Origin of the sequence: Pseudotabrizicola sp. 4114 (assembly GCF_031457365.1) — a bacterium.
GTDB lineage: Bacteria > Pseudomonadota > Alphaproteobacteria > Rhodobacterales > Rhodobacteraceae > Pseudotabrizicola.
In genome coordinates this window covers 1-57671 of sequence record NZ_JAVDWP010000015.1, presented here as the reverse complement: position 1 = coordinate 57671, position 57671 = coordinate 1, and the positions used below count along the sequence as shown (strand labels likewise).

At 60.5% G+C, this 57671-nt stretch carries 50 protein-coding genes and 1 pseudogene (1 of these 51 running past the window's edge); 26 read left to right on the top strand and 25 right to left on the bottom strand.

The window, feature by feature from the left end; all coding sequences use genetic code 11:
* The 7 genes from hydA to J2X53_RS20140 all read right to left on the bottom strand — a co-directional run.
* On the bottom strand, positions 1-1117 hold the 5' portion of the coding sequence (gene hydA / locus J2X53_RS20170) for a dihydropyrimidinase (RefSeq protein WP_349039292.1). 338 nt of this gene lie to the left of the window's left edge; 1117 of the gene's 1455 nt are visible here — the first part of the coding sequence; the start codon lies at positions 1115-1117; its stop codon lies beyond the left edge, outside the window.
* 4 nt (positions 1118-1121) lie between these two features.
* Positions 1122-2057, bottom strand: a complete 936-nt coding sequence (locus tag J2X53_RS20165) for an N-carbamoyl-D-amino-acid hydrolase (RefSeq protein ID WP_349039291.1) — start codon at positions 2055-2057, stop codon at positions 1122-1124.
* Positions 2057-2713 (bottom strand): aspartate/glutamate racemase family protein, encoded by a 657-nt coding sequence (locus tag J2X53_RS20160; protein ID WP_349039290.1) that lies wholly within the window; start codon positions 2711-2713, stop codon positions 2057-2059. The genes J2X53_RS20165 and J2X53_RS20160 overlap by 1 nt, the downstream gene beginning before the upstream one ends.
* Positions 2713-3552, bottom strand: coding sequence for an ABC transporter permease (locus tag J2X53_RS20155; RefSeq protein WP_349039289.1), 840 nt, complete (start codon positions 3550-3552; stop codon positions 2713-2715). Before J2X53_RS20155 ends, J2X53_RS20160 begins: the two co-directional genes overlap by 1 nt.
* Before the next feature lie 3 nt (positions 3553-3555).
* A complete protein-coding gene (locus tag J2X53_RS20150; protein ID WP_349039288.1) occupies positions 3556-4407 on the bottom strand; it encodes an ABC transporter permease in 852 nt (283 codons plus the stop codon).
* Positions 4408-4476: 69 nt separating this feature from the next.
* Positions 4477-5742 carry an extracellular solute-binding protein gene (locus J2X53_RS20145; protein WP_349039287.1) on the bottom strand — a complete coding sequence of 422 codons (1266 nt, stop codon included), beginning with the start codon at positions 5740-5742 and terminating at the stop codon, positions 4477-4479.
* A 36-nt stretch (positions 5743-5778) separates the two neighbouring features.
* Positions 5779-6753, bottom strand: a complete 975-nt coding sequence (locus J2X53_RS20140) for an ABC transporter ATP-binding protein (protein ID WP_349039301.1) — start codon at positions 6751-6753, stop codon at positions 5779-5781.
* A 420-nt stretch (positions 6754-7173) separates the two neighbouring features.
* Between J2X53_RS20140 and J2X53_RS20135 the strand changes: the two genes are divergently transcribed.
* Both J2X53_RS20135 and J2X53_RS20130 read left to right on the top strand, forming a co-directional pair.
* Complete coding sequence (locus tag J2X53_RS20135) at positions 7174-9252, top strand: hydantoinase/oxoprolinase family protein (RefSeq protein ID WP_349039286.1); 2079 nt, start codon at positions 7174-7176, stop codon at positions 9250-9252.
* The gene (locus tag J2X53_RS20130) at positions 9249-10979 is read left to right on the top strand and encodes a hydantoinase B/oxoprolinase family protein (RefSeq protein WP_349039285.1); all 1731 of its coding nucleotides are present in this window, start codon (positions 9249-9251) and stop codon (positions 10977-10979) included. The genes J2X53_RS20135 and J2X53_RS20130 overlap by 4 nt, the downstream gene beginning before the upstream one ends.
* Before the next feature lie 4 nt (positions 10980-10983).
* On the opposite strand, the gene J2X53_RS20125 is transcribed toward J2X53_RS20130, so the two are convergent.
* Both J2X53_RS20125 and J2X53_RS20120 read right to left on the bottom strand, forming a co-directional pair.
* Complete coding sequence (locus J2X53_RS20125; RefSeq protein WP_349039284.1) at positions 10984-12150, bottom strand: hypothetical protein; 1167 nt, start codon at positions 12148-12150, stop codon at positions 10984-10986.
* 1 nt (position 12151) lies between these two features.
* Entirely contained in the window at positions 12152-13114 is a 963-nt protein-coding gene (locus tag J2X53_RS20120; protein ID WP_349039283.1) for a GntR family transcriptional regulator, read from the bottom strand.
* Positions 13115-13509: 395 nt separating this feature from the next.
* Here J2X53_RS20120 and J2X53_RS20115 point away from each other — a divergent pair, with 395 nt between their 5' ends.
* The 8 genes from J2X53_RS20115 to J2X53_RS20080 all read left to right on the top strand — a co-directional run bounded on the left by J2X53_RS20115 (position 13510) and on the right by J2X53_RS20080 (position 22438).
* Complete coding sequence (locus tag J2X53_RS20115; protein ID WP_349039282.1) at positions 13510-14850, top strand: amidase; 1341 nt, start codon at positions 13510-13512, stop codon at positions 14848-14850.
* Positions 14850-15593 carry an aspartate/glutamate racemase family protein gene (locus tag J2X53_RS20110; protein ID WP_349039281.1) on the top strand — a complete coding sequence of 248 codons (744 nt, stop codon included), beginning with the start codon at positions 14850-14852 and terminating at the stop codon, positions 15591-15593. The genes J2X53_RS20115 and J2X53_RS20110 overlap by 1 nt, the downstream gene beginning before the upstream one ends.
* Complete coding sequence (locus J2X53_RS20105; RefSeq protein WP_349039280.1) at positions 15590-16330, top strand: aspartate/glutamate racemase family protein; 741 nt, start codon at positions 15590-15592, stop codon at positions 16328-16330. Before J2X53_RS20110 ends, J2X53_RS20105 begins: the two co-directional genes overlap by 4 nt.
* A gap of 332 nt (positions 16331-16662) precedes the next feature.
* Positions 16663-17694, top strand: coding sequence for an ABC transporter substrate-binding protein (locus J2X53_RS20100; RefSeq protein ID WP_349039279.1), 1032 nt, complete (start codon positions 16663-16665; stop codon positions 17692-17694).
* Positions 17695-17708: 14 nt separating this feature from the next.
* Positions 17709-18602, top strand: a complete 894-nt coding sequence (locus tag J2X53_RS20095) for an ABC transporter permease (protein ID WP_349039278.1) — start codon at positions 17709-17711, stop codon at positions 18600-18602.
* Complete coding sequence (locus J2X53_RS20090) at positions 18603-19385, top strand: ABC transporter ATP-binding protein (protein ID WP_349039277.1); 783 nt, start codon at positions 18603-18605, stop codon at positions 19383-19385.
* The gene (locus J2X53_RS20085) at positions 19382-20923 is read left to right on the top strand and encodes an amidohydrolase family protein (RefSeq protein ID WP_349039276.1); all 1542 of its coding nucleotides are present in this window, start codon (positions 19382-19384) and stop codon (positions 20921-20923) included. The genes J2X53_RS20090 and J2X53_RS20085 overlap by 4 nt, the downstream gene beginning before the upstream one ends.
* A gap of 21 nt (positions 20924-20944) precedes the next feature.
* Positions 20945-22438 carry an amidohydrolase family protein gene (locus J2X53_RS20080; RefSeq protein WP_349039275.1) on the top strand — a complete coding sequence of 498 codons (1494 nt, stop codon included), beginning with the start codon at positions 20945-20947 and terminating at the stop codon, positions 22436-22438.
* Between the two features lie 11 nt (positions 22439-22449).
* On the opposite strand, the gene J2X53_RS20075 is transcribed toward J2X53_RS20080, so the two are convergent.
* Positions 22450-23637, bottom strand: a complete 1188-nt coding sequence (locus J2X53_RS20075; RefSeq protein ID WP_349039274.1) for a Zn-dependent hydrolase — start codon at positions 23635-23637, stop codon at positions 22450-22452.
* 275 nt (positions 23638-23912) lie between these two features.
* Between J2X53_RS20075 and J2X53_RS20070 the strand changes: the two genes are divergently transcribed.
* The 3 genes from J2X53_RS20070 (at position 23913) to J2X53_RS20060 (ending at position 24931) form a co-directional block, all read left to right on the top strand.
* Complete coding sequence (locus J2X53_RS20070; protein ID WP_349039300.1) at positions 23913-24161, top strand: hypothetical protein; 249 nt, start codon at positions 23913-23915, stop codon at positions 24159-24161.
* Positions 24151-24564 carry a hypothetical protein gene (locus J2X53_RS20065; protein WP_349039273.1) on the top strand — a complete coding sequence of 138 codons (414 nt, stop codon included), beginning with the start codon at positions 24151-24153 and terminating at the stop codon, positions 24562-24564. Before J2X53_RS20070 ends, J2X53_RS20065 begins: the two co-directional genes overlap by 11 nt.
* Positions 24565-24790: 226 nt before the next feature.
* A complete protein-coding gene (locus J2X53_RS20060; protein ID WP_349039299.1) occupies positions 24791-24931 on the top strand; it encodes a DUF3489 domain-containing protein in 141 nt (46 codons plus the stop codon).
* A gap of 17 nt (positions 24932-24948) precedes the next feature.
* Here J2X53_RS20060 and J2X53_RS20055 read toward each other — a convergent pair whose 3' ends face one another.
* Entirely contained in the window at positions 24949-25551 is a 603-nt protein-coding gene (locus J2X53_RS20055; RefSeq protein ID WP_349039272.1) for an urea carboxylase-associated family protein, read from the bottom strand.
* A gap of 365 nt (positions 25552-25916) precedes the next feature.
* Positions 25917-26471, bottom strand: a complete 555-nt coding sequence (locus J2X53_RS20050) for a transposase (protein ID WP_349039298.1) — start codon at positions 26469-26471, stop codon at positions 25917-25919.
* 292 nt (positions 26472-26763) lie between these two features.
* On the opposite strand from J2X53_RS20050, the gene J2X53_RS20045 reads away from it, so the two are divergent.
* The 5 genes from J2X53_RS20045 (at position 26764) to J2X53_RS20025 (ending at position 32481) form a co-directional block, all read left to right on the top strand.
* Complete coding sequence (locus J2X53_RS20045) at positions 26764-27690, top strand: helix-turn-helix domain-containing protein (protein ID WP_349039271.1); 927 nt, start codon at positions 26764-26766, stop codon at positions 27688-27690.
* A gap of 121 nt (positions 27691-27811) precedes the next feature.
* Entirely contained in the window at positions 27812-29317 is a 1506-nt protein-coding gene (locus J2X53_RS20040; RefSeq protein WP_349039270.1) for an alpha-N-arabinofuranosidase, read from the top strand.
* 110 nt (positions 29318-29427) lie between these two features.
* A complete protein-coding gene (locus J2X53_RS20035; RefSeq protein WP_349039269.1) occupies positions 29428-30699 on the top strand; it encodes an extracellular solute-binding protein in 1272 nt (423 codons plus the stop codon).
* 61 nt (positions 30700-30760) lie between these two features.
* Positions 30761-31642: a sugar ABC transporter permease gene (locus J2X53_RS20030; protein ID WP_349039268.1), complete on the top strand. Its 882-nt coding sequence runs from the start codon at positions 30761-30763 to the stop codon at positions 31640-31642.
* Positions 31639-32481, top strand: coding sequence for a carbohydrate ABC transporter permease (locus J2X53_RS20025; RefSeq protein ID WP_349039267.1), 843 nt, complete (start codon positions 31639-31641; stop codon positions 32479-32481). Before J2X53_RS20030 ends, J2X53_RS20025 begins: the two co-directional genes overlap by 4 nt.
* Here the strand turns inward: J2X53_RS20025 and ugpC are convergent.
* The gene (gene ugpC, locus J2X53_RS20020; protein WP_349039266.1) at positions 32478-33548 is read right to left on the bottom strand and encodes a sn-glycerol-3-phosphate ABC transporter ATP-binding protein UgpC; all 1071 of its coding nucleotides are present in this window, start codon (positions 33546-33548) and stop codon (positions 32478-32480) included. The two genes, J2X53_RS20025 and ugpC, sit on opposite strands and share 4 nt — an antisense overlap.
* Positions 33549-33764: 216 nt before the next feature.
* Here ugpC and J2X53_RS20015 point away from each other — a divergent pair, with 216 nt between their 5' ends.
* The 5 genes from J2X53_RS20015 to J2X53_RS19995 are packed head-to-tail and all read left to right on the top strand — an operon-like array spanning position 33765 to position 37351.
* A complete protein-coding gene (locus tag J2X53_RS20015; protein ID WP_349039265.1) occupies positions 33765-34259 on the top strand; it encodes an FCD domain-containing protein in 495 nt (164 codons plus the stop codon).
* Positions 34260-34301: 42 nt separating this feature from the next.
* Complete coding sequence (locus J2X53_RS20010; protein ID WP_349039264.1) at positions 34302-35276, top strand: TRAP transporter substrate-binding protein; 975 nt, start codon at positions 34302-34304, stop codon at positions 35274-35276.
* 53 nt (positions 35277-35329) lie between these two features.
* Positions 35330-35830 carry a TRAP transporter small permease gene (locus J2X53_RS20005; protein ID WP_349039263.1) on the top strand — a complete coding sequence of 167 codons (501 nt, stop codon included), beginning with the start codon at positions 35330-35332 and terminating at the stop codon, positions 35828-35830.
* On the top strand, positions 35830-37107 hold the full coding sequence (locus J2X53_RS20000) for a TRAP transporter large permease (protein WP_349039262.1): 1278 nt from the start codon (positions 35830-35832) through the stop codon (positions 37105-37107). Before J2X53_RS20005 ends, J2X53_RS20000 begins: the two co-directional genes overlap by 1 nt.
* A gap of 7 nt (positions 37108-37114) precedes the next feature.
* Positions 37115-37351: an alcohol dehydrogenase catalytic domain-containing protein gene (locus J2X53_RS19995; protein ID WP_349039261.1), complete on the top strand. Its 237-nt coding sequence runs from the start codon at positions 37115-37117 to the stop codon at positions 37349-37351.
* A gap of 120 nt (positions 37352-37471) precedes the next feature.
* On the opposite strand, the gene J2X53_RS19990 is transcribed toward J2X53_RS19995, so the two are convergent.
* The 3 genes from J2X53_RS19990 to J2X53_RS19980 all read right to left on the bottom strand — a co-directional run bounded on the left by J2X53_RS19990 (position 37472) and on the right by J2X53_RS19980 (position 40642).
* Positions 37472-38476, bottom strand: a complete 1005-nt coding sequence (locus tag J2X53_RS19990) for a sensor domain-containing diguanylate cyclase (RefSeq protein WP_349039260.1) — start codon at positions 38474-38476, stop codon at positions 37472-37474.
* The gene (locus tag J2X53_RS19985; RefSeq protein ID WP_349039259.1) at positions 38466-38762 is read right to left on the bottom strand and encodes a hypothetical protein; all 297 of its coding nucleotides are present in this window, start codon (positions 38760-38762) and stop codon (positions 38466-38468) included. The genes J2X53_RS19990 and J2X53_RS19985 overlap by 11 nt, the downstream gene beginning before the upstream one ends.
* Positions 38763-39031: 269 nt before the next feature.
* Positions 39032-40642, bottom strand: coding sequence for a histidine kinase N-terminal 7TM domain-containing protein (locus J2X53_RS19980; RefSeq protein ID WP_349039258.1), 1611 nt, complete (start codon positions 40640-40642; stop codon positions 39032-39034).
* A gap of 89 nt (positions 40643-40731) precedes the next feature.
* On the opposite strand from J2X53_RS19980, the gene J2X53_RS19975 reads away from it, so the two are divergent.
* Positions 40732-41799 (top strand): viral aspartic protease, encoded by a 1068-nt coding sequence (locus J2X53_RS19975; protein WP_349039257.1) that lies wholly within the window; start codon positions 40732-40734, stop codon positions 41797-41799.
* A 62-nt stretch (positions 41800-41861) separates the two neighbouring features.
* A complete protein-coding gene (locus tag J2X53_RS19970; RefSeq protein WP_349039256.1) occupies positions 41862-42929 on the top strand; it encodes a hypothetical protein in 1068 nt (355 codons plus the stop codon).
* Positions 42930-42932: 3 nt separating this feature from the next.
* Here the strand turns inward: J2X53_RS19970 and J2X53_RS19965 are convergent, their stop codons facing one another.
* The 9 genes from J2X53_RS19965 to J2X53_RS19925 all read right to left on the bottom strand — a co-directional run bounded on the left by J2X53_RS19965 (position 42933) and on the right by J2X53_RS19925 (position 56754).
* Positions 42933-44366: a hypothetical protein gene (locus tag J2X53_RS19965; RefSeq protein WP_349039255.1), complete on the bottom strand. Its 1434-nt coding sequence runs from the start codon at positions 44364-44366 to the stop codon at positions 42933-42935.
* Positions 44363-45457, bottom strand: a complete 1095-nt coding sequence (locus J2X53_RS19960) for a glycosyl hydrolase family 8 (protein ID WP_349039254.1) — start codon at positions 45455-45457, stop codon at positions 44363-44365. Before J2X53_RS19960 ends, J2X53_RS19965 begins: the two co-directional genes overlap by 4 nt.
* On the bottom strand, positions 45454-47817 hold the full coding sequence (locus J2X53_RS19955; RefSeq protein ID WP_349039253.1) for a cellulose biosynthesis cyclic di-GMP-binding regulatory protein BcsB: 2364 nt from the start codon (positions 47815-47817) through the stop codon (positions 45454-45456). Before J2X53_RS19955 ends, J2X53_RS19960 begins: the two co-directional genes overlap by 4 nt.
* Positions 47814-50144: a UDP-forming cellulose synthase catalytic subunit gene (gene bcsA / locus J2X53_RS19950; protein WP_349039252.1), complete on the bottom strand. Its 2331-nt coding sequence runs from the start codon at positions 50142-50144 to the stop codon at positions 47814-47816. Before bcsA ends, J2X53_RS19955 begins: the two co-directional genes overlap by 4 nt.
* A 64-nt stretch (positions 50145-50208) precedes the next feature.
* Positions 50209-50802: a hypothetical protein gene (locus J2X53_RS19945; RefSeq protein ID WP_349039251.1), complete on the bottom strand. Its 594-nt coding sequence runs from the start codon at positions 50800-50802 to the stop codon at positions 50209-50211.
* 205 nt (positions 50803-51007) lie between these two features.
* Positions 51008-52291, bottom strand: coding sequence for an EAL domain-containing protein (locus J2X53_RS19940; protein ID WP_349039250.1), 1284 nt, complete (start codon positions 52289-52291; stop codon positions 51008-51010).
* Between the two features lie 236 nt (positions 52292-52527).
* Positions 52528-54159, bottom strand: a complete 1632-nt coding sequence (locus tag J2X53_RS19935) for a GMC family oxidoreductase N-terminal domain-containing protein (RefSeq protein WP_349039249.1) — start codon at positions 54157-54159, stop codon at positions 52528-52530.
* 2 nt (positions 54160-54161) lie between these two features.
* The gene (locus tag J2X53_RS19930) at positions 54162-55583 is read right to left on the bottom strand and encodes an aldehyde dehydrogenase family protein (RefSeq protein WP_349039248.1); all 1422 of its coding nucleotides are present in this window, start codon (positions 55581-55583) and stop codon (positions 54162-54164) included.
* 1 nt (position 55584) lies between these two features.
* Positions 55585-56754: an alpha/beta hydrolase gene (locus tag J2X53_RS19925; RefSeq protein WP_349039247.1), complete on the bottom strand. Its 1170-nt coding sequence runs from the start codon at positions 56752-56754 to the stop codon at positions 55585-55587.
* Positions 56755-57225: 471 nt separating this feature from the next.
* On the opposite strand from J2X53_RS19925, the pseudogene J2X53_RS19920 reads away from it, so the two are divergent.
* Positions 57226-57553, top strand: a pseudogene (locus tag J2X53_RS19920) (transposase); the annotation flags it as partial.
* Positions 57554-57671 lie beyond the last annotated feature (118 nt).

Sequence of the window (57671 nt, the reverse complement as noted above, 5' to 3'; positions counted from 1 at the left end):
TCAGGATCTGTGCGATGTTGGTCGAGGTGACGGCGACGAATTCGTTCATCGTGATCCGGCCTGTGGCCACGCCATAGGTCCACAGCAGCGAAAGCCTGTCCTCAAGCCCGCCGGTCCCGTTCGGGATCTTGGTGAAATCACCCCGGCCCATCTGTTTTTGTTTAGTGGTAAAGGCGCAGTGATCTGTCGCGACGACCGACAAGGTTCCCGCAGCAAGTCCCGCCCACAGGCTGTCCTGATGGCGCTTGTCGCGGAAGGGGGGCGACATCACACGCTGGGCAGCATAGTCCCAGTCCGGGTTTGCGTATTCGCTTTCGTCCAGAAGAAGGTGCTGGACCAACGGCTCTCCCCAGACGCGCGTGCCTGCCTGTTTCCAGCGACGAATGGCTTCGTGGGCCTCTTCCGATGAGGTATGGACGATATAGACCGGCACGCCCACGGCATCAGCAATCATGATGGCGCGGTTCGTGGCCTCACCTTCCACCGTTGCCGGGCGGGAATAGGCGTGGGCTTCGGGGCCACGGTTGCCCTCGGCAAGGAATTTCTGCTGCAGTCCCGCGATCAGATCCCCGTTCTCGGCATGGACGAAGGGGATGGCACCCAGTTCGCGGCAACGGGTAAAGCTGGCGAACATCTCGTCATCGTTCACCATCAATGCGCCCTTGTAGGCCATGAAGTGTTTGAAGGTGTTCACGCCCCGGTCAACGCATTCTGCCATCTGCGACCAGATTTCCTGCGACCATCCGGTGATGGACATGTGAAAGCCATAGTCGATGCTGGCCTGCCGTGCAGCGCGTTCCTCCCACAGCGCGAGCGGGCCAAGAAGATCGTTCGGCGAAGAAATGATGTGATCCACGATCATCGTTGTGCCGCCAGAGGCCGCAGCAAAGGTGCCGCTTTCCCATGTTTCGGCGGTCGAGGTGCCCATGAAGGGCATCTCCAGATGGGTGTGCGGATCAATGCCGCCGGGCATGACATAGGCACCTTCCGCGTCGATAACCGTATCGCCAGCAAGGTCCGGCCCAATGGCGGTGATAATGCCCCCTTCGATCAGAACATCGGCCTTGTAGGTCAGATCATGGGTGACGACAGTGCCGCCTTTGATGACAGTGGACATGGGCTTACTCCGGCAGAATGGCCCCGGCACGTTCGGTGATGAGGCTATAGGCCTCGGGCCGACGGTGCAGGGCAAAATTGAAAATGGTTTCCTTGTAGATGCGGCCCATATCGAGGTCACATTTCGCGGTGATCACCTCATCCTCGACGGTCACGGCTTGTGCGACGATCTCGCCCGATGGCGCCACGATCACGGATTGACCGCCCATGGACGAGCCCTCCTCGTTCCCGCATTTTGCGGTGCCGACGACCCATGTTGCGTTCTGATAGGCCCCGGCCTGAAGGGACAGGTGGTTGTGAAACAAGGTCAGGCTGTCCATCGGTTGGGTGTTCAGATGGCCGAAGGGAGTGTTGTAGCCCAGCATGACCATCTCGACCCCTTGCAGGCCCATCACGCGGTAGGTTTCTGGCCAGCGGCGGTCATTGCAGATTGCCATGCCCATGATGCCGCCCATCGTGCGCCAGACCGGAAAGCCCAGATCGCCGGGTTCGAAATAGCGCTTTTCCAGATGCTGAAAGGCGCGGTTTGGCAGGGGTTCGGCCCAGCCGGGCAGGTGGACCTTGCGATATTTACCAACGATCTTGCCGGTTTGATCGACAAGGATTGCGGTGTTGTAGCGGTGCTTGATGCCGCCTTCGACAACCAGTTCGGCATAGCCGAGATAAAAGCCTATCCCCAGCTTTGCCGCCTCATCGAACAGGGGTTGCGTGGCGGGCGAGGGCATGGCGGTTTCATAGTAGCTGTCAAGCTCGGCCTCATCCTCGATCATCCAGCGCGGGAAAAAGGTGGTTAGCGCCATTTCGGTAAAGACCACCAGCTTGGCGCCGCGCCCGTGCGCCTCGCGCATCATCTCCAGCAAGCGGCCTACCGTATCCTTGCGGGTTTCCGATTTTGCAATCGGCCCCATCTGCGCGGATGCCGTGATCAGATGCCTTGTCATCATCCCCTCCTCAGGTTGATCAGCGCTGCGGCAAAGGCAGCCGCAGCCCCAACGCCGTCGATCACCTTGAGGCCGTGTTCGGCCTCAAGCTTGGCTGCGAGGTCGGCCATGCCGGCGCAGCCAAGAACGATGGCACCAACGCCGTCTTCGGCTTTGGCGCGACCGATTTCGGCGGACACCTTGGGCACCGCGCCCGAGGTTTCATCCTCTAACTCCAGCACTTCGACCCCTGCCGCACGTACCCGGACACAAGCGGCCGCAAGCCCGTAATGGGACAGGTTTTCTTCCAGGATCGGAATGGCGACGGGCAGGGTGGTGACAATGGAAAACCGCCCGCCCAGCATCATTGCGGCATGAAACCCCGCCTCGCCAATGCCCAGCACAGGGATCGACACCCGTGCGCGGGCATCGTCCAGTGCGGGGTCGTCAAAGCAGGCGATGATGATGGCATCCGCCCCCGCCGCAGCGGCACGATCAACCTCGGCCAGCACGAAGGGGCGGCAGATGGCGTCATCTTCCGGCCCCTGAATGGCAGGGGGGGAATTGTGGCAAGTGATGCCTTCGATGATCGCGCCCGGTGCGGCGTTGCGGGCGGCAACGGCGGCCTTTTCGGTCATCGACACGGTGGAATTGGGATTGATCACGACAATCCGCATCACATCGTCCCGCTTCCTGCGTCTGACCCATGCCGCGCCCGCCGCCGTTGCATGATGGTGACCGACAGGATCACCAACCCCACGAGCGTCAGGGAAAAGATCGTGGTCAACGTGCCAAGGGCATAAAGCACAGGCGAGGTGACGTTTGTTGTCATTCCCCAGATTTCCAAAGGAAGGGTGTTGCGGCTGCCGGAAACAAGGATCGTGCGGGCAATCTCGTCATAGCTAAGGGTAAAGCCAAAAAGCGCGACACCTACCAGCGCGGGGGCGATCAGTGGCAGGACAACATGGGCAAACACCTGCCATGTGCTGGCCCCCTGATCGCGGGCGGCCTCTTCGTATGCCGGGTTGAAGCGGTTGAAGACCGCAAACATGATCAGGATGCCAAAGGGCAGCGTCCATGTCAGTTGCGCGCCAAAGGCCGAGGTGGCCCAGTGGCTGCCAATACCCGTGCGGTCAAACAACAAGCCGACCCCCAAAGAGACGAGGATCGACGGTATGACCAGCGCGCCGATTACCAGATAGAACAGCACGGTAGATCCCGGAAACCGCCGCCGAAACGCCAGCCCCGCCATGACCGACACGACAACCGTCGTCACCATGACCATCAGGCCAAGGGTCAGAGACCGCCGGAAACTGCCCCAGATGTCGCCGACCGCCTGCTCCATGAACAACTCGCGGAACCAGTTCAGCGACATGCCACGCATCGGGAAGGTCAGCCCGCCCTCTGGGCCCTGAAACGACAGGATCGCGATCGTGATGGTGGGGCCGTAAAGGAACAGCATGAACAGGGCAAAGAACGTGCCGAGGATGTAGAATGAGGCGGGGCGCTTTTCCATCTGTCACAGCTCCTTGCGGATATCGACAAGGCGCAGCATCGCCCCGATCATAAGTAGCACGGTGATCAGCAGAACCACTGCCGTTGCCGCGGCGGATGGGTATTGCAACAACCCGATGTCGTTCGAAATCAGGCGGCCGACGTTTGCCAACTGGCTGCCCGACATGAAGCGCGTCGTGACAAAATCGCTCATCACAAGAGCGATGACGAAGACTGATCCGATCATGATGCCGGGCTTTGACAGCGGAATGATCACATTGGTCAGGATCTGAAATCCGCTGGCACCACTGTCACGCGCGGCCTCGATCAACGATTTGTCGATCCGCATCATGGTGTTGAAGATCGGCACCACCATGAACAGGGTGTAAAGGTGCACGAAGGCGAGACAAACTGAAAAGCTGGAATACAAAAGCCACTGGATCGGCTCGTTGATGATCCCCGCGCCGATCAGCGTTTGATTCATAAGACCGTTTTTGCCCAGAAGCGGGATCCAACTGATCATCCGGATGATATTTGATGTCCAGAACGGGATTGTGGTCAGCAAGAACAGCGCCATCTGCCATTTCTGCGTCCTGACATGAAAGGCAAGGAAAAAGGCGATGGTAAAGCCGATCACCAGTGTCAGCGCCCAGACGATCACGGTCATCATGAACGTCAGGCCAAAGACCTTCCACGCAACGGCGGACCCGAACAGGTATTCATAGTTGCCGAACTGAAAGTCGGGGTAAAAGCTGAACTCATTCGATGACCAGAAACTGACCGCGACAATCAGCAGGATCGGAAGGATCAGAAAAACCACCAGCACCCCGGTCAAAGGGGCGGCGAGCAGCCAGCTGTTCAGATTGGCACGGCGCATGGGACCTCGGAACTGGATGGCCCTCTCTCCCGTTGCCGGGAGAGAAGTTCAGGTTTGACGTCACACGCCTCAGGCGGCGATGAACTCGTTCCACTTGCGGACCATGTACTGGTTTTCATCCATGACCGAATTCCAGCAGGCAACTTTGCCCATCCGGTCAAGGAAGCTGCCACCGTCGCGCACGGCCCCTGCCTTTTCGATCACGGTGCCCGAGGGGCTGACGATATCGCCCGTGGCTGCCTTGCCTTCGTACCAGAAGCCCCATTCATCCTCAGACATGAACAGTTTGGAGGTTTCCGGCACGGCCGAGTAATAGCCCTGACGCATCAGGAACCCGCCAACCCACCCCGACAGATACCAGTTGATGTATTCATAGGCAGCATCAAGCGGCAGGCCGCTCAGGCCAGCCGACAGACCGATCCCGCCGCCCCAGCTGCGATAGCCTTCCTTCAGTGGCTGATAGACGCAAGGCACACCTTGCGCGCGCACCGCCGTAATGGCGGGCGACCACATCGACTGGATCACGACTTCGCCGGAGGCCATCAGGTTCACCGATTCGTCGAAGGACTTCCAGAAGGCACGGAACTGGCCGTTCTTCTTGGCTTCCATGAAGATGCCGATGGTCTTGTCGATTTCTTCCTGCGTCATGTTGCCTTTGTCGGCATACTGGATCTCGCCCATCGCCTCGCAGACCATGGCCATGTCCATGATGCCGATGGAAGAAATGTCGAGAATAGACGCCTTGCCCTTGAATTCAGGGTTCAGCAGTTCGGCCCATGAATCGATTGGGCGGCCAATCAGGTCGGGGCGGATGCCCAGAGTGTCTGCGTTGTAGATGGTCGGGATCAGGGTCATCCAGCCCGAATCCTGAGTGGCAAAGGTGGTGGACCCCGGACCTTCGACAAACCCCACGGTGTGCGGGGCTGTGCCTTGGGCTATCACGCTGTCGGGCGCCAGTTTACCATCGCGGAAGGTTCCGGCGATCTTGTCGTAATTTGCGATCTTCGAGATATCCATCGCCTGCAAGTTGCCCGTCGGCCAGACCTTCTTGCAGATCCAGTATTCAATGTCGGCGATGTCATAACTGTCGGGCTGGGTGGCCGCGCGCTGCGTCACCGCATCGGAATCAAGCGCGGTCATTTCGAGCGTGAAGCCAAGGTCTTCCTTCACCTTCGCGGCCACCTCGTTGAACGCCGAAACGCCGGTGCCCGCCTGCCGCAGGACCACATCCTTGATGTTTTGCGCCCAGATCATCGGTGCCGGAAAAGCACTTGCCGCAACGGCGGCGGCACCGCCTTTCAGGATGTTCCTGCGACTGTAATGCATCTTGCTCATGGGAGTACCCTCTCTGTTGGTGTTCGCTTTGGTTTTTCAGCCTTGAAGTGGATGGGACTTCGTCTCGTCCCAGGCGAGCGTGACAGTGTCGCCAAGGTTTTTGGGGTCTGAAAAGAAAGCCGCCTCGGGTATCAGGGCCAGAATGTCCTGATCGCTGGTGATGCGGCTGGTCAGCGCGACATGCGCGCCTTGATATTCGATCGCTGTTACAACAGCTTCGGTGCCGCCGGTCGCCAGACGCACCTCATCGGCCCGTACGGCAAAGCTGCCTTGCGGCAGGGCGATCACGTTATGGCCGCCGATAAAGCGCGCAACAAAGGCGGTCTTGGGAGCGTTGAACACCTCGCGTGCAGGGCCTGCTTGTTCGATGACCGCGTTGTTCATCACCACGATCTCATCGGCCAGCGCCAGCGCCTCGTCCTGCCCGTGGGTGACGTGAATGAAGGTAATCCCCAACTCGCGCTGCAGCTTTTTGAGCTCGGTCCGCATGCGAATGCGCAGGAACGGGTCCAGCGCGGACAGCGGTTCATCCAGTAGCAAAACCTGCGGGTTGGTGATCAGCGCGCGGGCAAGCGCCACGCGCTGTTGCTGGCCACCCGAAAGCTGCGCCGGGAGCCGGTCGGCAAGATTGGTCATGCCCACCAGTTCCAGCAGCTTGTTCGCCTCGGCATGGCGCGTAGGCTTGTCCACGCCTTTCATCTTCAGGCTGAAGGCCACGTTGTCGCGCACCGACAGATGCGGGAACAGCGCGTAGGATTGAAACATCATCGCCGTGCCGCGCTGGGCCGGGGGCAGTTGTGCGACATCCTTGCCACCAAGGATAATGGCGCCGTCGGTCACGCTTTCATGCCCTGCGATCATCCGCAGCGTTGAAGATTTGCCGCAGCCCGATGGGCCCAGAAGGCAGGCATAAGAGCCAGCCCTGAACAAGTGGCTGACTTTATCTACGGCAAGGGCCACGCCATAGCGTTTGGTCACGGCCACAAGTTCAAGATCATCAGCGCTGCGCAAGCCCGTGGTTCCCGGTTTTGTTTCACTGGGGTTAACGCTACGGGCAGATTCGGCGGCGGGAACCATACGCTGAATGTTTTGTCTGCCTCGCGCCTTAAAACTGTGCAATTCCGGGCTAATTGCCGGGCTAATGCATGTATTTAGAACACAAAAAGCACAAAAATGTTCGATTGAGGGGCGAATCGATGGGTGCTGCCGGTGCGCCCTGCTTCCGTTGCAGGCGAACTCTTGGGCGGGGATCCTGGTGCGAAAGCTGCTGCAAAGCTTATCGAGATGCTCTTTTATGCAGCAAATCGTCTGCCTCGCCTCAGAGGGCTGTGCCTGACTGGGGTTGAAGGGGCGGTCAGATTGGTTTTTGCGATGAACTGCACAGGCAAAGTGCATGCTGCATTCTGTATTCAGGGTTCGGAGGGCTGTTCAATGATCATGGTCGGAGTCGATGTCGGCGGAACCTTTACCGATCTGGTGCTGGCCAACATGCAAACCGCGCAGCAGGTCATCCATAAGGTGCCGACAACGCCGGGCGACCCGTCGGTGGGCGTGTTGCAGGGCGTATCTGAACTTTGCGCCCTTGCAGGGGTATCGCCGTCCGAGGTGCGCTATGTGCTGCATGGCACCACCACCGCCACCAATGCCGTGCTGGAACACAAGGGCGCAAAGACCGGGCTGATCACGAATGACGGTTTCCGCGACATTCTGCATATCGCCCGCCATCAGCGGGTCGAGCATTACTCGATCATGCAGGATCTGCCGTGGCAGGCGCGTCCTCTGATCGAACGGGCGCATCGCAAGACGGTGCCCTGTCGTCTGATCCCCCCCGATGGTGCCGAACTGGTGGCACTGGACGAAGACGCGGTGCGCCGCGCCGCACAGGAACTGGCCGCCGAGGGCGTGGACAGCGTCGCCATCTGTTTTCTGTTTTCCTACCTGAACCCCGCGCATGAAGACCGCGCCGCCGCCATAGTGCGTGCCGAAATGCCGGGGGCCTTTGTCACCACTTCCTCGTCGCTTTCGCCGCAGTTCCGCGAATTCGAACGCTTTACCACGGCCGCGCTCTCGGCCTTTATCGGGCCAAAGGTCGGAACCTATGTGGCGGCCCTGGACGCGGCGCTAAAGCAGATCGGGGTAACCGGTGAATTACGGATTATGGCTTCGAACGGCGGGGTGGCCACGGCGCGGATGGTCACGGAGAAACCGGCGCTGACGCTGATGTCGGGGCTGGCGGCTGGGGTCCTCGGGGGTGGTTGGGTGGGCGATCAGGCAGGCCGCAACCGCCTGATCACCTTTGATATCGGCGGAACCTCGGCGGATATCGGCATCATCAACCACGGCCAGATCGTCGAGACGGATGCGCGATCGACCTCGATTGCCGGGTTTCCATTGTTGATGCCCATGCTGGATATTCACACCATCGGGGCAGGCGGCGGGTCGATTGCCCATGTCGATGCAGGTGGCGCGTTCCGGGTCGGGCCGCAATCGGCGGGCGCTGCGCCGGGGCCTGCGGCCTATGGGCGGGGCGGGGATTTGCCCACTGTCACGGATGCAAATGTTGTGCTGGGTCGCCTGCTGCCGGGTGATTTTCTGGGCGGGGCGATGACGCTGGATTCCGCTGCCGCCGAACGGGTGATTACCACTCTTGCAGCGCGGCTTGGCCTGCCGCTTCTGGACACTGCCGAGGGCGTGCTGACCATTCTGAACGCGAATATGGCCAATGCCATCCGGACGCGAACCTTGCAGAAGGGGATTGATCCGCGTGGTTTTGCCCTTGTGGCCATGGGGGGCGCGGGGCCGCTGCACGGGGCAGAAGTGGCCGCGATGCTGGCCATCCCCGAGGTGATTGTGCCGCCCTATCCGGGGATTACATCGGCCATGGGTCTATTGGTAACCGACCTGAAATATGATGCCGTGCGCACCATGTTCCAGAGCTCGGGCCAGTTCAACCTGACGCGGATCAACGCCGATCTTGACGGCATGCAGGCCGATTTGGCCGGGCGCTTCGCGTCTGACAAGATTTCCTCCGGTGACGTGACCTATGCCCGCATCGGCGATCTGCGTTATGTGGGTCAGGGGTATGAGCTGAAGGTGCCCATCCCCGATGGCCCGGTAGATGCGGCTGCGATGGATGTGGTGTTGGCCACCTTCCACAAGGCCCATGCCGCCGAGTACGGCCACGCCTTCCCGCAAAACCCGGTCGAGGTGGTAAACCTGAGGGTGATCGGACGCGGGGCCATGCCGCGCCTTACGCAGCAGCAGGCGAGCAAAAGCGGCACGCTGGACAGCGCGCTGATCCGGCACACCGATACGGTCTTCCGGGTAAACGGCGCGCTTGCGCCTTATGCCACGGCGATCTACCAACGCGCCTTCCTGCCTGTGGGTCAGCCCTTTTCCGGCCCAGCCATCATCCTGCAAAAGGACACAACCACCGTTGTCCCGCCCGGCTGGCAGGCCGAAGTTCACCCCGCCGGCTCCCTGATCCTTACCCAAAAGGTGCAGTCATGACCCGGATCGACCCCGTCACCGCCGCCGTCATTCAAGGCGCACTTGATACCATCGCGCTGGAAATGGGGCACAAGCTGATGCGGATGTCCTATTCCTCGATCATCCGCGAATCCGAGGATTTCGGGGCCGCGCTGACGGATGCCACGGGTCGGCAGTTGTGCGAATGCCGCCTGTCAACGCCGCTGCAATCCGGTCCGATCCCCGGCTATGTGCGCAACATCCTGTCCACGCTGCAAGCGCGGGGCGAAACCCTGGCCGAGGGCGATGTCATCATGCACAACGACCCCTACGGCGGGGCAAGCCATGGCCCGGATGTGGCCTTTGCGGTGCCTGTGTTTCATGAGGGCGTGCTGGTCGGCTGGTCTGTCACTACGGCGCATCACCTTGATATCGGTGCGCTTTCGCCGGGGTCTTGTGGTATTGTCGATGCGGTGGATACCTATGCCGAAGGGCTGCAATTCAAGGCGATCAAGGTCTATGATGCTGGGCGTCGGGTTGATCCGGTCTGGCACATCCTGCGCGCCAATATCCGCGCCCCCGAACTGGTGGTGGGCGATATGGAGGCGCAGGTAAAGGCGTCACATATCGGGGCCAAGGGGATGCTGGCGCTGATTGCCCAACATGGGTTGACCACGCTGCAGGCCGCTGCCGAAGACCTGATGGATTATTCCGAACGCCGGCTGCGTGCGGCTATCGCTGCTGTACCGGATGGCGATTACATCGCGTCGACGCAGATTGACGGATTTCTGGATGATCCCGACCCCGCGCGCCGCAACCTGACCATTTGCGCCACGGTCAAGGTGAGGGGCGATGCGCTGACGGTTGACCTGACGGGGACCGCCGCGCAAATCCCCGACAAGCCGATCAACATGCCACTGGTGGGCACGGTGGATTGCGCGGTCTGGCTGACGGTGCGGTCGATCCTGCTGGATGCGGCAGTGGTGGGCCCGGTGCCGCAGAACGAAGGTCTGACGAGGCCAATAACCATCGTGGCCCCCTTGGGCTGCCTTGCCAACCCGATCTTCCCGGCCCCGGTGATCGCGCGGTTCTGTTCGGGCAATGCGCTCGCCGATACTGTGATGAAGGCGCTGGCACAGGCCGTGCCGGGGCAGGTTTCCGCCGGGATCGGCAACCTGCGCGTGGTGGCGCTGTCGGGCCTCAACCACGGCAATCACTGGGTGCATATGGAGATCATGGAAGGCAGCTATGGCGGGCGTCTTGGCAAGGATGGGATGGATGCGGTGGATACGCTGTATGCCAACACCCGCAACAACCCGGTTGAGGATATCGAAAGCCACGTGCCCCTGCGGATCGAACGGTATGAACTGCGCGAAGAGGCGATGGCTCCCGGCGCATGGCGCGGCGGCATTGGCACGATCCGCGAGTTCCGCTTTCTGGCCGATGCGGGGTTTTCCATCGAAGGCGATGGTCACGCCCATGCGCCGTGGGGTTTTCAGGGCGGTGCAGATGGCCATACTGCATCGCTGACCTTGGTTGCCGCAGATGGAACCACGCGCGCCTTGCCGTCCAAGGTGCCCTATGCCCGCGTCAAGGCAGGCGACAGGTTGATTGCCACAGGCCCTTGTGGCGGTGGGTATGGCGAGGCGTCGCAACGCAATCCCGCATTGGTTGCGCGCGATGTCGCAGATGGGCTGATCTCAACGGCGACGGCTTTGCGCGACTTTGGCGTGACGATCCACAAGGATGGCACGGGCGACAGGGTTTAATCCCTCAGGCCGCCAGAAATTCGCGCCAGCGGTGCACGATATGGGTGTGTTCATCCATGAAGGTGTTCCACACCCGCGCGCCGCTCATGCGTTCGGCGTGCGATCCACCTTCGCGCCGATGCCCGGCGGGGATGTTCTGCTGGCCATATGGGTCGGCCAAAGCCTGCGGGGCGGGCTGGCCTTCGTACCAGTATTCCCACTCGCCCGGCAAAAGATGCTGCCGCACGCGGGCCGGAAAGGTTGCGTAATAGCCCTGCCGCGCGGCGGACGCCCCGGCCCAGCCGTTCTGCCACCAGTTCAGATAGGCATAGGCCATCTCTAGCACCTCGCCCGTCGCCTCGGACGAAATGCACAGATCGGCATGCCAGCCGCGCGACCCTTCGGCAGGCGTACCCACGATCACCTCTTGCCCAAGCGACCGCAGCCTTGCGATGCCCGGCGAAAAGATCGACTGGATCAGCGCCCCGCGTTGCGCCAGCCGGGCCGAGTCCTCGAAGGACGACCACATGCCCTTGAAATGCCCGATCCGTTTCTTGTGCAGCAGGATGTCGGCGACCTCGTCGACCTCCTCTAGCGTCAGGTTCCCGATGCTGCTGAACGCGCGGCCACGTGTGGCTTCCACCGAAAGGGCGGCCTCGATCATGCCCAGCACGGGGTCGCTGATCATGGCGACCCGACCCTGCAGCCGCGGATCAAGCAACCATCCCCAGCTTTCGGGCTCATCCCCCACCAGATCACGCAGGCCGGGCAGATAGCCAAAACTGTCCACGCCATGCAGCAGGGGCAGCATCGACAGGCGTTGTGAGGGCAAAGGCCCCAACCTGCCATCGGGCTGCACGAACAGCTTGTTAAACACCGTATCAATGATCCGGCTTGGCCCGGTCCGCCCACGCGCGGCGGCAAGGATTTCCTGCCCATGATCAAGTCGGGCGATGTCTATGGGCTGGATGCACCGCGCCGTCCAGATCAGATCAACCGTATGCCATTGGTGGTAAACATCAAACGTGTCAGGGCGCGTCACAACGCGCGCCAGCCCGTCAATGGAGTCGATCAATTCGAAATGAATCGGAAATCCCAGATCGGCAGCGGTACGGTCACGGGTGGGTTGGGTGACAAGCTCGCTGCGGCCGATGATCCGCAGGACGGGGCGCTGGGTTTTGCTGGCGGCCATGTCAGCCCACCCGCGTCAGATAAGGGGCGACGACAGGGTCTTCGAACACTGACAGCACCTTTAGCCTTTCACGCGTGCGGGCGTGGTCGGCGTCCAGATGATGGCGCATTGCCGCCGCTGCGCCTTCACCATTCCCAAGCGCCAGATGGTCCAGCACAAGGCGGTGTTCGGTCAGCAGGGCGGATTCGTCATGTTGCACCACATGCGCCGCAAATAGCCGGTTCACCCTGCGGCCAGAGCGTAAGTGCATCAGAACCGCCGCCAGCCGGCGGTTTGGTTGAAAGGATGTGCAGGTGTCATGCAGATCGGCCTCGATGATGTCGATATCCTCGGGCGGGCAGTTTGGCCTGGCAGCCGCCAGCCGCGCCTGCATGGCGGGCAGTTCGTCCTGGATAATGGGTGCAGCGGCGGCAAGGGCCGCGGGTTCCAGCAGTCGGCGCAAAGCATGTTCCTCGTCCAGCATCCGCGCCGACAATGGCCCCGCAATCCAGTGCGAGGCACGGTCCTTGCCGATAGCCCCGCGTTCGTGCAGCCGCGACAGAACCTCGCGTGTCACGGTGCGGCTGACGCCGAAATGCGCGCCTATCCCGCTTTCCGAGATGGTGTAGATCCCAAAGGGGATGCAGGCGGCGGTCGCCTCGGCCACTTCATCCATCAGACGCTCCCACCCCGTGCGGGCAAGTGCCCCGGTCGCGGGCGCAAGATCAGGTAGCGGCAGGGTAAACAGGTTTGCTGCATGGGGCGCGGCCTTGGTGCCGTTCCCGACGATGTAGCCCGTTCTTTCATCCCGCGTCAGATGCCCGGCATTTGTCAAAAGCTCCAGCCCACGCTTGACAGGAGAGCGGCTCAGGTCAAGCCGGTCTGCAACCGCAGCAACGGTCAGCCGCGTGCCCTCGGGCAGCAGGCCCTCAGCGATGCTGTCCTTGACCCACTCCTGGACAATATCGAAATACGCCTTCTGCAAGCCCACCCACCCTTTGCGCCCGAACGTCCTGTAGGGATTAGTCGGTGACCCGCGTGATGGCAACAAGGGCATAGTGCGGCCTGCGATCAGCCGCGTTGCGTTTGCCTTCGGTCAGCCTTTGTGGTGCAAATCCCGGGCGGGAGTTCACTGGATGACCAGATAACAGGCACAGGAACATCTCTGCGGGCTGCAATCGGTCAATCTGTCTTGCGGCGGCCTGCTTTCTGCCGAAATCCTGAAATCCTTGGTGCGCGGCCACGGATAGGATCGGTGTTTCGGCGCCTACGCAAGGTTAGGCTCCGTTCAGCAAGAAGGGCCAAGGGCATGTTTCGGCGTTTCAGAAGCAAAGCAAGGCTTGGGCTGGTGCACAGGCCGGATGCGCGCATGGGCCTGTCATGACCGACCTGCCCGAAAACGCCGCCGACATCGCTGCTCAGGTTGGCCAAGGGGCAGTTGACGCAGGCGATGCCCTTGCCCGAAGCCTGCAGCGCGTCAGCCAGCACAATCCCGCCCTGAACGCGATCATCCGGCTTAACCCACATGCTGCGGCGGCGATTAAACTGGTCCGCCACCGGCTTGACGCGGGTGAAGTTCTGCCCCTTGCCGGGGTGCCTGTGGTGATCAAGGATAATCTCTGGGTGGCGGGGCTGCCCATCACCCAAGGCGCGCAGCTTTTTGCCGATTTCGTGGCCCCGCTGGAGGCGGTGGCCGTCGTGCGGTTGCGGGCGGCGGGTGCCATCATCCTTGGCATCGGTGCCACATCCGAATTTGCCTGCATGGGGGTGACGAATACCCCGCTTTACGGAATGACACGCAATCCGGTTGATCCCGCGCTGACACCGGGAGGGTCATCCGGCGGACCATCGGCGGCGGTGGCTGCGGGCTTTGTGCCGCTGGCATTGGGCACCGATGCAGGCGGGTCAACCCGCAGGCCGCCCGCGCATGTGGGCGTGATCGGGTTCAAGCCTAGTCAGGACGTTATCCCCTGTGGTCCAGGCTTTGATGAGCCTGTTTGGGGCATTTCCGTCATCTGCCCGATTGCGCGCAGCATGCAGGATATCACCCTTGCGATGCAGGTTCTGTCCGGCATGCCCATAGCGGCCCAAGGCTACCGCCCCCCGCTGGTCTATGCGCCGACATTCGGGCTGGATCAGCCGCTCGATGCAGATGTGGCACAGGTCACCGGCAGGGCCATCGACCGCCTGCGCCGGGCGGGCTATTCGTTGGAAGTTGCGTCACCCGTCTGGCCTGCAGGGTCTGGCCGCGCCGATGTCGCCCCCTTGCAATGGGCTGGGCTCGCGGCCCTTTACGGCGATGCCTTCCGCCTCGACCACACCCGCTTCGGTGAAGGCATCGCTGATCAGATCATCCGTGGCCTTGCCCTGACAGGGGTCGAGGTCGCGCAGGCGCATCAGGCCAGCCACCGGATGGGCGAAACCCTGCGCGCCTTTCTGGCCCGTCATCCCTTTGTGCTGACCCCGACAACACCCTGCCCGGCATGGCCTGTGGGTGACATCGCGCCGAAGATCATCGGCGGGTTGCCTGCAACGCCGCGCGATCATGCGGCTTTCACCCCGCAAGCAAACCATGCCGGATCGCCCGCGATCAGCCTTCCTTGCGGACATACCGGTACGGGCTTGCCGCTCGGCCTGCAGATCATGGCAGCACCGGGTGCGGATGCGGCCTTGCTGGCGCTGGCGCAGGACCTTGAACCTATTCTGGCGAGGTCTGCTTGATGCGTATCCTGCTGGTCAACCCCAACATGACCCAAGCTATGACGGACACGATGGCCACCCTCGCCTCCGCGGCCCTGCCAGCGGGAGTCGAGATTCTCGCCCGAACAGCATCCCGCGGCTTTCCTTATATCTCTTCGTTGGCCGAGGCTCAGATTTCCGGTGCCATCTGCCTTGAAATGCTGGCCAAGGCCCCGCCGGTCGATGCCGCCATCATCGCCGCCTTTGGTGACCCCGGCCTTGCTGCGGCGCGCGAATTGTTCGACTTCCCAGTGGTCGGCATGGCCGAGGCAGCAATCCTGACCGCCGTCCAGTTAGGCGGGCGCTTTGCCATCGTGACATTCACCCCTGCCATGACGCCTTGGTATCTGGCCAGCGTGACAGCCCTCGGGCTTGGCCCGCGCTGTCTTGGGGTGATCACGCCGGGCGACCCTGCCGTTCAGGTTACCGGGGTGGTACAGATCAAACGCGCCGCTTTGCGCGATCTGGCGCAAGGGGCGGCGGAACAGGGGGCAGAGGTGATCATCTTCGGCGGTGCCCCCTTGGCCGGGCTTGCGCAGGACCTTGCGGCCGAAGTTCCCGCATCCTTGTTGACCCGATCACAGCCGCGACGCGGCAAGCCTATGCCTTGGCAGGTCTTGGCCCGCGCCCGGCCAAGCGGCTGGCGCGGCCCTTGGCCAAGCTTTCTACTGGCCTCGCCCCCGCGCTCGCGCGCCTCATTGCAAGGGAAGAATGACCCATTATGAAGAAACCGGTCAGGGTGGGCATGCTGGTGCCGTCGTCAAACACCGTTCTGGAACCCTTTACCTCGGCCATGTTTCACGAATTGGGAGAGGCCGCCTCAGTGCATTATGCCCGCTTTCGAGTGGTCGAGATTTCGATGTTTTCCACCTCACGTGGGCAGTTTGATCTGGCCCCGATCCTTGAGGCCGCCGAACGGCTGGCCGAGACAGAGCCGGATTTGATCGTGTGGAGCGGCACCTCGGCCTCATGGCTGGGGCTAGAGACAGACCGAAACCTCTGCGCGGCAATCACCGACCGGACGGGCGTGCCCGCAACATCAACCAGCCTTGCCTTTGAAGCCTTGTTCTGTGGCATGGGTCTGCAGCGCCTTGGTGTGGTGACCCCCTACCTGCCGGAAATTCAGACCCGCATTATGGAAAACCTTGCCACACGCGGCATCTCCGTGGTGGCCGAGGCGCATCTGTCCGATAAGGGCAACCATTCTTTTGCGAGCTACAGCCCCGATGTGGTGGCAGGCCTTGTGCGCGACGTGGCCCGCGCAGGGCCAGAGGCGATTGCCATCATCTGCACCAATTTTCGCGGGGCCAAGGTGGCCGACGCGCTGGAGGCAGAGCTTGATATCCCGGTGTTGGATTCCGTGTCCGTCACCGCAGCCTACGCCCTGCATCTGACAGGGGTCGATCCTTCTGCCCTGACGGGATGGGGCAGCGTCTTCCGGCGCAGCGCAGATCTCCTCTGATAGTCTTTGCAATCCGCACAAATTTTTGTCGATTAAGGGCGGCAGTGAACAAACTATCGCTGCATTGCGGCATTTGGCGCCGGCAAACCGTAAACCGACCGGAAACTTCTGTTAACGAATCATCTCTGCCTCTTTGCTGATCTTCAGCGCAGGGAGGGTGGAAACACCCTTTGCATCACCCTCTTCTCAAGGTTGGCGTGCCGAACTCGTCATTTGCGACTTAGGTCGACGGTTCAGCTGCATGACACGCGCGTACCCTCGACCTGATCTTGTGACGTAACAGAGAGGTCGAGGACATGTGCGACAGATGTGGAAATACGCATGAGAAAATCATGGAAGCCTCGCGCCGCGGGTTTCTGAAAACGGGCTTTGGCGCGCTGGCGGCGATTGCATTGCCCTCGGGTGCGGTGCAACTGATGGGTGCGGGCGAAGCCTTTGCCGCAGACGCCACCACGCTGAAGGCCACCCATGGATCGGGCCTTTGCAACCTTGGCATCTTCCTTGCCAAGGAACGCAAACTGGCCGAGGCGGAAAACGTCAATCTGGAATTCGTCGTGGCCCCGACCACCACCGATGTGGTCACGTTGTTTGGTGCGGGCATCGTTGATGTGTCGGTCATTCCCTACTCCAACTTTCTGACGCTGGTCGATCAGGGCGCTCCGGTCAAGATCGTGGCCGGTGCGGGTGTGCAGGGCTGCGTTCTGGTGGCTGCCGAGGGCATCACCGATGCTGCGGGCCTAAAGGGCAAATCCATCGGCACGTTCCAGGCTGATACGCTGGAAGTCATGCCCTATGACTATCTGGTCAAGGCGGGCCTTTCCTTTGCGGATGTCGACGTCAAATATTTCAACACTTCGCCCGAACTCGCCGCAGCCTTCATTGCTGGTGCCATCGACGCGGTCTGCCATATCGAACCCTATGCCACCCAGTGCCTGACCGAACGTGCCGGATCAAGCGTGCTGTCGGACGGGAATGATCTTTATGGTGCGGGCTATTCGGATTGCGTTTTGGCCGCCGCTACGCCGCTGATCGAAAGCAACCGCGATGCCGTGAAGGCCCTGATCAAGGCGATGATGACCGCGCAATCACAGGCCGAAGCAGACGTCGCCGCCGCGTTGGAGCAGACCGTCGGCACCTATTACAAGACGTCGATCGAGGCGCTGACATTGGCCCAATCGCGTCAGCCGATCATGATCGACCAACGGCTGAACACCCAGTTTTTCAAGGACCGCTCGGTTTCGATGCAGTCCATGGGCTATGTCAAGAACCTCGTGCCCGATGACGCGGTGGACTGGACGCTACTGGAAGAAGTCATTGCAGAAAATGCCGATCTTTATGCCGGGCTGACACTGAAATCAGCCTAAGGGGGGGCTTCCGGATGAGCGACAATACTATTGAGACTGGCGACATCGCCCACAAGAGAAAGCCGGTAATTGCAGCGCGGTGGATCGCTGCGGCGCAGGCTACCGGTTGGGGCGTGATGTCCATCGGTTTGTTTGTCGCTTTTTGGGAGTTTGCTTGGTGGCGGGGCTGGGCAAACCCGCTGTTGCTTCCGCCACCACATATCTTTCTGGCAAATCTGACCGACCAGTTCCGATTCTTTGATCCGAACGGTCAACGGATCGGGGCCTTGTCGTCGGGCGGATCAATCTGGTCGGTGCTTGGTGTCATCGGCTGGTCGTCGATGCGGGTATTCCTCGGGCTGCTGTTCGGATTTACGGCGTCGGTCATCGTCGGGGTCGGTATCCGATATTTCAACATCTTCGGCAAACTGACCCTGCCGCTGATCACGATGCTGGCGCCTATTTCACCCGTTGCCTGGTTGCCGGTAGCAATCTTTGTTTTCGGCATCGGGAATACCCCTGCGATCTTTCTGGTTTTCATCTCGATCTTCTTCGTAATGGTGCTGGCAACGCTGTCGCAGATTGATGCGGTGCCCAAACACTATATCCAGTTGGCCCGCGTGATGGGGGCGTCAAAACGACAGATATTTCTGCGCGTGATCCTGCCCGCCATTCTGCCGGGGCTGTTCGTGACGCTGCGCATGAACCTTTTTGGCGCATGGATGGTCGTGCTGATCGCCGAGGCTGTGGGTGTGGGCTCCGGTCTTGGGCAGGTTACGATGATGGCGCGCAATACGTTTAACGCCAGCCTCGTCTTTTTTACCATGACGCTGATCGGTCTGACGGGCTTTCTGTTCGATCAGGCGCTTCGTCTGATCCAGCGCAAGGTTCTGTGGTGGATAGCACCGTCAAACATAGGGGCACTTTGAATGCTGGGACTGTCGATTTCCAATGTGTCCAAGGTCTGGAATCCCGCTGGGCCAAACCCGGTGCAGGCCATCACCAACCTTACGCTGGACGTGGCCTTGGGTGAATTTGTCGTGCTTCTGGGGCCGTCGGGCTGTGGCAAAAGCTCGCTTTTGTATATCGTGGCGGGGCTGGAAAATGCCACCTCGGGAACGGTGACCTTTGATGGGCTGCCAGTCACCCAACCGTCGCCCGAACGCAGTCTGATCTTTCAGGAGGCATCACTGTTTCCGTGGCTGTCGGTCCGGGAAAATGTGGGCTTTGGCCTGTCAATCCGCGGCCGCACGCCGATTGAGCGTCGGGACAAGGTAGATGCGCTGTTGCGGATGGTAGGGCTCGGCGGCGCTGGTGACCGGAGACCCGATGAGCTGTCTGGCGGCATGCGGCAGCGCGCGGCATTGGCGCGGGCTCTTGCGATGGACCCCAAGGTTTTGCTGATGGACGAACCCTTTGCCGCCCTCGACATCCAGACGCGGGCGCGGATGCAGGACCATCTTTTGCAGATATGGCAGGCATCGGTGGCGTCAGTCTTGCTGGTGACCCATTCGATTGACGAGGCGTTGGCCCTTGCCGACCGGATTGTCGTGTTCACTGCCCGCCCCGGTCAGATCAAGGCCGAAATCACTGTCGATGCCCCACGTCCGCGTGACCTGCGCAGCCCCGAAATGATCGACCTTGCCCGCCGCTGCGAAGCGTTGCTGGCGGAAGAGGTGACAAAGGCCTTCAAAGAACAGGAATTGCTATGACCGTTGAAATCACCTCGGCCCGCTGGATCGTGACAGGGGCGCAAAGCGCAACGGAACCGGTCATTCATGAAGATGCCGCCCTCGCGCACGAAGACGGCGTGATCCTTGCCGTCGGTCCTGCGGCTACGATCCGCGCGGCTTATCCCGGCGCGCCCGAGACCCGCTATGGCAACCATCTGATGATGCCGGGGCTGGTAAACAGCCATCACCATCTGGGGGTCACCCCCCTGCAGCACGGCGCGCCGGACTTCGCACTGGAACTGTGGTTCGCCGCCCGCTTGACCATGCGTGACATCGACCCGATGCTGGATACGCTTTATGCTGCGTTCGAGATGATCTCGACCGGGGTCACCACCGTGCAGCACATTCAGGGCTGGGCACCGGGCACATATGACGAAGTGCTGGCCTCTGCCACAGGGGTGCTGGAGGGGTATCGCGCGGTGGGAATGCGGGTGTCCTACTGCTATGCCGTGCGCGAACAGAACCGCTTTGTGTATGAGGCGGATGAGGATTTCGTGCGCCGCCTGCCGCCGCATCTGGCAGGCCCGATGGCGGAGATCTTTGCCCGCCAGAAGATGAAATTCCCTGAATTCATTGCGCTGTTTGATGAGCTGACGGCGGCCAATTCTAACCCGCGCGCGCGTATCCAGCTGGCCCCGGCCAACCTGCACTGGATGACGGACGATGGCCTTCTGGCGATGAAGGAACGCTCAGACGCCAGCAGCATGCCCATGCACATGCACCTGCTGGAAACCGCCTACCAAAAGGAATACGCCCGTCGCCGCACCGGGACCACGGCTGTGAAACATCTGGAAAAACTGGGAATTCTGGGGCCCAGGCTGACCATCGGCCACGGCGTTTGGATGACCGAGGAAGATATAGAAATCTGCGCAGGCACCGGCACTTGCGTCTGCCACAACTGTTCGTCCAACTTCCGCCTGCGGTCGGGCGTGCTGCCCCTGATGGAGTTGCAAAAGCGTGGCATCACCGTGGGCATGGGCATGGATGAGGCCGGCATAAATGAGGACCGCGATATGCTGCAGGAAATGCGCATGGCCCTGACGGTCCACCGCGTGCCGGGGATGGAACACGCCGATGTGCCAACCCCCACACAGGTCTTGCGCATGGCCTCCGAACACGGGGCGATGACCACCTCCTTCGGCGCAGAAATCGGGCGTCTGGATCCCGGCCGCCGTTTTGATGCGGTCGTGCTGGATTACGCCAGCGCAACCTACCCCTATCAGGACACCGACATCCCGCCGCTGGATGCCATGATCGCCCGCGCCAAGGCCAAGGATGTTCATGCGGTGCTGGTGGACGGCGAGGTGATCTTCAAGGACGGCACCTTCACCCGGATCGACCACAAGGCAATCCTCGCCCAGATCGCCGAGGTCTTTGCCAAACCGCGCAGCGATTCCGAGGCCGCGCGCCGCTGGCTGCGCCACGAAATCTTCCCCGAGGTTGAAAAGTTCTACGCGGGCTATCTGACCGCCGAACCAGAGCGCGTGCCGTTCTACAAGGCTGGTTCGCGGACCTGAGGCACACCAAGGGGGGATAAGGTGAAGAGCTTTTTCAGGAACGTTCGCCTGCTGGACAGCACGGCGACGGAAGGTCTGTCAGCGCCCACTAGCCTGCGCGTGGCAGGGGGCATGATTGCCGAGATTGGCCCCGGTCTGCAGCCCACCCCAGAGGAGGAGGTGATCGAAGGGCTGGGCGATCTGTTGATGCCCGGTCTGGTCAACGGGCATTTCCATTCCTCGGTCAATCACATGAAGGGGCGGCTTCCCGGCATGCCGCTTGAAATCTTCATGCTTTATGAATGTCCCGAGTTGGAACACCTGCGGCCCACCCCGCGTGAGGCTTATCTGCGCACCATGCTAGGTTGCATCGAAATGCTGGAAGGCGGCACCACCGCCGTTCAGGATGATTGCTTTTTCGTGCCCGAACCCGAACCGGACATCGTGGATGCGGTGATGCAGGCCTATGCTGACAGCGGCATCCGTGCGCGGCTGGCGATTGATCAGCCCGTGGTCCCGGAACTCGACAAACTGCCCTTCCTGTCCGAAACCTTGCCCCCAGCCCTGAAGGTCGAACTCGCCCGCCCCCCGCGCGTCGGGCACAAGGAAATGCAGGCGCTCAACCGCCATCTGATCCAGCGCTGGCATGGCGCGGCAGAGGGCAGGGTGCAGGCAGCGGTGTCAATCTCGGCGCCGCAGCGTGTGACGCCCGAATACTTTGCCGAACTGGATGATATCAGCCGCGTGCATGACCTGCCCTTTTATGCCCATATGCTGGAAACCCGGCTGCAACGCGTGTTTGGGCAGGAACGGCTGGGGGGGCGGTCGCTGGTGCACTATACGGCTGATCTGGGCCTGCTGTCAGACCGGATGAACATCATCCACGCCATCTGGATTGATGACGCCGACATGGACCTGATCGCAGCCTCTGGCGCGACGGTGGCGCATAACCCCAACAGCAACCTGCGGCTTGGATCGGGCATCATGCCGTTCCGGGCGCTGCGCGACCGGGGCGTGAACATCTGCCTTGGTGTGGATGAGGCGATTGCCGACGATGCGGTCAATATGTGGCTGGTGATGAAAACCGCAGGCATGATCCATTCGCTGACCGAGGCGGACTGGCTGCGCTGGCCACAGGCCACCGAAATCCTTGACGCGGCAACCACGGGCGGTGGCACGGCGATGCGGGTTCCCGGCCTTGGTCGGCTGGAGGCAGGCGCACCCGCTGACCTGAATCTGATCGACCTTTCTGCCCTGGCTTATCTGCCGATGAACAACGCGCCCCGTCAGCTTGTCCATTGCGAAACCGGGTCTTCCGTCCGCCTGACCATGGTTGCAGGCCGCATCGTGGCCAAGGCCGGAAAGGTCTGCCATCTGGACCGTGCGGCCCTTCTGGCCGAGGCGTCCGATTGTCTGGGGGCCAAGCGTCGCGCCGTAGAAACGGCTGCCATCCATATGGACGACCGGCTGCCCTTTTACCGCGCCATGTATCTGCGCGCCATGGAAACCCCGGTGCCCATGGCCCGTCGCCTCTAGGGCTGCGATCGTCAGGCAGAAACGCCCGCAGCCCGTGCCAGCACCTTCAACCCGACGATCAGATCTTCTTCGGTGGTATCCTCCTCAAAGGCATGGCTGATCCCGCCTATAGAGGGCACAAACAGCATCGCCACCGGCATCAGCCGCGCAACATTGGCTGCGTCATGCAGCGCCCCTGACGGCATCTGCCGCCAGCGCCCGGGCGCAACCGCCTCTGCCGCCGTCGCAAGCCGCGCGCGCAAGCCTTCGTCCATGGCCACCGGATCAAGGCCGAGGATCGGCTCCATGGCAAGCCCAAGGCCCATTTCGGCGCAAACCTCGGCCAGCGTGGTTTCGATCACCCCTTGCATCCGGTCCAGCCGATCCTTGTTTCCGTCCCGCCACTGCATGGAAAACCGCACCTGACCGGGCACGATGGAGGATGCGTTGGGCGCCACCGCAACATGGCCGATGGTCCACACCGATTGCGGTGTCACCACATTGCGCAGCCGGTCGTTCAGCCGGGTGTTAAAGGCCGACAGGCCCTGAAACGTATCCCGCCGCAGCGCCATGGGCGTCGTGCCCGCGTGGTTCTGCTGTCCGGTGAGTGTGACGGTGGTCTGCCGGTATCCCACGATATCGGTCACCACGCCGATCTGTTCCCCCGCAACATCCAGCGACGGACCTTGCTCGATGTGCAATTCAATGAAACCTGTGAATGGCGCAGGGTCCACATCGGGGCCCGCCCGCCCGTCCAGCGCGCGCCGCGCATCGGCCAGCGTGATGCCATCGGTGTCCACCGCCGCATCTGCCTCGGCAAGGGTCATCAGCCCTGTCCAGACCGCCGACCCGGTGGTGCCGCCAAACCGGCCTTCCTCATCCTGAAACGAGACGACGGAAATCGCCGGCCCACCCGCCTCATGCGCCGCGCGGGCAATTTCAAGCGCCGCAATCACCCCCAGCGCCCCATCCAGCCAGCCACCTGTGGGCTGCGTGTCAGAATGCGACCCCAGCAGCAAAGACGGCCCCTCCGCTAGACCAAAAAGGTTGCCCATCGCATCAAACTGCACCTTCAGGCCCGCCGTGCGCATCCGCCCCGCCAACCAATCTCGTGCCGCGATATCCGGCGGCGAATAGGCCGGACGTATCACCCCAGCCCCCTGCGCCCCAAAGCTGCGCAAATGGTGCAGGTCAGACAGAAAACGGGACGCATCAATCATGGGCGGCTTTCTTCTATAGGAGTGCCTAAGTCTACGACGCGAGCGTGATCTTGAACAGGCAGACGATCGTTGAGGAAGACAGGCGAAAGGACAAGTATCCATCGTGGGCGACCGAATTGATCTACCCGTCTCCGAGTTGGATTGCCCCTGAATGTGGGATTTTCTGCTCGTTTGCGCCTGCCGACGTACCCGGGTCACAATCGGAGATAGCGGACATTGCTATGATTTTTCAAAACCAAACGCCCTACCCGACCGAAGGTGATCACACCAGAACGATGCAACTCGCCTCCGGAGACGGCACCAAGCCCCCCGCCGCCGACAACGCCAAGGCTCTCGTCGCTTTCAGGACAGCCAAGCTCCAGCACGATCCAATGCTCGAGCGCCTGAAGGCACTGCGCGACGATCACTTTGAGACCCACCCCGATGAGATCAATTGGGGCCACCCCGGCACCCTGAACACTTACGCCAGTCTGCCGCGCCAGCTCACCGACGCAGCGCTCAGGGAGAGCGAACATGCCGCTTGATCCCGGCCAGCGGCATCAGATTGAACAGGGCGCGACTGCCGCCGCATTGGAGGCCGAACGACTCGCCGCCTGCAACGATGCCATCGGCCTGCTGCGTGAGATTGCCGAACTGGACCGTGATGATGATGGCGACGTGATCATTGGCGCCGACGCCGGCGGCCATAACGACCTGATGTCGCGGATCACTGCCTTCCTTGCAGCCAACGACCAGCAAGTGGAAACAGCCATAATCAAACAGACCGAAACGCAGATCATCATCCTCAGCGCCGGGGCACAACGACGCGACAACATTGCTTTGCCTCTGCTTAGGAGGCTGGCCGGTGAAGCGGCGCAAATGGCCGTGACCAAGATGATCGAAACGCGGCTGGTCGCAGAAGGTCGACGCCAATCTGCGGTGGGGTGAACCGCTCTGGCGTGAGACGGGCGATGGGCATGGCACCACGCTGGTAGTCACCGGGGCAGGGCTGCTAGCCATCGTATTCGAAACGATGGTGATAAAGACAAGTGTGGCGAGCTGTGAGGTCGCCAATGCCGAACCCAAGGTGAAACATTCTATACTGCGCACGGGGACAAAGCACGCGTTGCTGATCTCGATGCTCCAAAGGCGTGAAGGGACCACGATGTAGGAAATCACCGCCGCGACGGGGTGGCAGGCGCATAGCGCCCGTTGTGCCCTGCCGGGGGCACTGGGGAAAACGCTCGGGCGTGTCGTGACCTCGCCAATGAATGCGCAGGGGCGGGCGTATCGGATTAACCAACCCGCGCCCTGATGTGGCTTGATGGCTGTTCAGCCTAGCAAACGATAGTGAACCTCGTTCGGTGTGCAGGCGGCCCCGTTGATCGGGATCATGTCTTGCGGGCATGTGGACATGACGACGATGCAATCAAGGGCCGCGCGCAGAGTCACGTGATCCCCGGGCTTGCTCAGCGGTTCGCCCCAGGTGATCTTGCCGTCAGGGCCGACCGGGATGTTCATCCACAAGTTCAGCGGGGCAGGGCAGTCTACCGCCCGCAGACCAAGCTGCCCCAAAGCGGCATGCAGGTTGTCAGTGCAGTTGTCGTGATACTGCGTGCAGCCGAGCGCGGCATAGCGATGCACGTCGCAGGCCGCGATGACTGTGTCGTGGCGGCCCGGTGATGTGTCTTCGTCCAGGATCAGGATCGGTCGACGCCGGTTTGTCGTCAGCCCGTCGCCCTTGGCGGGGAAGATCCCCTGAAGGGTGGCGTGCAGGTGTTCCATCGACATGAACTCCGACATGTCATCGGCATTGAAGCACCAGGTGTCGACGACCTGCTGACCATGCGTGTTGATGATCTGGATCGCCTGACCTTTCGCCAGTCGTACCGCGCGACCCCGTCGAGCGGGGACAACGTGAAGGTCTGTTATCATCTTTTGGTTCCTCTGCTGCCGGGGCTGTCGTGCGTCAATCTTGCAGACGAAGATGTCATTGGCGAAGGGGGCTGGGTCAAGGCAGATAACTTTCGCGCGCCTCTGGCAGGTTCTGGACCCGGATTATCGGGCGGTTTCCGCAGCCACGTGCCGTCTCCAGAAGGGACGCCACACGTCCGAGCGCCCTGGCTTCCGCAGGGTGGATTCCGGCGCGGGTGGCTTCCGCAAGGTGGATTCCCTGGCTTCCGCAAAAGAATCCAGCTCGGCCAAGGCGTGATTCCGCAAGCCACTGATAACGCCCGTCATTTTACGAGATCACGCAGCAAGTGGATTCCGCCTGGATTCCTCGGTGAAAGTGCCTGTCGCTAGCGAACTGCCGCGCTGCGCCCCCCGCATACAAACGGGGCCGGGGAGGAACCATGCCAGGGGGGCACCCAAACTGGACCGTCTGACAGGTCAAAACTTCTGATGCGGTCGTGGTAGGTGTCGGCCATCCTTGGATGGATGCGCACCGTTGAGGCCGGGGCAGGGGATCTGGCGAGATCCTTCTCCAACTGCCTCTGCCGGGTCTCCAACTGCTCCATCTTCGCCTTGATGCACTTCCCGGTCCAGGGCTTGAGCTTTCGTGACAAAAAATCGTTGGCAATCGCCAGCTCTCCGGTCTTGGCATGCAGATCACGGCCCGTTTCCTCGGCAATCTCGGCGGTGGCTGCGGCCTGACCACCACGCTCGAAGATGCCAGCGGCCCCTTCCAGCAGAGCCTTCTTCCACTGGTGGATCATCGTCGGATCGACCTCGTAGGCGGCAGCCAATTCCGACACCGTGCGCTCGCCCTTCAGCGCTTCCAGCGCAACACGCGCCTTGAACCACGCGTCATGGTTCCTGCGTTCGACATATCCTGATCTCCTGGTCTTGGCGATCAGCAGACCTCAGATCGTAGCTTCCGTCACTGTCCGATTTTCGGCGGGGAGTTCAGAAGGTCAGATCAACAGACTGAAGACCTTGAAGATCGCGATGAATGGTCGAGCCGGGCCGAACTTGCGTAGGGCACGACTGCGTCCGCTCCACCACACAAATTGAGGATGACCCGATTTAAGGGCAACGCGACAGCCGCAGAAGGGCATGGGGTGACATCGAGCTGTTCCAGAATCTACCTTCCTTTGCATCAGCAATACTGATACGGATCGGGTGCCCTGCGGTAGTTATGCAATCATGACCAATCAGATTATCATTGTTGATCCGCTGGAACGCCAGGACATCATGCGAAGTCTGGCCAGTGAGGTCAGGATCAGGATACTGGAACATTTGACCCGCACTGGGCCCCGCAATGTCAATCAGGTGGCAGAAGAGCTGGATCTTCCGCAGTCTACGGTTTCATCAAATATCCAGATTCTGGTTGATGCCGGGCTGGTGCAGACCCGGTCGGAAAAGGGCCGCAAGGGCAGCCAGAAAATCTGTCATTCCACCTTTACCGAACTTCTAATTGCCTTCAAGGAACCGCCACCGGCGCAGGTCTCTAACGCGATTGAAGTGGCGATGCCGATCGGGCTTTATACCCGGTGTGAGGTGTCGGCCCCCTGTGGCCTGTGCTCGGCTGACGGGGTGATCGGGCTTCTGGATGTGCCTGATACCTTCCTTGACCCTGACCGGATGCGCGCGGGCCTGTTGTGGTTCACGCGGGGCTTTGTGGAATACCAGTTCCCGAACAATGCGAAACTGGCGGGCAGCGGGGTGCAGGCGCTTGAACTGGCTGTGGAATTGTCGTCCGAAGTGCCCGGCACGTCCAAGGATTGGCCGTCCGACATCACCGTGGCAATCAACGGCCATGAGGTGGACACCTGGACTTCGCCCGGCGATTACGGCGATAAGCGCGGAAAATTCACCCCGGACTGGTGGAAGCTGGCGGGCTCGCAATACGGCGATCTGAAACGCTGGGAGGTCAGGGCCGAAGGCACTTTCCGCGACGGTGCCAAAGTGTCCGCTTGCACGCTGGCCGATCTGGAACTGAACGACCACCGGTCGATCCGGGTACGGATCGGGGTAAAGGATGATGCGCGCCATCCGGGCGGACTTAATATCTTCGGGCGCGGCTTTGGCGACAGGGATCAGGATATCATCCTGCGCCTGATCCGCCCCTGATCCCCTGCCATTTGCCAACCGCCCGTCTTTTCGCTTGACCGGGGCGAACTCCTGACCAACTATACCAAAATATCTGGTATAGACCGGTGATACGGGTTCATACATTCCGGGGGAGGGGATGATGAAGGCAAAGGTAACGGCGCACAGCGCCTATACGGTCGCGGATATCGACAAGCGGCTGTATGGGTCGTTCCTCGAACATTTGGGCCGGGCGGTCTATACCGGCATATATGAGCCGGGCCATCCGACCGCCGATGCCGCAGGCATGCGCGGCGATGTGCTGGATCTGGTGCGCGCCCTCGATACCCCGATCTGCCGCTATCCGGGTGGCAACTTCGTGTCTGCCTACAACTGGGAAGACGGTATCGGGCCAAAGGATCAGCGGCCCAAGCGGCTGGATTTGGCCTGGCGCACCACGGAAAGCAATCAGGTCGGCATCCACGAATTTGCCGACTGGGCCGAAAAAGCCGGAACCGAAATGATGCTGGCGGTCAACCTTGGCTCGCGTGGTCTTGATGAAGCACGGGCCTTTGTCGAATACGTCAACCATAAGGGCGGCACACAGTGGTCGGATCTGCGGGCGAAGAACGGTCGTAAAGATCCGTGGAATTGCCGGCTTTGGTGTCTGGGCAATGAGATGGATGGCCCATGGCAGGTGGGTCACAAATCCGCTGCCGAATACGGCCATCTGGCGAACGAAACCGCCAAGGCCCTGCGCGGGCTGGACCCGACGCTGGAACTGGTGGTTTGCGGCTCAAGCCATTCCAACATGCCGACCTATCCGCAATGGGAAGCGACGGTGCTGGAAGAAACCTATGATCAGGTCGATCACATCAGCCTGCACATGTATTTCGAGAACTACGAAAAGAACCCACGGGAATATCTTGCCCTGCCAATGAAGCTGGACCGCTATATCGGCACGATTTCCGGAGTGATCGACTATGTGAAAGCCAAGAAGCGGTCAAAGCGCAATGTGAAGATCTCGTTCGACGAATGGAACGTCTGGTATCACGAACGCAAACAGGATGCCCAGCGGATGCGCGAATGGGACTGGCCCGAAGCGCCGGTCTTGCTGGAGGATATCTATAACTTTGAAGATGTTCTGCAGGTCGGCTGCATTCTGAACACCTTTATCCGCCGGGCCGATGTGGTGAAAATCGCCTGCATCGCCCAGCTGGTGAACGTGATCGCGCCGATCATGACCGAACCGGGCGGCGCGGCGTGGCGGCAGACCATCTACTGGCCGTTCCTGTTTGCCTCAAAACACGGGCGCGGCACGGCGATGCAGCTTGCGGTCGAGGTGGGCAGCTATAACGCCGATGTTGCCGCCGATGTACCATGGCTGGATATCGCGGGGGTGCGGGATGACGACACCGGCACGCTGACGTTCTTTGCCGTCAACCGTAACCCGGATGAACCGCTGGAGGTGGATCTGGCGCTGGACGGGTTCGCGGCGAAAACGGTGGAACATACGCTGATCAAGCATGTTGATCTTGAAGCGCGCAACACCAAAGACCAGCCCGACAACGTAGCCCCGGTCAAAGGTGATGGCGCGAAGATTGCAGGCAAAGGGCTGACGCTGACGCTGCCGCCACATTCCTATTCGATGATCCGGGTCAGGCTGTGAATATCGGATAGTCGGATACGTATCACCTTTTACATTGATCGAATCGGCGAAGGCTATACCCTTTGTCATCGGAGGAGCGGCGGCCACCGCCGCAGTCAGGGAGGAAGACAATGACCGTTAGCGGAATGCTTAAGGCTGCCGTCATCGCAACCGTCGGCTTTGCCGGGGTCGCGCAGGCGCAGGAAACCGTCGTCTGGTGGGATTTCCTGGCAGGCGGCGATGGCGTGCGGATGAAAAAGCTGATCGAGGATTTCAACGCCGCCCACAGCGGCCAGATCAGCATCGACGCCACCACTCTGGAATGGGGCACCCCGTTCTATGCCAAGGTCCAGACCTCGGCCGCCGTGGGGGAGGCGCCGGATGTGATGACCTATCACGCCAGCCGCATCCCGCTTGCGGTCGAGCAGGGGGTGCTTCAGGAACTGACCGCCGAAGACTTCGCGGCGATGGGGATAGGGGAGGCCGATTTCGCCCCCGCAACATGGGATGCGGTCACGGTGGACCGCAAGCAATATGCGGTGCCGCTGGATACGCACCCGATCGTGCTTTATTATAACAAAGACCTGCTGGAAGCCGCCGGAATGCTGGATGAAAACGGCCTTCCCAAAGGCATGGACAGCCGCGACGGCTTTACCGCCACCTTGCAGGCGCTGAAAGACAACGGCGTCACCTTCCCGCTGGGCAGCGTGACCGCTGACGGCAACTTCATGTTCCGCACCATCTATTCCCTCGTCGGCCAGCAGGGCGGCGAGCTGATGACCGATGGCGAATTCCTGGCGGGCGACAATGCCGACAAGCTGGCCAATGCACTGTCTGTCCTTGCCGGATGGACAGAGGCAGGCCTGCAATCGACCTATACTGATTATCCCGCCACGGTCGCGCTGTTCACCAGCGGTGAAGCGGCGATGATGATCAACGGTGTGTGGGAAGTGCCTACTATGACTGATCTGAACGCTCAGGGCAAACTGTTCAACTGGGGCGCAGTCGAACTGCCGGTGATCTTTGACCAGCCTTCCACCTATGCGGACAGTCATGCCTTTGCGTTGCCGCTGAACCGGGGCAAGGACATGACCCCAGAAAAGCGCGCGGCAGTGCTGGAGGTTGTGGGCTGGATCGCAAAGAACTCGTTGTTCTGGGCGACGGCGGGTCATATCCCGGCCTATGCCCCGGTCACGGCCAGCCCGGAATACGCCGCGATGGAGCCCAATGCCACATACTCCTCGCTGACGGCCAACATGATCTTTGATCCGAAAACCCCGCTTGCAGGCGTGGCCGGTCCGATCTTCGATGTCATGTCGACCTATTTCGTGCCGACCCTGAACGGAGAGATGGACCCCTCCGAGGCAGTCGAGTCCATCAAGGAAGAGCTGAACGCGCTCTGATTTCCGCACGCCTGACCGGGCCACCTGCAATCTGGTGGCCCGGTCTTACCGGGGATATGCAATGCTGACCAACCACCGCAAGGATACTCTGATCGCAGCCCTGCTGGTCACGCCGTTCCTGGCGATTTATCTGCTGGTTTTCGTCTGGCCGACGATCCAGATGTTCGGAATTTCCTTTACCGACGCCCCACTGATCGGCGAGGGCGAGTTTGTCGGCGTTGAAAACTACGCCCGTCTCGACAACGATCCTCGCTTTCGCACGGCGGCGTGGAATACGGCCTATTTCGTTCTTCTGACCGTCATCCCCGGCACCGTTGTGGCGCTTCTCGTCGCGCTCGGCGTGTCGCGGCTGAAGGGACGGTTGCAAGCGGCGGTGTTGGCGCTGTTTTTCCTGCCCTACATCCTGCCGGTGTCGGTGGTCTATCTGATCTGGGACTGGATCCTGAATTTCCAGTTCGGGATTTCAATGCATGTGCTGGACTGGCTGCGAGTCAAACGGGTTCCCATCACCAAATCGCGGGATTGGTTCATGCCGGCGATGGCCGTCGTCACTATCTGGTGGACCGCAGGTTTTTCCATCCTGCTGTTCCTTGCCGGGCTGCGATCCATTCCAGCCGAGATTTATGAGGCTGCAGCCCTGGACAACGCCGGGCGCTGGACCACCTTTCGCCGGATCACATGGCCGCTGCTGTGGCCGGTCACGTCACTGGTGTTCACGATCCAGCTGATCTCACAACTGAAGATCTTTGATCAGGTCTACCTGTTTTCACAGGGCGGCAGACCGAACGACAACATGGTGCTGGTCTACTACGTGTTTCAACGCGCGTTCCAGCAAAATCAGGGCGGGCGGGCCGCAGCGGTTGCGGTGACACTGTTCGTACTGGTCGTGGTCGTCTCAGTGCTGCAATTTCAGCTTCTGCGCCTGTCGGGGAACCGGAAATGAACATATCAAATGCGCGGCAGGTCAATCTGTGGGGCGGTGTGATCACGCTGGTCACTGTGGTTCTGGCCGTGATCTGGGCCTTTCCGCTGTACTGGGGCGTTATCTCGTCGCTGAAGCCCGAAGATGAGGTTGTCCGCAACTATATCGAGATCTGGCCAGAGAATCTGACCTTTCAGCACTACGTTCATGCGATCACCGCCACGCAGATCGGCACCTGGTATGTGAACTCCATCGCGGTGGCGCTGGGTGTCACGCTGATCACCATCACCTCGTCCATGCTGTGCGGATATGCGCTGTCGCAACTGCGCTTTCCGGGGCGACAAGTGCTGTGGTGGCTGATCCTTGCCAGCTTTATGGTGCCGTTGCAGGCGCTGATCATCAACCATTTCGTGCTTGTGGCACAGCTGGGTCTGCTGAACACATGGGCCGGTATCATGCTGCCGCAGCTTATTCATCCGGTGATCATCATCGTCTACAAGCAGTTCTTCGATCAGGTGCCAAAAGACTTCCGCGAAGCAGCGGTGATGGACAGCGCGGGAGAGTTCCGCATTCTGTTCAAGGTCTATCTGCCGATGAACTGGGGTGTCACCGCAGCCCTGTCGATCGTCTGTTTCATCTGGACATGGAACGCCTTTCTCTGGCCCTTCCTGTCCGTCACCCGGACCGAGATGATGACGGTCACTGTCGGGATCACTCAGGTCAATGACGCGTTCGGGGTCTATTACGCGCGGGAGCTGGCCGCGGCGGTGTTGGCAGGCCTGCCGGTGGCGCTGGCCTACCTTCTCTTCCAGCGCAAGGTGACGCAGGCGATCACCCTGTCGGCCGGGATCAAGGGCTAACGCGTGGCCGCGCGGCCAGTGCCATCAAACAGATGCAGTGCCTGGGTGTCAAAGAGCAGGTCAATGGTATCACCTGCCCTGATCGCCGACTGGCCGCTGTCTTGTGCGGTGACGAGCGTGCCGTCTGACATCCGCGCGTAAACCAGTGTCCGGTCTCCCAGCCGCTCGATCACGGTTGCGGTTGCTGTCGTCAACCCGCCCGATGCCACAACCGTAAGGGCCTCGGGTCGGATGCCCAGTTCCCACGGTCCTTCGCCTGCGGGTGTGCCCTTCAGCGGCAGCACCGTCCCATCCCCCAGCAGCGCCGCTGCCCGGTCGCCGGTTCCTGTCAGTGTCACCGGCAGGAAGTTCATTGCCGGTGATCCGATGAACCCCGCCACAAAGCGCGAAGCGGGGTGCGAATAGACATCCATCGGGGTACCGACCTGTTCGATCTGGCAATTGTTCAGGATCACGATCCGGTCCGCCAGCGTCATCGCTTCGGTCTGGTCGTGGGTGACATAGATCATCGTCGACCCCAGCCGCTGGTGCAGCTCGGCCAGTTCCAGCCGCGTCCGCACCCGCAATCCGGCATCAAGGTTCGACAAGGGTTCGTCAAACAGGAACGCCTTGGGTTCCTTGACAATCGCGCGCCCGATGGCCACCCGCTGCCGTTGCCCGCCCGACAGTTCCGCCGGGCGACGCGCCAGAAGCTGCTCCATCTCCAGCATGCGGGCAGCTTCGGTCACGCGCGTCCGGATCATGCCGGCCGGAAGCCCGATGTTCCTCAATCCGAAGGCCATGTTCTCGGCCACAGTCATATGCGGATAAAGTGCGTAGTTCTGAAACACCATTGCCAGATTGCGCTGCCCTGGCGACAGGGTTTCCGACCGGACCCCGTCAATCATCAGCGCCCCATTGTCTATGCTCTCCAGCCCGGCGATCATGCGCAAAAGCGTGGTCTTGCCCGACCCCGAAGGTCCAAGGAAGACGACGAACTCCCCCGCCGCAATCTCTAGATTGAGGTTGCGAATGACTTCGACCGAGCCAAACTTCTTGGATACCCGATCCAGCACAATTCCGGCCATCTGCTTCTCCCCTTCTTACTAAATCATAGTTTCGGGTATGTATCAGAAGTCAAGCAATAGTTAAGGGGAAAGCTTTTATTGCGGAGGATCGCGCTGATCAGAAGAATATCGGCTGATTGACTGGTATGGTAGTATGGCTTATATCCTGTCTTGGGGGAGATTCGGAATGTCAGATCGCAGTGGAATGCAGATACGTTGCAGCCGCAGGGTTCCAGCGTGGTCGATCAGCTTTATTCAGCGCTTCGCGCGGCGATCATTGAAAATGTCCTGTACCCCGGGGCACGGATTTCCGAGGCAGAAGTCCGCGAAGCGATCGAGGCTGATATCGTGAAGCTGCTGGCACATGCGCCCGATCCGACACTGATCGCGGACCTGAGGGCTCAGGTTGACCGCCAGCAGGATCTGGTCCGCGGGGCCGCCCGCGAATTCATGATAGCGGATGAAAGCAATCACCGCACATTGGCCGAGGGTGCGGGCAAAGATAAAGCCTGGCACATCGTGGTTGAAATGAAGGCGCAGATGGACCGGATCAGGGTTCTGTCGGGCATGCATTTCCCGGCGAACCGGCTGATCGACCAGCACCGCGATGTGCTCGGGGCCATCGCCCAACGCGCCCCTGACAAAGCGGAACACGCCATGCGCTGTCACCTGCAAGGCATCCTGACGGATCTGCCGGCGATCAAGCAAGAGCAGCCCGAGTATTTTCTGTGATCCCGGCCAATGCCGGCGGTCCATCATCCTGAGGAGGACACGATGACGCTAAACAAAATCACGCGACTGGTGGCGACCTGTGCCGTGGTTGCCTTGCTGGGCAACGCGGCGGCGGCGCAAGAGGTCACGCTCAAGCTGGGGCACCTCGCGAATGAAGAGAATATCTGGCACAAGGCAGCGATGAAATTCGCCGAAGAAGCCAAAGCGCTGACACAGGGCCGGGTCGAGGTGCAGATCTACCCGAACGAGTCGCTGGGCAAGGAAATTGACGTCATCAACGGTATGCAGCTTGGCACCGCCGACATGACGATCACCGGCGAAAGCCTGCAGAACTGGGCGCCGAGCGCTGCGCTGCTGGCGTTGCCCTATGCCTATAAATCTCTGGAGCATATGGATGAGGTTGCCTCGGGCGAGATCGGCGCGCAGATCGAAGCCGAGATCGTTGAGAAGGCCGACATCCGCCCGCTGACCTATTTTGCGCGCGGGCCGCGCAACCTGTCGGCCACGCGTGAGATCAAGACGCCTGATGCTCTGAACGGGTTCAAACTGCGCGTGCCGAACGTGCCGATTTTTGTTGCGGCATGGCAGGCGCTGGGGGCCAACCCGACACCGATGGCGTTTTCCGAAGTGTTCACTTCGCTGCAGAATGGCACGATCGAGGGGCAGGAAAACCCGCTGGCCCTGTTCAAATCCGGCGGTTTCTACGAGGTGCAAAAGGTCGTGAACAAGACCGAGCATGTCCGTTCGTGGATCTACCTCACCATTTCTGAGCGGAGCTGGGACAAACTGTCGGAAGCGGATCAGGCCGCTTTGATGGAAGCAGCACAGCGCACACAAGCCTATGAACGCGCGTTGTTTCTGGCAGATGAAACCGCACTGGTCGCCGATCTGGAAGGCCGTGGCGTGACATTTGTCGAGGTCGATCAGGCGGCATTTGCAGCCAAGGCCCGGGATGCCGTCCTTGGCGCCGTCGCCGAGGAAATCCGCCCGCTTGCCGAACAGATCTTTAACAACTGAGTGCAGCTGGCTCTGCCGGACAGGTTCCGGCAGAGCCCTTTCGGGGGAATTTCATGACACGCGCATTCAACGGGCTGGAGGGGCTTTGCCGCCTCCTGATACTCGCGGCCTTTCTGGTGCTGTCTGGATCGGTGCTGTTGCAGGTCTTCGCACGTACATTCCTGAGCACCGCCCCAGTCTGGACCGAGGAACTGACCCGGTTCTGCCTGATCTACATCGGCGCGCTTGGTGCCGGGCTTGCCTTGCGCAGCGGCGACATGGTGAACGTCGATCTGTTGTGCGAAAGCCTGCCGGGCCGGGCACCTTGGGTGCTGCGGCTGGTCTGCGCTTTGCTGACCGCGACGTTTGCGGCGGTCCTGCTGTCTGCGGCCTGGGATTACACCGCGATCGGGCGTCGCCAGACAGCTGCGTCGCTGGGCTGGCGGATGGATTTCATCCATGCCTCCATGCTGATCCTTTTCATCACTTTGGGTCTCTGGGCGCTGATGCGCGTCTTTGAGATGCTGACCGGCCGTCATGATGGCCAACCCATTCTAAGAGCGGAGGATAAATAATGGGCCTGACCCTGCTTCTGGGGACGTTTGTTCTGGGCCTTGCCATTGGTCTGCCTGTTGCGGTGACACTTGGCCTGTCGTCGATGGCCTATCTGCTGTTTGCCGATATCCCTTTGGTCGTCATTCCGCAGAAGATGTATGCGGGGATGGACAGTTTCGTGCTGCTCTGCATTCCCGGATTTATCCTTGCGGGCAATCTGATGAACTCTGGCGGAATCACCGAACGGATCATCCGGTTCGCCAATGCGCTGGTCGGCTGGATGCGGGGCGGGCTGGCGCAGGCCAATATCGCGGCCTCGATGCTGTTCGGCGGCATCTCGGGAACGGCGGTTGCCGATGTGGCTTCGGTCGGCGGCATGATGATCCCCGGCATGAAAAAGGCGGGGTATCCGGGTGATTTCGCAGCGGCGGTGACAGCTGCCTCTTCCACCGTGGGGCCGATGATCCCGCCCAGCGTGCCGATGATCATCGTCGGCTCGCTGTCTGGCCTGTCGGTTGGCAAGCTGTTCCTTGCAGGTGCAGTTCCCGGGCTGCTGATGGGGGCGGCAATGATGGTGGTGACTTACTTCATCGCCAGAAAAAAGAACTTCCCCCGGGAGTCCTGGAAGGGCGTGGGCGAATTGTTCACGTCGTTCACCGGCGCGATCTGGGCGCTGGCGATGACATTTCTCATCGTGGGCGGGTTGCTGATCGGTGTCACCACGCCGACAGAAACCGCTGTGGTGGCCTGCCTGTATGCGATGCTGGTGGGGCTGTTTGTCTACCGCGAGCTTCCTGTCGCACGCATTCCCAGGATCATCGTTGACAGCGCCGTAAACGCTGCGGGGATTCTGGTTCTGGTGGGCACGGCGAATGTGTTCGGCTGGATTCTAGTGGCCGAGCGTATCCCCCAGACGCTGGCCGATGGCGTGTTGTCTTTTACCGACAACAAGTTCGTGGTCATCCTGCTGATCAACCTGCTGCTGCTGTTTGTCGGCATGTTCATGGAGACGATTGCCGCACTGATCATTCTGTTCGTGCCGTTGCAGGCGCTGGCCATGGCAGTGGGGATTGATCCGCTGCACTTTGCCTGTTTTGCGGTGCTGAACCTGATGATCGGCCTGACAACGCCGCCGGTCGGGGTGTGTCTGTTTGTTGCGTCGAACATTGCGCGACTGCCACTCTCGCCGGTAATCCGGGCGATCATCCCTTTCATCATCACGAATATGGTCGTGCTGATGCTGGTCAGCTATTTCCCGGCGCTGTCGATCTGGCTGCCCAACACTCTGATGCCCTGAGGCCAATATGACAAAACCTTCTGATGGACGTGTCGTTTGCCTGCATGGGCGGGATGAGTTGAAGCTTGAAGCGCGTGCGACAGAAGTGCCCGGTCCTGGCGAGGTGCGCGTGGCGGTTCTGACGGGCGGCATTTGCGGGTCGGATCTGCAGTATTGGCTGGAAGGCGGTATCGGCACCATCCGGGTGCGCGACCCGTTCATTCTGGGGCAGGAGGGGACGGGGCTGACGAGACCAACGGCGTGACCCGTTTTCTGGCGTCTGAAGCATCTTCCTGCACGACGGGATCAAACACCGGTGTCGTCGGGGGCCTTACGGCGTGGTAACACTACAGCACTGTCCATTTTCTGCGGATCGCCCGCTGTCCTATCGGCAGACGCTCATCGAAGGCTCCGTGCTGGCTTTGCAGCGATTTCGACCACCGGCCTTGGCCTGGTACAGCAAAGCATCCGCAGCGGCGAGCCAGGCATCGACATCTTTGATGGCGCTGGTACGCGACGAAATGCCAAAACTCGCGGTGACACGAAGCTGGGCGCCATTGAAAATCACCGGGCTATCGGCAAATTGCCTGCGCAACCGTTCGGCAAGGTCAATGGCGCCAGCAGCGTCCGTTGCTGGCAAGAGGATCGCGAATTCTTCGCCACCGATCCGGCCAATGCTATCGCTGTCACGAAGTGTCGCAAGGCAGCGCTGCACCATTACGCGCAACACTTCATCACCTGCGGGATGGCCGTGCGAGTCATTGATGCCTTTGAAGTGATCGACATCGAAAAGGATAATCGAAGCGGCTGTGTCGTATCTCCGGCTGCGTTCGAGTTCCTTTTCACATGCAGCGACCCACCCGCGCCGCGTCATTGCGCCGGTCAGGACATCACTGTTGGCGATCTGGCGCAACTCCAGCTCATTTACGACCAGTTTCGCAAAGCTCGTGAGAATCGCGATCTCGTGGCCGGAAAAGCTACGCGGCTTCAGGTCAATGGCGCAAAGCGCGCCAAGGTTATACCCATCCGGCGTTTCCAGCGGAATGCCCAGATAACTGCGGATAAATGGGTCTGACGTTACAAAGGGGTTGTCGGCAAAGCGGATATCCAGCGTTGCATCTGGCACAACCATGGGTTCACGGCGCTTGATGGCATGAGCACAGAACGACACATCGCGTGTTGTTTCGCATGCGGACAATCCGGCGATGGATTTGAACCACTGACGCTTTTCATCGATCAAACTCACAGCTGCAATCGGTACCGACAATACGTTGCGCACCAGTTCGGTCAGCTTTTCAAAGGGTTCTTCTGCGGGCGTGTCGAGCACATCATAACGACGCAATGCCGCAAGACGCCCTGCTTCATCGGTCAGTTGCCTGTCAGTTCTCATGGTGATCCCTCAAGGCGAGGATAGTGGCTGTCAGTTCATCGCGATAGGACGAGCAGGCAAGGTCGACGATCGACCTTACCTGCTGTTCATCCATCCCTGACTCCAAAAGCGTGATTGCCAACCCCATCAGCTTTTCGCTTTGGCGTTGGATATTTGCGCGTAAAACCGTGGGCACATGAGAATCGGTGATCGGCTGCATAGCCGCCGCCACGACGTTTTCTGAAAGGGTTTCGACCATCTTTGTGCTTCCGACGCGCTGTTTTTGTGAGATCCAAAGGCGCTCCATGGCCTTTTGCTGACTGCGCCGTCTGCGCCGCTCAGCGTGTTCACTCTTTGTTAACACTTTTGGTGTCCCGCGAATACAGCATTTTCAGGGCATGGCTCTGAAGCTCGCCCGGCAGGCGGATCTTCGTATCGGGCGAACTGGCCCTCGCCAGCTTTATCAGGATGGCTCTGACGGCCGGCCAAAGGCTGTTTCAACGCGCCTTCAGGCTGGCCTTGTGCACAAAATTGCACCCCTTCGCCCTGTCATCGACAGACAGATCTTTGCCTGGATCAAGCGCTTTTGCTGACGGGCACAAGTGTCAGGATCGCCGTCTTGGTTCCGATGGTACGGTCGCGGCCGCGGGTCTTGGCCACATACAGCCGCTTGTCCGCAAGTTCACAGGCTGTCTCAAAGGCTTCCCGCTGTCCGGTCCACGCTGCGACCCCAGCAGAGAATTTTGTCTTGATAGGGCCTTGGGTGCTCAGTTCATGGCGGAGGAGATCCAGACGGACATTCAATTCTATCTCGGTCATTCTGGGCAACAACAGCAGAAACTCCTCTCCCCCCGTCCGGAAAATCAGATCAGACCTGCGAAAATGGCGGACCACGGCATCGGCAAAGTTGCGCAGGACCGCATCGCCGACGCTATGGCCATGTTGATCATTGATACTCTTGAAGTGATCGATGTCCAAAACCGCCAGCAGCAGATCCTGGTCGCGCATGTTCGTATTATCTATGATGTTTGTCAGCCAGTTATCCAACGCGCGGCGGTTGGAAAGACCCGTCAGCGCGTCTGTCGTGGCCTGACTGCGCAGTTCGTCCAGCAAGATCGCGGCGGCATTGATGCGTATTTCACTGTGGCGCAAGGCAAATTCCAGGTTCAGCGCCTGAAGCTTCAGAGCGGTGACATCCTTCAGCAACACCATCCAACCCGCAGGCTCACCCGATGTAGAAAACGGAGCTTCAAGCAAAGCAATCTGAACTTCGTAGTGATGTGCGCCAATTGACACCACCGTTGGTGTATCCAGCATCCCCTGCATGTTCGGAAGCTGGACCAAAAGGTCAGGATGCCAGCAGCTTTCGCCCAGATCATTGGAAACGCGCAGTTTTTCTGCGGCGGGATTGGCGCTGATGATAGTCCCGCATGCGTCGACAAAGAGCACAGGCTCCTGTAGTTTTTCCATCAGAACGCGGTTCCCGATGGGCAAGAGGCTGAAAAACTGATCCGACAAAAGGAGCCAGGAAAAGGCGGCAGTGGCCAGAAGGAACGAAAACGGCGTTCCATCCACCCCGGCAATCGTGACGTCGAACAGGATGTAGCTGGTGTTCATCATCACCGGCAGTATGGTCAGCGCCAGCATCGCCCTAAACCGCGTGCGGTGAAGTTTGGCGGCAAAAAGAGCACCCCGCGTCATGACCGCCGTGCTGTACGCCATGAAAACATACAGATAGGCGGCTGCAGCATAGAACAGCGAGCCGTGGTCATACTGCAAAGGCGCTCCCGGTGCTGTGCTGACCGGGCCGGTGGCGGGTCCATAGAAGGATTGGTGCCACGGATTTGTGACGACAAAAGACATGATCAAGAGGGGCGACACCGTCAGCAACGCCTCTTCATGCCACCGCAATTTGCCACGAATATTGTTGATGTAGCGATGGATGAACAGGGTCCACGCCGTCGGCGTGATCACAATTGCAATCCAGGACACGCTCGACCAGAAAATCTTGTGGTCCGGGGTCTGTGCAACCAGCTCGGCAATCGTCGTGAAGACCCACGCGCAAACCGCGAGTTGTGCGATGACCAAAAACGGTTTGCCGTGAAACTGCGACTTGCGCGCGAGTGCGATCGCCAACACGAACGAGACGACGCACAGCATCGACATTATGAGAACCGCGCCGGTCACGCCCCAAATCCTGCGTTGATGAAAGTGCACGGCAACATACTGAATCCGTTCTTGTGAAGGCGAGGATGATCACTCGGAACGCTGACCTCATGGCAGCGCTTGATGGCGGGATAATGGCAAACCCGTGCCTTGTTTGGGAAAGTGATGATTATTGGATTCTTCTCGGCCGATCTGTGTCTTGCTCCGGTTTCAGGCCACGCGCGCCATTGCCCTGCGGATGGCGCTCCACGCGCGCAGTTCATGGCAACGTGTTGGCATGTGCGCTAACGTTAACCGATAGCGACCGAATCAACCCAGGGTGTGAGATGCAGATGAATTCAAAACAGGTTCTGACAGCTGCCCTGTGCCTCGTGCTTCTGGGCGGTTGCGGCGGCGGGGCCGGAGAACCAACGCCTCCTCCTGCGGCGGCTGTGACAACCCCGGCGTTTGAAAGCTACTCAAGAAACGACAACGGCTTCAGCCGGATCCGCCGTGACAACTCCACACCTGCCGATGCCGCCATCATCGCCCAGTTTGAAGATTCAGACCCCGCAAGCCCAGCAGGCTATCGCAATCTCATCGCCCTTTCTGACGCGCAGTATGATGGGAAGGTCACCATTGAAGTGCTGGCGCAGGTCGATGGGTCAGGCGGCAAAGAAACAGTCGTCCGTGTTTTGCGCCTGACCGCCGACCACACTCCGTTCAGGAACGAGCAGAACGGTCAGCTTGTGTCCGCGACGGGCACATATTATCTGCGGGGACAGAACTTTGTCTGGGCTACGATTGACGGACAGCCAGTCCGCAGTGGCAGCGACAGCAATGGTTTGGTCGATCTTGTGCTGAACTTCGACACGCAAACGGCGAACATCAATCTGCGCACCGGCGTCTCGGGCACGTCAGATATCCGCACCGAAGTTGTCGGCACCCAACTCCCCTTCAACATCAGGTCGGGTGCTTATGGGGGTGATATCACGGTTCAGGTCTGGGACCCCAATAGCAGTGTGATCTTTGCCATTGATGGCAGCCTGCGCGGAAACATCGGCGGCACCCCAGCTTATGCCAACGATCTGCACGGCATGACAACATCAGGCGTCTACACCGCAGCGGGCACGGTTGAAGGCACCGCAGTCCAGGTTGACGGTGTGTTTGTCGGCACAGACCCAAATGCGCTTCCATGACCCTTTTCGGGAAGAGCCTGGCGTGCGGCCGCACACGGGGGGCGCGCCCGAAATCCGTTCTTGTGAGTGCTGAACTCTTTCTGAAACGCTCCCGCATCGGCTGGGCGGCGCTTTGTTTCATGGCGGCCTTTTCTGCAAATGCCGATCCGCTGGATCTGGCACGCAGCGCGGGCATCAGCGGGTCCGAACGGATGCGCATGTTTGCTTATGGCAAGTTGCTTGAAACCGAAGCGGCGCCGCGGGCCGCCGCGGTTCAGATGAAGCAGAGCCTCATCCGCCAAGGGTTTTACTATGAACCCGGATCGCAACGGATCATCGCCGCCGAGGCATGGGCGGCTCCCGTGCTCAGCTATGATGGCAATATCAATGGCGGAACGTTGCAGGACAGCTTCCGCTTCAACGGCTATGAGTTCGCGGCCGATCCCGCCTATCGCGCCAAAGCGGGGGCGGTGTTCGGCTTCTCGGCGGGCGGCGTCGGGCGTCTGGCATGGGCCGAAGGTCGTTACATCGAAGGACTTGTCCGTGGCGAGGCAGTCTGGTCACCGGAACACCGCATCGGCCGCAGCAACGCCGAACTTGGTCTGTGCAGCCGCAATCATGTAACAGGCTGGACCTTTGTGGATCTGTGCCACACGCTTTCCAGAAGCAACCGCGAACTGGGCTCTGGCACATCACAAAAGACCGCTTTGATCGTGTCGCAACTGTTCACGTCGGGCCAAAGCCATCATGAGGTTAAGGCGGAACTTGCCAATACGGAATATGCTGTCGGGGCGCAGCCCGCCGTTACCCTGTCATGGGGATCTGCCTGGAACACCGCCGCAACAAAGCTGTCATTGACCAAAGCGGCTGGAATCAAAGGGGAAACCGCTTTGAATGTCCGGGCCGCCGCTGATGTGCAGTGGCTGTGGGGCAAACGGGCGGTGGGCATTGGCCTGTGGCACCAAACTGCGGATGGCGGCGCATTTCTTGGCACCCCCCGGTCAGACAAGGCGACCGGGATCAGCCTTTCCTACCAGATCAACACTGGCCTGACTGCTCAGGTCGGGTACATGGTGAACCGATCAACCGCAGATTTTTTCGACTATGCGCTGGTGACGGTCAATATGCGCTATGACGCCTTGCGCTGGTAAAGATCACTGCGCAGCATCCAGCGCCCTATTGGTTTCAGAGGTCGCCAACTGGTTGTGAAGCGTCTGGAACAAGCTTTGCGCCTTGGCGCGGTTGCCCGAGTTCAGATACGCATACCCGCGCAAAAGAGCCAGATCCCGGCGCAGGGTGCCTGACACCTGTTCCAACGCATCAAAGTAGGCGATTGCGTTTCGGTACTGCTTCTTCTTGTACGCCAGCACGCCTCGCTGATCGAGAATGATCGATTCCGTGTCCACGCGCTGCTGGCGCGTAAGCTGGGTGGTGGCGGCAATGCGGGCGGCTTCTTCCGTCATGTTCATCTTCAGATAAGACAGCGCCATACCAAAGCGGGCATCCCGGCGCTGTGCGCCGGACAGCCGGGCTTCGGCACTCTGGAATGCCGCCAAAGCCTCCATCGGGCGATCAAGATCGTAAGCGCACCACCCGCGTTCGACCAGACGCGTCGGCGATGTGGCGCCATTGGTGGCTGCAAGGCATTGTGTCCCGCTGCCTGTTGAAGACCCACCACCGCTCGGCGCTGCGGAGGGTGGTGCGTCCCGCCCGACCTCTACCACAACCGGGGCACTGGGGGCTGGCGCAGGCATGCCTGTTGTCGGTCCCGCACTCGGCCTCGCCCTTGGTCGCGCAGAGGGTTCGGCTGCGATGGCGATTTGCACCGGTGCCCCGCCACGCCCCTCCATCAACCGGGTCTTCAAAGCATCCAAATCATCTTGGGCTTCAGGGAAGCGTGACAGCGCGATGTCAAACAACCCATTCAGCTCGTCCTCGGTCGCCACTGCATCAGACTTTTCCAGCGTGGACACAATGCTTTCAAATCCCGTACAGGCGCTGACAATGGCGCTGTAGGTGCCCAAGGCCGCCGATGCCGCCTGCTGCGCCGCCTGCGCCTCGGCAATCCGCCACGCATTGTTCACCCGGTCGCACCGCAGCAACCCATCGGTGTTGCTGGCAATTTCGAGTGCTTCCGCCGCGTTCCCGGCATCCAGCGCCTTGTCCAGCATGATCTGCCCTTCAGCAGTTTCCAGCAGGCGGATCATGTCGGCAGGCACTGCCCAGTTTGCATATGCAGCCTGTGTTTCCTGGATCGTCTTGCCGGCCTCAACAAGCTCTCCGGCGGCAATCTGACGATAAATCGTGTCGATTTCAGTCGAGGGTTGCGTGATGCTCAAGCTGCTCAGGTCATCTGGTGGCACCCAGCCAGGAAACTTCGTCCGCAACCGTCGCAGTTCTGCTTCGGCAGAGACCTGATCATTCTGCTGCAGATAAAAGTTCAGGGCCTGAGTATCGGTGAAGGATGGCGTCACCACTTTCGTCGGGTCAAAAAGCGGAGCAGGGCTGTCTGTCCCGGTCTGCGCGAAAAGCGCAGGCGTTGGCGCGAGCATCAGGGCGGCCGAAGTGACAAGCGCGTATCTGATCATATTGGCACACATTGAGGATAGATCTCTGCCTGAGCCACAAGGGCCATAAGGTGCAGGGTTGCCGGATAATAGGGCTGATCGGTGGCAAATGCAGGAATGGCAGCCCCTACACTACCCGATACGGCACATGATACCAACCCTACAACGGCCTGATAACCGCGGTGCGGGCTGCGTTCGAGAGAGGCCCCACTCCCGCGCTCGAAAACGGTTGTCGTCTCGTCAGGAGGGTTTGTCTGGGCTGCGGCGGCATAGCGGCGGGCCGACGGCTGCTCCGGATTGCCCGACCACACCGCAAACAGCGGCACGCGCATAGCTTCATATCCGGCATTGAATGAAAACCGCTCGGGTGGCGGCACCCAGCCGTCTGCGGTGATCGTCACCCAGTCAGGAACAAGCCCGCTTTCGGCCAAGTCTGTCATCAGCGCGACGCCATCATCGGCCAGACGCTGCAACTGGCTGACGCCGGTTGCAGCAGCCAGCTCACGCATCGCGCGCGGCATGTAATAGGACGGGTTGATGGTAAACCCTGTGTCTGCCGCAAACCCCTGCTGTGCAGGCAGAAACAAGAGTGAGCCACTGCCGTTTGGATGCGGCACGCTGCACACGCTTACCAGATCCTGTGCAATCATGCGGGCGCGCTGCGCGAGTTCGGGCCGGTCGTGTCGCGCGGCCATGGCCGAGAGGGCCCAGGCATAGAACAGGTCACCGTCGCTTGCATTGTTATCGTCAGGCACATGCGGACGCTGATCATGCCGCCAACGCCATGCCAGCAGCGCATCGTCCCGGATGGCCAGGTTTTCTTCGGTCCAGATCCGGATGCTCTCAAAGGCAGCTTCGTCATCAAAGGCCGCAGCCAGCGTCAGGCCATAGCTTTGGCCTTCGGAATGGCTGTCTTCATTCTGAAAGCCGTCAATCACCCGGCCGTCCGGCCTCAGACACAGTGTTTTCCACGCCTGCCAAGAGGCTTGCAAAGCGTGTCCCGGCGGGATCGCACCGGCAATTGACCGGGGCTGTTGTGCCCAGGCCCCCTGAGGCAGCGCCAAGCCGGAGAGGGCCACACCAAGGGATCTGATGAAACGGCGACGGTTCATGTCCTGCTCCCTGAACGACGTGTCATCAGCACAAACAACAGCGCCGGAATGACGGAAAGCAACGCCAGGAAAAGGGTAAGCGACATGAAGATCAAAGGCGACCATGACGCATAGTTCCCCAGCACCGCACGGATATTCGACGGTGACAACGCTTCAAGCAACACAGGACGGCGCATCTCGGACCATGTGACCCAGGTGCCATCGCCCTGCAACAGCGCGGCTTGCACATGCGCCTGGCTGCGTCCGCTGCGCCTGAATTCATCCACCTGTCTGGCGAGTTCGGTCATCGTGATGTTCGGCCCCGCCACCAGCCAGATGTCATCCGGCGTCTCAGGATCAAGCTGTAGCAACAGCGCCTGACCGGATTTGTCCGTCAGCCAGTCAACCAGCGGAATGGTGTCCGAAATCAAAAACGTGCGCATATCGTCCAACTTGCGGACCGCCCAGGAGTAGGGCGCGAAGGCCCCGCTGTCCGGCTGTGGGGACACGTCCTGATCCGGCGCGACAGGGTCGGCCGTGGCAGAAACGCCATCAGCGGTGGCAAGACTGTAGCCGGGCGTCTCGGGGGGGGCCTGGGGTGTAACCGCTGGCGCAATGGTCGCTTCAAGCGCTGGATAGACGGCATTCTGAAGCATGCGCCGCGTCACACCGGTTTCACCTGTGGGCACCAGACCCACGGTATCCAAACCCACGACATACAGGTTTGCCTTTGACCCGTCTGTGACCAGCGGACGCAGCAGCGCGGCAAAGGCCAGCAACGCGGCAGATCCGGCGGGGGATGCCGCCACCTGGCTGGGGATGCTGACATCCGCCCCGCCCAGGCGCGACAGACTGCGTGACATATCCGCTTGTTGCATCTTTGGCGAAGGTGGCACATTCAACGTGCTGTCGGACAGCACAACAAGCATATCCGTGCTGCGGGGTGTGCAGGGCAGATCCGCAGGATCGCCAGGCACCGACATTTCAAGTGTCAGAGTATTGATGCCGGGATTCAACCGGTTGGCGCGAAAAATGATATCCAGTGGCGGTTGAACCTGCCCGCCGTCACGGTCCAGGGGCAACAGGCGGATCGTCTCACCATTGATCTTGACCAGCAGCAACGCGCCTTCGGCCAGACCACCCGAAAAACCGTAATGCAAGGTAAACTCGGCCTTTTGTGAGGCGAGCAGCAACCAGTCCTCGGGCAGCAGAAAATCAATATCCTTCCTGAAGTAGTGCGTATTGGCCAACACATCGCCTGCCCCAAGCTCGGCAAGCAGTGTCGGACGGCCCGGCGTCAGCGCGGGTACACCCCACTCAGACGGGCGTTCGGGAAGCATCATGGAAAGATCGGGGGCCTCTTTGCCCGCATGTTCAATCTGCAAGACAACGGCACCGCCGGCCCCGCGCCGCACAGACGCTTTTGGCAATGGCGCATTGATCAGCGCAATCCGCGCGCGGGCCTCTGGTCCGGCTTGCATGGCGTAGAATGGCATCACCTCAAGCCTTGGTGCGCCACCGAGCATGTCGGTGATCCGGCTGGCAACGTCGCGGATCAACCCCACATCGGTTGCATCATCCACAACAATTTCAACCGCTCCGCCGCGCGCCACCTGCGATTGCATCGCGGCCAGAAAACCCTGCGCATTCAGAGGCACCTGCGCCGGGTCCATCAGGACACCGCTGTTGCCAAGATCCACCTCGGTCCAGACGCCAAAAGACGCCTCGGGGCCGCAAAAGATGCGGTGGCTCTGGACCGCGCGAAGACTGATACGGTTCACCCCGGCCACCAGGGCAGCCGTTGGCAGTATCTTCTCGGAAAACTCGCCAAACGTGTCCAATGTGATCGTCCCCGCGTCGGTGTCGTTGATCCGCACCGCCAGCGTCGACGCTTCTGGCAAAACATTGACGCTTGATCGCAGCGCCAGCCGCAGGTCGGACGGGGGTGCGACGCCATCGGGGAGAGTCAGCAGAAAGTCAGCGTTGGCATTTTCACCGCTCAGTCGAAACTGCCTCGGCGCTGGCATGCTGATGCCAATGCGGACCTCTGTCGGAACAGTCTGTGCCGCCGGGGTAAGTGCAATCATCCAGCCGGCGGGGGGCAGCGACTGCGTCGGGGCTTCGGTGGGCGTCGCTGGTGCCCCCACATCGCGGTCCATCGGTTCCGGAGGGGCGACGGTCTGAGTGCCGCCCGCTTCCGGTACGGGCGGTGCAAGGTCGATCCGGGGCTCCTCACCGGGAGCCGCGGGGGCGTCGGGGGCTGCAGGCGCAACCTGCTGAGGGTCCATAGGTTGAAGCTGAATCTGAGGCGTATCCGTCGCCTGTGCGGATACCAACGATGGCATCAGCAAGACTATGGCGAACGCGCGCAGGGCGTTCATCGCATATCCCCCCCGATAAAGGCGGCGCTTTGCAGGGTGGCGGGGTCTTCTGTCGCCATGTCTTCCTTGAAATCAGCCCCAAAGGCGACCAGATGCGCTGACTTGGGTTGATGGGCCGCCATCTTTGCCGAGCGGCGGCGACGATCAGGCTCCCGCATGAAATCGCCGATCGTGCGCGGCAGCGATGAAACGCTGAGCCAGACCACATACACAATACCCGCAATCAGCCCTTTCTTGGCGCGTGTCGCCTCACGCATTTTCAGCCAGTTCTCACTGGAACCGAAAATCAGGAAAGACACCGTTTCACGCACCTCCATAGCCTGATCAGGCAGGAAAAGCAGACCCAGCACCTGACCGTCGGGGGTATCGGTGATCATGCGGACCACGGCTTTTACCGGACGCTCCAGATGGGCCGCGTCCGAAAATCTTGGGCGGAACTCAATGGTTTCACCCTTGGTGACCATCCGCAGGCCTGCTTTGCCCTTTGGAGTCGCGGCAATGCGAATGCGCGCGCCACTGGTCGATGCGTCCAGAACCACCCCTTCGAGCGGTGTTTCGCCCGATCCATCCCACCACAGAGTTGTCGGCGCTTCCATATCGACGCGCGGCGAACTGCGGCGCTGCTGCTTTTCGGAAACGGCGCGCAGGGACAGGGATACCAGCAAGAAGTTGATCACCGCCCATGTCCCGACAACCCCCAGCACGCTGCGGTCACCCGGAAAAGCGATCCAGCGCACGACAAGCGCCACCACACCGGCAACCATCAAAAGGAACAGGATCAACAGCGGCAGATAAATCGGCGAGATATAATCATGAGCCAGCGTTTCATCTTTTGCGGTCACGTTGAACTTGGCCCCGCGTGGTTTCAGGATGGTGCGAAAGATTGCCATGGCCAGATACGGAGCTTGGGCAACCTCATACACCTCGGAGATCAACGGCCACCGATAGCGGGCGAACATCGCGTTCTGTATCAGAAAACTGACCGCCATATAGCTGAGCGTGTAGACCATCGCGTCCTGGAAGGTCGAAACAAAGATTTCCACCCCGAAGAACAGATAGCTGAGAGGTGCGATCAGATAGACCAACCGGATGATCGGAAACAGCCAGAAGGACATCGAATTGATGTAGCAAAGCCTTTGCAGAAAATGCAGGCCGCTTCGGAAAAGCGGGTTTTTCAGCATAAGCATCTGCATCATGCCCGCCGCCCAGCGACCGCGCTGCTGGATGAAGGACGCAAAGGTTTCCGGTTGCAGCCCCGCGATCATGGCGCGGTCAAGATACAGGCTGCGCCAGCCGTTGGAATGAATTTCAAGCGCCGTCTCGGCATCTTCGGTGATGGTCTCACCGGCAAACCCGCCGACAGAATCCAGTGCCTTGCGGCGCAGCACGGCGGCTGATCCACAAAAGAAGGCCCCTCCCCACCGGTCCAGCCCCCGGTGGATCATCGAATAGAACATCTCGTTCTCGGGCGGGCATTTCAGGCCAAGGTTTCTCTCGATCGGGTCCTTGTTGATGAAAAAGTGGGGCGTCTGGACCAGAAAGAGTTTTGGGTCATCGACGAAGTACCCCACGGTTCTTGCCAGAAAATCCCGTGACGGCACGTGGTCGGCGTCAAACACCACCACCAGATCGCCATCAAGCTTTGCCAGCGCAGCACTCATGTTTCCGGCTTTTGCATGCTCATTGCGCGCCCGTGTGGAATACATGACCCCAAGGTCACGGCACAGCTGCTGCAATTCGGCCCGGCGTTCCTGTGACCGGCGCGCCAGCTCCGGGTCGGAAGAATTGCAGCGCTGATCCGTGCCACCATCGTCACACAGGACGACGACGCGCTTGTCTCGCGGATAGATCATGTTCTTGGCTGCCGACAACGTGACGCTCAGCATCTCGGTCGGCTCGTTATAAGACGGAACCAGAATGTTGACCGTTGGCAGCTTGTCCACCGCCACTTTTGGCGGCAAGGCACGTTCGGTCGGGTCAGCCATGATGAAGGCGTTCAAGAAGAACACCATGATCGAATAGGTTTCGATGACAAACAAAATGGTGGCCAGCACGAATGAAGGGGTCAGCCCTGCTTCGGGAAGTGTGTCAGTCAGCCGCCAGATCCAATAGCGCATGACAATCACACTGCCGACCGCCAGAAGCGCAAAGCGCGCAATGGTGTTGGTGGCAAAGGGCTTCAGCAGGACGACGATCACGATCGCCACAAACCCCAGCAACGCCTGCGCAGCTGTAGACGACGGCACGGATGCCAGCAAAAGGGTCGGGGCCATCAACAAGGCCCAGACTAAAAGCAGGGCTAGCCCGCTGAGGCGGCGCTGTTTCAACCGATCGCTCCCGTTGGAAATGCCATAAATGCATATATGTCGATTGTGCAGCAAAATGAGGGCGTCATTGCGGCGTCGGACCCGCAAGAGGTGACAACATCTCGATTCCCCTACTGTCTTGCGTCGTCGCCACGCCGGAAATGTAGCCGATACTGGCGGCCATGATCGGTTCCAGCGCCTGCTCGGCATCGCCGGCCACACAGTTGCGCAGCATGACATCCATCACATTGGTGTCGCCTGGCATCTGGCGCATTCCGGTGCCAAGTCGGCGCAGGCCAAGAACGCAGATTGTATTCCCGCCAACCCTGTTTTCTGCCCAGAAATATGGTCCCAACTCATCCTCACCAGTCAAAAGATCGCCGGATTTCAACGTGCTGAAAGGGTCCGGCAAACCGCCGATCCGGCGCAGGAACTCATCAAAGCGAAAGCGGCCCTCTTGTTGGCCCTGAACCACCCGTGCCCGCAAGGTGAGCATATTGTCCCCTCTGACAGCCGTCCTGTTCACCAGCCCGATTCGCTGCTCCAGGCTGTTGACCAGTCCGCGCTCTGTCACGATCACGGCCCCCGGAGCGTTAACCCACGCTTGCCCCAGAGGAACCGTGACAAACTGCGTGGTTTCTTCCACCTCGCCCAGCATGGGAGGAAGCTGAGGGGGCACGACATTGCACGCGCAAAGCCAGAGCACAGTGGCAAACGTTGCCAGACGGCACGGAACGGCGTGATTCAAAACTCGACCCTCGCTTGGCATCTCTCATCCTGCTGTCAGCCAGAGTAGCTGATGGATTGCTGACAAGCTCAATTCATAAACAAGTGTTAACGCCGACAGAACAGCCAATCGTGGGCAAAAGGACACAACCAAAAGTTTAATCGGACGACTTTTCAAACATTTCGCGAAATGGGCGGGGTTCGGCAATCAGATACCCCTGCACTTTGTGAACACCAAGTTTCCGCAGGGTGGCCAGGATTTCGGCACTATCAACATGCTCGGCCACCACTGTAAGCTGCAGATCGCGTGCCACTCCGACAATCGCGCTCACGATTGCGCGATCCGTGCTTTTGGCATCGGTGACATTCGCGACGAAGGCTCCGTCAATCTTGATGCAATCGACCGGAAAGGTGCGCAAGTAGACAAAGCTCGACAAGCCCGACCCAAAATCATCCAGGGCCACCCTGCACCCGAGTGCGCGCACCGACTGCACAAATGACATAGCCACAGACATATCGCTGATCGCTGACGTCTCGGTGATTTCGAACTGTATGCGCGACGCTGATACTGCAGACTCTGCAAACAACGCCGAGACATAAGGCCAGAGCGTGGGGTCAGCCAAAGACTGGCCTGAAAGGTTCAGCGACAGGGTGATATTCCGGTTGCGTTGCAACAGGTCTGCGTGCTCCAGCAGCGCCGCCTTCATCACCCAGCGGTCAAGGTCGCGGATATAGCCATGCCGTTCGGCGGCCGGAATGATCGCTGACGGTGGAAATTCGGTGCCATCGGCATCAACCATATGCACCAGCAGTTCAAATTCCAGCGTGGTTCCGACGGCCGGATCAAGACTGAAAATTTCCTGCGCATAAAGCCTCAGCCTGTCGACGGCCATGGCCGACTGAAGCCCCGTCAGGATGCGGGCATCTGCGTAGTGCCGCGTCAGGAATTTCTCTGCCTCGTCAGCGACCACGATGCTGCCCGGGCTGATATCCTTTGCGGCACAGCAAGCGGTCATTGCGGCATGAAGCGCGTCTGCGGCAGTCTGCGATTGTGACACCACCGTAAGACCCGCACAGGCCGTGAACCTGAACACCTGGCCGCACCAGTCAAGCTGATAGCGCGCCAGGGCTTCCATCAGCGAGACGGTTTGTGCATGGGCCTTTGGCAGGTCGCCGCCTGAGAGAAGCACAGAAAACTCATCGTCACCGGTGCGCCCAATCAGTGTCTCTGGCCCGAGATGACCCCGCAAGACCTCGAAAATCTGCTGCAAGGCGAGATCTGCCACCTGAGATCCGACGACAGCGTTCAAAAAGCGGAACTTGTCGATATCCAGCACACACAGAACGGTCGCAGCACTTTGCGCCTCGACAGACGCCGCCAGTTCTTCAAGAAACCGGCTGCGCCCAGAATGCTGGAAAAGTGCGGCTTCACCTGCGTCCACAGGCTGCGGCGACTCCGTTTTCCTGGCGCATATCACAAGCTTAAGTCCCCAGATTGCAGATGTATGATTCAGTTATGGGCTGGCAAAAGTGCCTGAAATTTTTGATCAGTCATTTGCATTTAACCACAAATGCACAAAGGCACAGGTCAAAATGCCGCAGAATGCGAGAAACATCCTTAACGCGCACATTCTGGCATTTTCAATGACCCGCCATCTAGCCGCTATGGCATTGATTTTCAACCAGAACTGCGCCTGGGTATGGAGTGAACCCCATGGGCTCGGCTTTCCGTGCCGGACTTCAACATCATGTCGGCCACGTTTTGCGCGATCATCATCGTCGGCGCATTCGTATTTCCCGCAATGATTGTCGGCATGATGGAGGCGTCAACGACCCGCAGGCCATTCACCCCCCGCACGCGAGCCTGCGGATCGACAACAGAGGCCGCGTCCTGACCCATGCGGCACGTGCCGACCGGGTGGTAAATGGACTCGGCCCGGGCCCTGATATCCGCCGTCAGGTCTGTGTCCGTTGTCAGGGCCTCGCCCGGCGCGAGCTCGGTCTTGAGGAGGTTGGCCAGGGCAGGTGCGGCCATAACGCGACGGGCGATCCGCAGGCCCTTCAGCAGGACGGCGATGTCGTCAGGATGGGTCAGATAGTTCGCCTCGATCACCGGGTGGGCGAGTGGATCGTTGCTGTTCAACCGGATGCGGCCACGACTTTTTGGAAAGAGGTCGCAGACATGAAGGGTCACACCATACCCCCAGGTGATCTGCCTGCCGTGATCCCGCAGCAAGGCCGGCAGGAAGTGGAATTGCAGGTTCGGGCGAACCTGCGACGGATCGGATTTTATGAACCCCCCGGCCTCGGCCACATTCGATGTCAACTCGCCCGTCTGGCTGGTCACGAAGTGCCAGGCGGCCTTGACAGCACGGGGAAGAAAGCTGGGGGCCATTCCCATTGGTTCGCGTCCTCGGGTCGATGACATGACCGTGATATCGAGGTGATCCGTCAGATTTTCACCAACCTCCGCCGCAGGGTGCAACAGCGGAATACCGTGACGCGCCAGCTCTGCCACCGGGCCTATGCCTGACAGCATCAGGATCTGCGGTGAGTTGATGGCACCGCCCGACAGGATCACTTCACCCCCCGCATTCAACTGCAGCACGCGACCCTGTATCTGCACCCCGGCAGCACGTCGTTCCTTAAAAATCACGCGTTCAACCTGTGCCCCGGTTTCGATCATCAGGTTGGGGCGATCCCGCGCCGGGCCGAGAAACGCGCGGGCCGCGCTGAAGCGTCTGCCGTCCCGCTGTGTGACCTGATAGATGCCGACTCCGTCCTGGCACTCGCCATTGAAATCGGGGTTCTCGGGAAAATGACACTCGACTCCGGCCTGCACAAAAGCGCGGCTCATGGGGTTCACGTGCCGCAAATTGCTGACCGACAGCGGACCGGTCGTATTGTGGTGCGCATCCGACAGGGCCGTGTTGCCTTCCATTCGCAGAAACAGGGCGCGCACGCGGTCCCAACTCCACGCCGGACCGGCGGCAGCCGCCCAGCCGTCGTAGTCTGCAGGATGGCCGCGGGCATAGATCATGGCGTTGACCGAACTGGATCCGCCAAGTGTCCTGCCGCGCGGCCAATAGAGGCGCCGGCCATTCAGCGCAGCCTGTGGTGCTGTCTTATAGCCCCAGTTCAGCTTTTTGTTGTGGGCAAGCAGCGCCAGTCCCAAGGGCAGGTGGATCAACGGGTTCCGGTCGCGCGTGCCTGCTTCGACAAGGCAGACCCGCGTTCCGGGGTCCGCTGACAGCCTGTTGGCGAGGACGCAACCGGCGGAACCGGCGCCGACGATGATATAATCGAACATATCTACCCCAGAATACCTTTGAAAAGGCCGATCAGTCGCTTCACCCGCGGTGTGTACGGTGGGAAAATCATCGGCAGCGGCGAATAGCGATTGATCATCACGGCGCGTTCATGGCTGAAGGCACGAAACCCGGCATGTCCATGCGCCGCGCCGATGCCAGAGGTATTCACGCCCCCGAACGGCAGCCCCGTATGCGTGAACTGGGCCATCGTCAGATTGACACCCACGCTGCCAGAGCTTGTGGCCGCGATGATCGCATTGATCCGCGCCCGCGATGTGTCAAATACATACAGCGCGAGAGGTTTTGTGCGGGCGTTGATCTGATGCGTCACTGCGTCGATGTCGTCATAAACGATGACTGGCAGGATGGGACCAAAGATTTCGTCGTGATCAATGTCCATCTCCGGCGTGATCGCCTCGATCAGCGTCGGGGCCATATGGCAATCGTGCACCGCGCCCCCCAGCGTCACCCGGGCCCCCTTTGCAAGGGCATCGCGCAGCAGTCCTGACAGTCGCCGGGCCTGAAGATCATTCACGATCCGAGCCAGGTCCGGGCTGGCAGCTCCGTCGCCGTAGGCCCTGCGGATACGTTCGCGCAGGGCTGCCAGAAACGCGTCCTTGACCGATGCGTGAACAAAGACATGGTCCGGTGCGATGCAGGTCTGGCCGGCATTGGCAAACTTGCCGAATGCAATCCAGGCCGCTGCCTGCCGGATGTCTGCATCCGGCCCGACAATTGTGGGCGACTTGCCACCCAGTTCCAGCGTAACCGACGCCAGCGTCTTTGCCGCCGCGGCCATGACGATCCTGCCGACCGCAGGGCTGCCGGTGAAGAAGATGTGGTCGAATGGCAAAGCCAGCAGCGCCGTCGATGCCGCGACGCCGCCTTCGATGACGGTCACAAGTTCTGGGTGAAAGGCGTCTTTCATCATGCGTGCGATGATCGCAGATGTGGCCGGCGTCATCTCGGATGGTTTGATGATCGCACTGTTGCCTGCCGCCAGCGCAGACACCAGTGGGCCGATGGCAAGGCTGAACGGATAATTCCACGGCGCAATGATCAGGCAGACGCCTCGCGCCTCTGACCGGACATACGCTGTGGTGCCGAAGGATGCCAATGTCGGCAAGACGCGGCGGAGTCGCATCCAGCGCTTCAGATGCCGTGACGCATGGCGGATTTCCTGCAGTACGGGGATCAGTTCGGTCAGGATGATTTCCGCCTCTGGCTTGCCGAAATCAGCCGCCATGGCAGCGATCAGCGCGGCCTCGTTCTGTCGGATGGCCGCGGCAAGGCTTTCAAGTGCGTCGCGGCGTTCGGCTGGTCCGAATAGCTGCCGACGGGCAATCACACCCGCCTTTTGCAAGGCAAAGGCCGCCGCGGCTTGGTTGGTGAATAGCGTCGCCTCGTCAGTCGATGTCGCCATGTCAGTCATTGAGTCGCCCGATCTGCACGTTTTTCGTGTCCTGCGCCAGAATCCAGTCGGCGACGATTTCAGGACGGGTATAGACGATCATGTGCCCCCCCTCGATCTGTGTCAGCGTTGCACCCGGAACCGCGTCACGCAGCCTGACACCGTGAATATCCGGTTCCAGAACCTGATCCGAGCGCCCGAAAAGTACGTCGACCGGCATCCGCAAGGACGGATAGCGCGCGGCCAAAACGGGCAGTGCCTCCCTCACGGCAATCATGTCCCCGCCGGCTGCGAAATAGCTATCCGGCCGAATGACAAGCAGTCCACCGCCCTTGGTGGCAAATTGCGTCGGCATGGGTTCCGGCGCAAACACCGCCCGGGCGAAGCGGTCGAAGATCAGCAGCCCCAAAGGCGCCGCAAAGGTCAGCGACACCAACCGCCGCAGCACATCCGATGGGATCGCCATCGCGCGGAACGCCAAAGCAGGCTTGTCGATTGGCTGCGTTGCGGGCGCAATCAGCGCCAGCCCGCCGACCTCACCGGGATGATTCAGCGCAAGGTTCAGCGCTACGGCGCCGCCCAGGGAATGGCCGACGATGAGCGGGGCGTTCAGACCCAACTCGGCAATCAGGCTGGCCACTTTGTCTGCCTGCCCTGCCAGAGTGTTCTTCCCGGCGGGGAACGGCGCAGAGTAACCCGAGCCCGGGCGGTCGATCAGGATGACGCGATGATCGGCGGCCAGCCTGTTGACCAAAGCCGGTGCGAAGTTCCGCAACTGGCCCGACAAACCGTGGATCAGGACAATCGGCCTGCCCACGCCGCGATCCACATAGTGAAGATCAAGGCCGTCGACCGCGATGATCTTGCCGTCACGCGGAATACGGCCTTTGATCCAAGACCTTGTAGCCCGAGACAAAAGACCGAAAACAAAAAGAGTGATTGCTGTGGCGGATGCCACGTTCATCAGCAGCGTCACCATGGACGCGACCAGGGTGGTGCTGCTGGTGTGACAGGACAGTCCTGCGATCCCATGGAACGGGCATGGGCGTGTTCCACACAGGCGGCGGTCCAGGTCGCCTCCGTTCCGGACGGCAGCGCAGGGTTCCTCCATTGGCAAGGGTGCATGCTCATGTCTGCCAGTCCTGCTGGGATGTCGTGACAATCCTTGCAATCTGACCGGCATGCTTACGAGCAAAACGCTGCGTCAGCGTCAGAAACATTATCTGCAATCAGGTGAGGCAGAATGGAGGAGCCATGCTCAACCTGCTTGGAGAATGGCCGCTCTATCAGGAATGGGCCGCATAGGGCAGGGCGGTCAGATGCGAATGGATAGGTTCACCCATGAGACGAGCTGTCGCTTGTGACGCTGATCTTCTGCCGCACTTTCCCGCGCCCGGACCAGATCGCGCATCGCTTCATGCGTCCCGTCAGGGACCCAGACAGGCCCTGGCTCGCCTGCGCGCAGCAGGCGCAGGACACCCAGCCGGTCCGTCTTGACCCGGTCGCCAGCGCACACCGGGATCAGCGACGGCGCAACCACGCAGCAGTCATAGCCAATGGCCCGCACCTGCCGGTTGAGAGTGTATCCTGTCGGCCCGGCCTCATAGCAGACAAACCATTCCCCCGCCCCGAAAGCTTCCTCAGACGCCTCTCGATGCTCCCCGGAGCGTTCTCGAATGTGCCGAAACTGGAGCGGCTGAGGCCGTTTTCCCGAAGAGCCACAGCAAGCCCAAGGTTGATGATCGACGGGTTTTGAGCGGTATAATATTCATCAATCGCAATGGCTTGCGTTGGTGCGATGCGCCGCGGGAGTATGGCCCTCCCAAGACCTTATACAACCGTTGGAAGCGGTGGGGCGACATGCCCGGATGATGGAGGGTCTGGCCGCAAAAGGGACCGAGCAGAAAGCTATCATGATCGACGCGACATATCTGAAGGCGCATCGCACGGCTTCGCGCCTGCGGGCGAAAAGGGGCGTCCGCTGAAGTTCTTCATGACCGCAGGACAAGTCAGATGGAGTGGTTGCCGCCCTCCCTAGACGGCATCGCAATGTGCCAAGGTCGTGGTGTTCAACGCCACGCGCAGAGGAGGACGGCGAGA

What these genes read in the sequence shown, in the direction of transcription:
- J2X53_RS20065 (WP_349039273.1), top strand. Translation starts at nt 24,151, where the DNA reads ATGCCGCTTGATCCCGGCCAGCGGCATCAGATTGAACAGGGCGCGACT.
- J2X53_RS20160 (WP_349039290.1), bottom strand. Translation starts at nt 2,713, where the DNA reads ATGCGGATTGTCGTGATCAATCCCAATTCCACCGTGTCGATGACCGAA.
- J2X53_RS20115 (WP_349039282.1), top strand. Translation starts at nt 13,510, where the DNA reads ATGACCGACCTGCCCGAAAACGCCGCCGACATCGCTGCTCAGGTTGGC.
- J2X53_RS20030 (WP_349039268.1), top strand. Translation starts at nt 30,761, where the DNA reads ATGCTGACCAACCACCGCAAGGATACTCTGATCGCAGCCCTGCTGGTC.
- J2X53_RS20110 (WP_349039281.1), top strand. Translation starts at nt 14,850, where the DNA reads ATGCGTATCCTGCTGGTCAACCCCAACATGACCCAAGCTATGACGGAC.
- J2X53_RS19985 (WP_349039259.1), bottom strand. Translation starts at nt 38,762, where the DNA reads ATGGAGCGCCTTTGGATCTCACAAAAACAGCGCGTCGGAAGCACAAAG.
- J2X53_RS20025 (WP_349039267.1), top strand. Translation starts at nt 31,639, where the DNA reads ATGAACATATCAAATGCGCGGCAGGTCAATCTGTGGGGCGGTGTGATC.
- J2X53_RS19995 (WP_349039261.1), top strand. Translation starts at nt 37,115, where the DNA reads ATGACAAAACCTTCTGATGGACGTGTCGTTTGCCTGCATGGGCGGGAT.
- J2X53_RS20145 (WP_349039287.1), bottom strand. Translation starts at nt 5,742, where the DNA reads ATGAGCAAGATGCATTACAGTCGCAGGAACATCCTGAAAGGCGGTGCC.
- J2X53_RS19935 (WP_349039249.1), bottom strand. Translation starts at nt 54,159, where the DNA reads ATGTTCGATTATATCATCGTCGGCGCCGGTTCCGCCGGTTGCGTCCTC.
- J2X53_RS20075 (WP_349039274.1), bottom strand. Translation starts at nt 23,637, where the DNA reads ATGATTGATGCGTCCCGTTTTCTGTCTGACCTGCACCATTTGCGCAGC.
- J2X53_RS20070 (WP_349039300.1), top strand. Translation starts at nt 23,913, where the DNA reads ATGCAACTCGCCTCCGGAGACGGCACCAAGCCCCCCGCCGCCGACAAC.
- J2X53_RS20085 (WP_349039276.1), top strand. Translation starts at nt 19,382, where the DNA reads ATGACCGTTGAAATCACCTCGGCCCGCTGGATCGTGACAGGGGCGCAA.
- J2X53_RS20135 (WP_349039286.1), top strand. Translation starts at nt 7,174, where the DNA reads ATGATCATGGTCGGAGTCGATGTCGGCGGAACCTTTACCGATCTGGTG.
- J2X53_RS19925 (WP_349039247.1), bottom strand. Translation starts at nt 56,754, where the DNA reads ATGCCGGTCAGATTGCAAGGATTGTCACGACATCCCAGCAGGACTGGC.
- J2X53_RS20105 (WP_349039280.1), top strand. Translation starts at nt 15,590, where the DNA reads ATGAAGAAACCGGTCAGGGTGGGCATGCTGGTGCCGTCGTCAAACACC.
- J2X53_RS20045 (WP_349039271.1), top strand. Translation starts at nt 26,764, where the DNA reads ATGACCAATCAGATTATCATTGTTGATCCGCTGGAACGCCAGGACATC.
- J2X53_RS20150 (WP_349039288.1), bottom strand. Translation starts at nt 4,407, where the DNA reads ATGCGCCGTGCCAATCTGAACAGCTGGCTGCTCGCCGCCCCTTTGACC.
- J2X53_RS20040 (WP_349039270.1), top strand. Translation starts at nt 27,812, where the DNA reads ATGAAGGCAAAGGTAACGGCGCACAGCGCCTATACGGTCGCGGATATC.
- J2X53_RS19930 (WP_349039248.1), bottom strand. Translation starts at nt 55,583, where the DNA reads ATGGCGACATCGACTGACGAGGCGACGCTATTCACCAACCAAGCCGCG.
- J2X53_RS20055 (WP_349039272.1), bottom strand. Translation starts at nt 25,551, where the DNA reads ATGATAACAGACCTTCACGTTGTCCCCGCTCGACGGGGTCGCGCGGTA.
- ugpC (WP_349039266.1), bottom strand. Translation starts at nt 33,548, where the DNA reads ATGGCCGGAATTGTGCTGGATCGGGTATCCAAGAAGTTTGGCTCGGTC.
- J2X53_RS19965 (WP_349039255.1), bottom strand. Translation starts at nt 44,366, where the DNA reads ATGATCAGATACGCGCTTGTCACTTCGGCCGCCCTGATGCTCGCGCCA.
- J2X53_RS20000 (WP_349039262.1), top strand. Translation starts at nt 35,830, where the DNA reads ATGGGCCTGACCCTGCTTCTGGGGACGTTTGTTCTGGGCCTTGCCATT.
- J2X53_RS20035 (WP_349039269.1), top strand. Translation starts at nt 29,428, where the DNA reads ATGACCGTTAGCGGAATGCTTAAGGCTGCCGTCATCGCAACCGTCGGC.
- J2X53_RS19955 (WP_349039253.1), bottom strand. Translation starts at nt 47,817, where the DNA reads ATGAACGCCCTGCGCGCGTTCGCCATAGTCTTGCTGATGCCATCGTTG.
- J2X53_RS19960 (WP_349039254.1), bottom strand. Translation starts at nt 45,457, where the DNA reads ATGAACCGTCGCCGTTTCATCAGATCCCTTGGTGTGGCCCTCTCCGGC.
- J2X53_RS20010 (WP_349039264.1), top strand. Translation starts at nt 34,302, where the DNA reads ATGACGCTAAACAAAATCACGCGACTGGTGGCGACCTGTGCCGTGGTT.
- J2X53_RS20155 (WP_349039289.1), bottom strand. Translation starts at nt 3,552, where the DNA reads ATGGAAAAGCGCCCCGCCTCATTCTACATCCTCGGCACGTTCTTTGCC.
- J2X53_RS19990 (WP_349039260.1), bottom strand. Translation starts at nt 38,476, where the DNA reads ATGAGAACTGACAGGCAACTGACCGATGAAGCAGGGCGTCTTGCGGCA.
- J2X53_RS19975 (WP_349039257.1), top strand. Translation starts at nt 40,732, where the DNA reads ATGGCAGCGCTTGATGGCGGGATAATGGCAAACCCGTGCCTTGTTTGG.
- J2X53_RS20090 (WP_349039277.1), top strand. Translation starts at nt 18,603, where the DNA reads ATGCTGGGACTGTCGATTTCCAATGTGTCCAAGGTCTGGAATCCCGCT.
- J2X53_RS20005 (WP_349039263.1), top strand. Translation starts at nt 35,330, where the DNA reads ATGACACGCGCATTCAACGGGCTGGAGGGGCTTTGCCGCCTCCTGATA.
- J2X53_RS20165 (WP_349039291.1), bottom strand. Translation starts at nt 2,057, where the DNA reads ATGACAAGGCATCTGATCACGGCATCCGCGCAGATGGGGCCGATTGCA.
- J2X53_RS20130 (WP_349039285.1), top strand. Translation starts at nt 9,249, where the DNA reads ATGACCCGGATCGACCCCGTCACCGCCGCCGTCATTCAAGGCGCACTT.
- J2X53_RS20125 (WP_349039284.1), bottom strand. Translation starts at nt 12,150, where the DNA reads ATGGCCGCCAGCAAAACCCAGCGCCCCGTCCTGCGGATCATCGGCCGC.
- J2X53_RS20095 (WP_349039278.1), top strand. Translation starts at nt 17,709, where the DNA reads ATGAGCGACAATACTATTGAGACTGGCGACATCGCCCACAAGAGAAAG.
- J2X53_RS20100 (WP_349039279.1), top strand. Translation starts at nt 16,663, where the DNA reads ATGGAAGCCTCGCGCCGCGGGTTTCTGAAAACGGGCTTTGGCGCGCTG.